The sequence below is a fragment of the Chryseobacterium formosum genome, assembly GCF_026460885.1.
Lineage (GTDB): Bacteria > Bacteroidota > Bacteroidia > Flavobacteriales > Weeksellaceae > Chryseobacterium > Chryseobacterium formosus.
In genome coordinates this window covers 115,343-173,013 of record NZ_JAOVZW010000010.1, presented here as the reverse complement: position 1 = coordinate 173,013, position 57,671 = coordinate 115,343, and the positions used below count along the sequence as shown (strand labels likewise).

The window sequence follows — 57,671 nt, the reverse complement described above, 5'->3', positions numbered from 1 at the left end:
AACCCCTCTCATACCATAAAAGCAGAATCTTTCCCACATTTCTACAGTAAAAAGCGTCCATAATTGTTTAGGATATTTTCCTTTAAAGTTTTGTATTTCCTCGAGTGTAAGGCTCATAATTGAATGTTGTATAAAATGAATTAATCTCAATAATTTCTTACTATTTGCGATTAAGAATTATTGCCGAACGAATTTATAAAAAAACCTCTGAAAAAATCAGAGGTTTAATTATTATTTTGAAAATACTTTTTATTTTACACCATGCATCATTTTGCTGATGAATTTGCTTAGTAATAGAAGTAAAACTCCACAAACGATTACAAATCCTGAAATGTAAGTGAAAACTTGTCCAGCTCCTAAAGTTTCTACAATTGAAGCCAAGAATCCTCCGATAAAGTTGGCGATTGATGAAGACAACATCCAAACAGCCATCAAGATTGACGCTAATTTTGGTGGAGATAATTTTGTAACCACAGATAGACCTACAGGTGAAAGGCAAAGCTCACCAATAGTGTGAAGCAAGTAAGTCATAATCAACCACATAATTCCTGCTTTGTTAGCAATGTCGGCGATGTCTCCGTTTGCATTACGCTCTGCAACAGCTCCAAGCATAAACCAGAAACCTAATCCTAAGATAATCATACCAACACCCATTTTCACAGGAGTAGAAAGTTTTCTTCCTAATTTAGAACTCCAGAATATTGCAAATAATGGCGCTAATGTTACAATGAAAATTGGGTTAACCGACTGAAACCAAGATGTTGGGATTTCAAATCCGAAAACAGTTCTATTAATAAATTTATCTGTATATAATGATAAAGATGATCCCGCCTGTTCGAAACCAGCCCAAAAGAATACCGCAAATAAGAATAAAATAAAGATTACTGTAATTCTTTGTCCTTCTTCAGGTTTTGTTAATGGTTGTCCTGTTACCGGATTAATAGATTGTCCTTCAGTTGCAGCTTTATCTTCAATTCCTGTTGTTTTAACAGGTTTTAAACCTAAATTTCCTAAATACTTTTTAGCAAAAACATTAAATACAACCTGTCCTAAGAACATTCCAACTCCTGCCGCAAGGAAACCGTATCGGTAACCATAAGCTACCGAACCATCTGCATTGGTTGTTGCAAAAAGGTTATCTGTAAAATATCCAATAATAAAAGGTGCCAATAAAGCTCCCAGGTTGATTCCCATATAGAAAATCGAGAACGCAGAATCTCTTCTGTCGTCGCCATCGGCATATAAACCACCCACTAAAGTTGAAATATTGGGCTTAAAGAAACCATTTCCGAGAATAAGTAATGCTAAACCGATATAAAGACCTGTCGTGTTATTCATTCCGAATAAAACAAACTGACCAATCATCATGGTAATACCACCAATTGTAATGGCTAAACGTTTTCCTAAAAATTTATCAGCAAGCCAGCCTCCGATAAGTGGTGTAAAATAAACAAGCCCTGTGAAATAACCATATAATAAAGTGGCATTCTGCTCATCCATTCCTAATCCTCCTTCGATTAATTTTTTCGTAAGATAAAGGATCAAAATTGCACGCATTCCATAATAAGAAAAACGCTCCCACATTTCGGTGAAGAACAATAGGTACAAACCTTTAGGATGTCCTGTCTTCTGTACTGTATCCATATTTTGTTGTTAAATTTTTGTTAAGACTGACAAATATAGTTTTTTTTGTGTTTTTGACAAGGTTTTAATTTTATTTTAAACAAAAAAGCTGCAGAATCATTCTGCAGCTTAGTATTTATATTTTCCGGTAAAATTAATTTACTCCTTTCTCTTTCATAATTTTATTAAGTCTCTTCAATATCGATAAGCCCAATAAAGTTGCTAAAAGTAATAAGCCGAAATTCACGATAAAGAAATTAGCTTTATTGTCGTAATCATACCAGAAACTTGCTAAAACTCCTGAAAGTTTGTTCCCGATTGATGTAGAAAGGAAGAATCCGCCCATCATTAATGCGGTTAATCTTGGTGGAGAAAGTTTCGAAACCAAAGATAGTCCCATCGGAGAAAGGCAAAGCTCACCAACTGTAATCACACCATAAGCGGCAACAAGCCATAAAGCCGAAACTTTTACTAATCCATTTTGTCCGGCATAAACTGCTCCTACCATTACCAGACATGATAATGCAGAAATGAATAATCCTAAAACTATTTTTGAAGGTGTGCTCGGTTCTTTCCCTTTTTTACGAAGCATCATGAAAAATGCAACCACAACCGGAGTCAATAAAATTACCCAACCCGGATTGATGGATTGAAATAATTCGGTATTATAAAGATTAACTTTTTCGGTAGGGTTTGCTTCCAGTTTTGCTTTGTCTATTTCAGAAACATTTCTGAAATAAATATCTTTTCCTTGTTCTTTTTGAGGCTTTCCGGAAGCATCTTTTACCGTTTGGTATTGGTCGTCGTAAACCGAAACTTCTTTATCCTGATAATCTTTTTTATCAACTAAATAAATTGCTTCCAAAGGCTTTTCTACAGATGCGGGAACAGTTCTTTCGGTATAATAATTTGCCCAACGTGTTAAAGCGGTTCCATTTTGTTTAAAAACAGCCCAGAACATTAAGCTTACTGCAAAAATTGCAAGCAAAGCCCCGATTGGTTTTTTATCCTCAGTATTCGCTTTTACATATAACATCACGTAGAAGTAAATCACAGGAATACAAGCAAAAATAAATGCATCGGTACTGTTACTTCCGAAAATGTTGCTTCCGAAAATATAGCTTGGTAAAAACCATCCAATTAATCCGAAAATTACAGCAGGTAAAAATACTTTTACCAAAACATCAGATATTTTAGTGTCACCCTCCTGTGCAGGTTTTAAAATATTTGCCTGAATAATATGTCTTTTTCCGATGGTGAAAACTAAAAGACCAACAAACATTCCTACTCCGGCAGTCATGAAAGCAGGTCCCCATCCGTATTTATTTCTCATAAAGGCAGCGATAATGTTGCAGACAAAAGCCCCAATATTGATTCCCATATAGAAAATATTGTAACCTGCATCTTTATTGGCTTTGTAAGGTTCTTCGTTGTATAAATTCCCTAAAAGTGTAGAAATACTTGGTTTGAAAAATCCGTTTCCGATAATAATTAAAGCTAAAGAAGCGTAAAAAAGAGGGAGTTCTTTGAAAAAACCGACTCCGAGATAGCCTAATCCCATCAAAAATCCACCGATGTAAATCGCTTTGATGTAACCTAAAACTCTATCGGCTAAAAATCCACCCAAGAAAGGAGTCAAATATGTTAAGGCGATAAATGTCCCGAAAATATCATCGGCGTTTTTATCATCAAAAGCAAGTCCACCTTTTTCACTGTCGATCATGTAAAGTACGAAAATTCCGAGGATCAGATAATAGCCGAAACGTTCCCACATTTCTGTGAAAAATAGATAGGGAAGTCCTTTAGGATGTTTGGTTTTCATGTATAAGATTTTTACAATTTCACAAATATAAAATTTTAAAAACAATATTTGAATTTTATTAACTTTGAGTAAATAAAAGATGAAAAATGGAAACCACTATAAAAGATATTGAAAGTAATTTAGAAACTTTACCAAAAGAATTTTTATATCAGGTAAATGATTTTATTAATTTTTTAAAATATAAATATTTGAAAGAAAAACAATATGAAATTCCTGAATGGCAGAAAGATGAAGTTAGAAAAAGAATGGAGTATTCTCGAAATAATCCCCAAAGTTTTATTTCTGAATCTGAAATGGATGATTATTTAAAGGGTTTAGAAAGTGGTGACTAAATTAATATACAGCCATTTTGTAAAAAGAGATCTGAAAGAAATCAATGATTGGTACAAGAAAATTAATCAGAAACTATGGAATAATTTAATAAAAGAGTTTCGTTTGAAAATTACTTTTATTAAAGAAAATCCTTTAGCTTTTGATTTGAAATACGACAATAACAGAATTGTTTTTCTTAAAAGATTCCCATATGGAATTCACTATTTCTACAATGAAGAGAAAAATTTAATTGAGATATATTCAGTTTTTCATACTTCCAGAAATCCTGAGCAATGGAAAGATAGAAAATAAAAAATCCGAATCTTATGGAAGACCCGAATTTTTTTTATTATTTAATTTGAATGAATTTTAAAGGTTTTCCAAAATAAAATCCGTCATTTTTTGATATAGCTGAGGTCTTGTCTGTCCGCCGTAAATTCCGTGGTTTTTATCGGGATAAGCCATAAATTCAAACTGTTTTTTGTTTTGAATTAAAGCTTCAGAAAATTCCATAGAATTCTGAAAATGTACGTTGTCATCGGCAGTTCCGTGAATTAATAAAAATTTACCTTTCAACAAATTAGCATAAGTTGTCGGTGAATTTTCATCATAACCAGCCGGATTTTCCTGTGGAGTCAACAAAAATCTTTCAGTATAAACGGAATCATAATATCTCCAATTGGTAACTGGTGCAACGGCAATTCCTGTTTTGAAAACATCTGCACCTTTTGTCATTGCTAAACTCGCCATGTAACCTCCAAAACTCCATCCGAAAATTCCGATTCTTGTTTTGTCGATGTATTTTTGATTACCCAACCATTTTGCAGCAGTAATCTGATCTTCAATCTCATATTTCCCTAAGTTTTTATAGGTTACTTTTTTAAATTTAGCACCTTTAAAACCAGTTCCACGACCATCAACACAAGCAATGATGTAACCTTTCTGAGCCAACATTTCAAACCAAAGTGCGTTTCCGTTATCCCAAGAATTCGCAACCTGTTGAGAACCAGGACCTGAATATTGATACATAAATAAAGGATATTTCTTATTCGGGTCGAAATTTTTAGGTTTAATAATCCATGCATTCATTTGATCTCCTGCTGCATTCGGAATTGTGATAAATTCTTTTACTGAAAAATTATCAGATTGTAATTTTTTAAGCTGATCATCGTTATTCTGAAGTTCTTTAAGCTGTTTCCCATTACCGTCTTTTAATACGAAAGTGTAAGGTTTTGCAGCTGTGGAAGAAGTTTCTATGAAATAATTGTAATTCTTGCTGAAGTTTGCAGAGTTATTTCCATCTGTATTTGAAATCAATTGAGATTTTCCAGTCTGAATATTGATTTTTGAAACCACCTTATTGATGCTTCCTTTTTCTGTAGTCTGCACGAAAATTTCTTTAGACTTCGGATTGTAACCGTAATATTCTGTTACTTCCCAATTTCCTTTTGTTACTTGTTTTTTCAGTTTTCCATCTTTGTCATACCAATATAAATGACGGAAACCGTCTCTTTCAGAAGCCCAAAGGAAAGAGTTATCTTCTAAAAATTCCAAAGTAACATTGTCTGTATCGATCCATTTATCATCACTTTCGGTGAATAATTTTGTTGCTTGACCCGTTTTTGTGTCAACTTTTAAAACATCAGAAGCATTTTGGGTTCTTTGTGAAGTTATTAAAACAATTTCATCCGGATTTGAGGTCTGAATGACATTCGGAATGTAATAATTTTTAAAACTATCTAAATTAACTTTAGTCTTTTTTCCATCTGCTAAATGATAAATGTGCGCTGTTGCAATAGAGTTTTTTTCTCCAGCTTTTGGGTATTTGTAACGCATTTCACTTGGATACAGCGATTTTCCATAAATAGGAATGTAAATTTCCGGAACATCAGTCTCCACTAGTTTTACAAATAAAATATCTGCTGAATTTTTCGTCCATTCATACAATCTTGCATGACCAAATTCTTCTTCATACACCCAATCAGCCAAACCATTCAACACTTTGTTTTTTACACCGTGTTGCGTAATCTGCGTAATTTTTCCTGAGTTTAAATCCTGATAAAACAGATTGTTATCAACGATGAAAGAAATTTTGGTGGCATCAGGAGAAAATCTTGGTTCCTGAACGGCTTTTCCTTCATTTAGACTTACTGTTTTTCCTGATTTTAAATCTTTAATATCGTATTTTCCTAAAAAAGAATGTCTGTAGATTGGCTGACTCTCTTTTAAAAGTAAAATTTTAGACTCATCATCAGAAAATTCATAACTCTCAAAATCTCCGTCGACTAAATTTCCTTCTTTCTGAGAAGTTTTGTAAGAATATTTTGCAATTCCGCCTTGCTCGATGACCAGATAATTTTCACCGTTTTTCATGGATGTGATTCCAGCGATGCCTTTTCCACGGTAATAACCTGAATAAATTTTATCTAAAGTAATTTCCTGTGCAGAGATATTTTGAAATGCAGCAAGAACTGTAAGTGTAAGTATGAATTTTTTCATTTCTAATTTTAAAGAAATCCAAAGATAATAATTTTATTAAACCGAAATTAAAAAGGTGTTTTGGCAGAAAAATTGAATATGTTTTATATCAAAGAAATTAATTATGGAAACGAAAGAAAACAACAAAAAGTTAAATCGCTACGAATTGGAGAATCAAGTTATTTTTACAGGATTTTCCTCTTTCAGCGATGCTGAAAATTATATTCAAAATAAAGGAGGTGAATTAGTAGAAGTAGCTTTTAAAGATGGAAATGATAATCCGCAAATTACTTCAGAAGCTGGTTTGATTGAAAAAAAACTTCACTATTTTGTAGAAGCCGGACCAGAATATAAATTTATTCATTCTTCTGATCCCGGTTTTAAACAATACGCAGATGAACTTCAGAAAATTAAAGCTAATCAAGATAAAACAGGACCTGAAGAAAGATATTTTGCAAGTTTTGAAATTGAGAATGCAGAAGATCCGATTATTGTCATTAAAAATGACCTGTTAGAATCTGTTACTTCAAGAGAACGTTCGAAATATCTAAAACACGCAGATGTTTATGAAATAGGTGTTTCTACAGCTAAATAATAGTTGCATTTTTTATAAATAAAAAACCGTGAATCATTTTTCACGGTTTTTTACTTTTTTATTTGTTGTACATGATAGAGTAATATTCATCTGCCATTCTATCGCTATTAAAATTGTCTTTTACATCTTTCATAGAATTGTGCTGAATTTTTCTCCATTTATCATGCTGATCGTAATAGGTTGGAAGAATCTCGTTTTCCAGAATTTCATATAATTTATTTAAATCATAATTATCCTGTTCGTAAATGCTCATGTTTACATAATCTGCTTTTGGTACTACGAAAGAGTTTTCTCCATGTTTTGCAAATTCAGGAATCCAGCCGTCGTCAGTTGAAAGATTTATAGACCCGTTCATTGCAGCAGTCATTCCTGAAGTTCCTGAAGCTTCTCTTGGAACTCTAGGATTATTTAGCCATAAATCTGAACCTTGTTTTAAAGATTTACTTAATGAAAGTTCATAACCCGTCAAAACTGCCATGTTTTTGTGGTTTTTGCTTTCTTCAACCAAAACATTGAACATCGAAATCGAAGAATAATCCATCGGATAAGGTTTTCCAGCCCAAATAATTTGCACCGGATATTTCGGATTGTTTAATAATTTTCTGAATCTTTCTTTATCGTGCAAAAGCAAATCTGCTCTTTTGTATCCTGCAAATCTTCTCGCCCAAACAATAGTGAAAACATTTGGATCAAATAAATTTCCTGTTTGATCTGCAACAATTCTGAATAATCTTTTCTTTAAAATTTTCTTTCTGTAATCGAAAAGAGTGTCGTTGTTTTCGTCTTTAGAAATATATAACTCTTTGTCACCCCAATATTTGAAATCCTGAGCATTTGTGATTGATTTAATTTCACAAATTCCTGGGTATTTGCTCCACATTGCTCGGGAAACTTCACCGTGAAGTTTTGAAACTCCATTTGCAATTCTTGCCATTTTCAAAGCACAAAGCGAGTGGTTGAACAATTCTCCATCCGAACCTTCAATTTTTTTAGCTTCTTCCATGCTTAAACCTGAAAAATAAGACATGTCGTAGCATAATTTCAGATTGTGTTTTTCGTTTCCGGCTTCTTCAGGAGTATGTGTGGTGAAAACCAGTTTCTCTTTTACTTTTTGAATGTTTCCGTTGTATTTTTTCAATAAATGAAATGCCGCAGGAAGACCGTGAGCTTCGTTCAAATGATAAACATCTCTTTCAAGATTCATTTCATCTAAAAGTTTTGCACCGCCTTTTCCAAGCAAAATATATTGGGCTAATTTCGTAGATTCATTGGCGTCATATAATCTGTGGCAGATTGTTTTTGAAATATGATCATTTTCCGGAACATCAGTTGACAGGAAAAACATCGGTGCTGTATTGAAAATTTCTGGGTCAAGATACCACACTTTTACCCAAACCGGCGCACTGTGTATTTCTATCTGAAATTTAATTCCGGTATCTTCCAAAAAGCTGTACATTTTTTTTGTCCAGACTGGCTGTAAAGTTTGGTCGTGGTTTCTCGCCTGATCGTAATAGCCGAATTTCCATAGAATTCCGATTCCGATGAGATCCTGATTAAGATTGTAAGCACTTCTCATATGAGAACCGGCTAAAAAACCAAGTCCGCCGGAATAGACTTTAAGAACTTGCTCTAAGGCAAATTCCATTGAAAAATAGGCGACTTTTTTAGTGTATTTTGGGTTGATGCTGAAAGGCATCTGAAAATTTTTGAAATCCATTGTGTTATTAATTAAAAAGGTTGGGATTAGATTTATAGTAATAAGTTACTATTCCGGTCAAAATAATAGATATGATTAAAAAATTTATAGTGAGGCTTAGAACTAAATTAAAAATTACTTTACCTATTTCAAATTTTGATAACAATTGTATGATCGTCCAGATGAAAACTCCAATAACCAAAATGTTGGATAAAATCATTGTTCCGGGTAATGCTTTATTTACAAAATAAAAAACTATACTGATAATCATAATCTGGATCGTACAAAATGATAATATAAGTAACCATTCTAAATAATTGTATTTTGTCATTTTTTTAAATATAAAATAGAAACCAATTGCCAAAATGGGAATTTGTATTAAGTACAAAAGAGTAAGGTGACTAAAAATCCATTCTAAAGCAGGAACTGCAATTTGCAATATTCTTTTTCCTATTTCGGATTGATTATTAGTATTTAATTTTGCTGCATTTATAATATGATCGTTATATAAATAATGTTTAATCAAAACCAGTATAGTCGACAAAATAACAATAAATATAATAGGACTAAAGTGATTCTTTCTTTTACCTTCCAGATATTCTCTGATCATAATTCCAGGCTTTGTAAATAAAGCTTTGGTAGTATGTATAATACCGCCATCAAGGTGCAATATTCCGTGAATTAACTCATGAATAACATAATGTAAATTAATTTTGTGAGTATCTGTGTTTTGCCCGCATTTTGAGCAGAATTTATCATCTTCATTTAAACTGTGATGGCAGTTTCTACATTCCGCATGAGTAGCATCCATAAATAAGAATTTATTCAAAGATAAAAATTCAAATGAAAAATCAAATATTAAATGATTTTTAAATTTTTTGTTTTTATCTAAACGTATCTTATTATTTCATATATTTAATCGTAATTTTTTGATAATCAAAAACTTTCGGCTCAACCGTGAAAACCATGTGTTATTATTAATCTTAAAAAACCACACATGAAAAAAGCTTTTTCTGATGAAGATTTAATTAAAAATCTGAGCTTATATTATCTCAATCGACATTTGAAAAAAAAGCCGATGGAGAAGTATCATCAAAAAATTGACGAGTCTAAGCTTCATGACCGTGAAAAATACAAGAAAAAAGCAGAGATTTTATTGCTCAATTCTTTTATGCATCATTTTCCGGAAGTTACATTTGAAAATTTCACTTGCGAAAGTCCTGACTTTATCGCAAAACTCAACGACAAAAAAATAGGAATCGAGTTAACGGAAGTAATCAACCATCTTGAAATGAAAAAGATGGAGAGCAATTTAAACAAGATTTTCCGTCAGGCTGAAATACTATTAGAACAAGAAGACACTACCAAATATCGTGGTGTTTATTTTTTAGAATTCTACCCAAATATCAAATTTGATTCTTTAGAAAACCAACAGGAAATTATTTTAAATATCTATAAAAGCATTAAAAAAGGAAAACCTTTTGGATGTGTAAAATCAATCAGAAAATCTTCCCATCGCAGAAATGTTTTTATTACTTATGAATACAATATGAATCTTTTTGATGAATTGTGTTCTGAAAAAATTTTAGAATTAATCGAAAAAAAGAACGAAAAATTCCCTTATTACGATACTTCAGTCGATGAATGTTGGCTGGTTATCGTTTCAGATATGAACTCTCTTGCATCGAGATATACTTTCATTCAGGACAGGGAACATTTAAATGAAGTAAAGAGCCCATTTCATAAGATTTTTCATCTTGAAAACCTTTGTGGGAATATGACGAGCATTAAATAGTTTTATTAATTTGATGTAAATAATTTAATTAAATAAGTTTTTTATTAATAAATATTTTGTTTTTGTCAATATTTGGTGATTTTAATTTAAAATTGTTATATTTGATGTACTATTAACTTATAAACCAAATTAGACATGAAAAAAACTCTACTTTTTATTCTTTTTTGTATTTCTCAGACTTTTTATTCCCAGGCAGATTGCTCTACAGCTTTAGCAGTATGCGGAAATTCCAGCATTACCTACAATCCTACAGGTGTAGGTTTGGTAAATGAGACAATAGGTGGTTGTATTAGTTCGGGAGAGCATAATTCGATTTGGTATAAACTTACCATTGCAACTAGCGGAACTTTAACTTTTGACTTGATTCCCACAAATTCAGGAGCAGATTATGATTGGGCAATTTTCGGCCCTAATGCAGTTTGCGGAAATTTAGGTTCACCAATCCGTTGTAATGCGGCAACTGTGATTGGTGTCGGTGCTTCAACAGGAATGAATATGACGAGCACCGTTATAAGTGCAGCGGGAGGTTCTACGACTCCTTATTGTCAATATTTAGATGTTGTTGCGGGACAAACATATTATTTGTTTATTGATAACTGGGTTGGAGCAGGAAGTACAACAACGGCTCCGTTTTCTTTAACTTGGGGCGGAACGGCTACTTTGGCTTCTCCTTTTACAAATCCTGCGTTGCAGCCCAATCCTTTTGTTCCTCCAGGAATTCCAGCTGCGAATCCTGCAGATCCGCGTGAAATTCTTATCTGTTCAAGTCCTGCTTTGTTTGATTTCAGTACATTAACTCCGGGAATTTTAAATGGAAATCCGAACTTTACAATTTCTTATCATACTACACAAAATAACGCACTTTCCGGAACAAGCCCGATTACGGCGCCTATCATTGTGAATACTACAACGACTTACTACTACAGTATTCATTATCAAGATCCTACAAATCCTAATAATGCTCTTAATTCGTGTCGACAAATTGGTGCTTTTAAATTTAAATTAGGAAATATTACAGCAAATGATGTTACTATTTTTGCTTGTAACAATAATAAACAAGGACAGGGAGTTTTTAATTTGACAACAGCAAATGTCTATAGTGGTTCGTTAAGCGTTACAACTACTTATTTCCCAACTTTAGCTAATTTGAACGCAGGAACGGGACAGATTAGTAATCCTAGTCAACATCAATCTGCAGAAGGAACGGTTTATGCTTTGGTAAAAACTGGTGACGGTTGCTCAGATATCGCAGTAATTACGCTTAGTTTTTATCCTGAAGTTGTGGTTAATGATACTACTTTAAGATTTTGTACGATTGATCCAGATCTTAAAACTGCTTCTTTTAATCTTTCAACAGCGAATGTAACTGCACAAACAGGAACCACAAAAAAATATTATCCGTCACTTACAGATACAACAAATGATACCAACCAAATATCACTTTTCACAAATTATATTTCTCCAAATGGAGTTGTTTATGTAAGAGTAATCAGTGCAAACGGATGTTACGGTATTGCTAAAATTACGTTAGAAGTAATTCCATTGGTTTACTCTACAGTTTTAAAAGATAAAACGATCTGTATTGAAGACAGAACGACTTTGGACGCAGGAGCAGGATTTAGCGGATATGAGTGGAGTACAGGAGCAACAACTCAGATTATTTCTGGTGTTGGCGTCGGAACTTATTGGGTGAAATTGAAAACAGGTGACTGTATCGCTCTTCAAACGGTAAAAGTGTATCCTTCGGAACAACCTGTTATTGCAAGTGTTGATATTTCTAATACAACAGTTACGATTAACGTAAACGCAGGAACAGCTCCTTATAAATATTCAATGGATGGGATTTTATGGCAAGATTCTAACGTATTTACAAACATTAAAAGAGGCGATCATAAAATTTATGTAAAAGATGCTTATGATTGTGAGCCGATTGAAATTGGAATTGTAGTTCCAAATCTTGTCAATGTAATTACTCCAAACGGAGATGGTATTAATGATATTATTGATTATTCGGCTTTGGCAAACAAACAGAATTTAATATTTAATATCTTCGACAGATACGGAAACAAAATTTTCCAGGCTGATAAATTCAATAATTATAAATGGGACGGAACTTCAGGAAACAAAAAAGTCCCTACAGGAAGTTATTGGTATTCTGTGTCATGGAATGAAAATGACAAAAAAGGTACTCCAATTAAATATACAGGTTGGGTACTGGTGAAAAACAGAGAATAATAGAATAATTTTGAATAATTAATATAACAAAAGCCATTTCCAAAAGAGATGGCTTTTTAGCTGAATGCTTCAGTATCTTTGAAATAATCTGATAAATAAAGAATTTTACCCGATTCTGAAAACTGTATGATTGTACAAATTTGGTTTCTGTACGAATCTCTTCCAGAAAGATTTCCTAAAGAATCAGTTAAGTAAAAATATTTATCATTTCCCAAATTGAAAATTTCAGAAACATTCCATTCGATGTTTTCATATCGTCTGAAAATAGCTCTGAATAACGCCAAAACCCGAGTTTTTCCTGAAATTTCTTTTGCAGGCGGAATCCAGATTACAGTTTCATCATTAAACCATTTTTCAAGTTCCTGAAGATTTAAGGAGTTCAAATCCTGCATAAAATGGCTTATCTTACAATTCATAGGCTGCAATTTACTATTATATACGTGAAAAATGCTAAATTGGTTTTAAATTAACTAAAATGCAAGATTTATTTATAAAACGTTTCGAGTATTACAAAATGCTTGGTGATAAATCATTTGAGCAACTTTCGGACGAACAGATTTTCTGGCAATTTAATGAAGAAAGCAATTCAATTGCAGTTATTGTCAAACATATTGCAGGAAATATGTTGTCGAGATGGACTAATTTTTTAACGGAAGACGGCGAAAAATCCTGGCGAAATCGTGATGAAGAATTTACCAATACTTTCAAAACAAAAGCTGAGGTTTTAGATTTTTGGGAAAAAGGCTGGAAATGTTTTTTCGATGCTTTAAATCAGATTAATGAAGAAAATCTAAATTCTACAATTTATATCAGAAACGAACCTCATTCAGTAATTGATGCGATATTCCGTCAATTGGCACATTATCCTTATCACATCGGGCAAATTGTTTTTATCGCTAAAATGATTAAAAATAACGATTGGAAAACACTTTCCATTGCAAGGAATAAATCTGACGACTTTAATTCTGAAATGAAAGATAAATTTAGATAGTTGGCATGAAAAACTTTTTAATACATAGTAAAGAAATTGTCTCTGATTTGTTTTTAGAAAGGAATATCACAGATTTTCATTCTGCTTGTCAATTTATTTCCCAATTGCCTTACAAGAGGAATTATGATAAAAGTAATATCCATTGTGTTTTTGATGATTTGGGCGGAACTTGCAGTACAAAACATGCCGTTTTACGCAAATTAGCACTTGAAAATAACCAGCCAAACGTCAAATTAATTCTTGGAATCTTTCAAATGGATTCCGAATACACCAGGAAAATTAAAAATACGCTGGAAGAATTTAAGCTTGATTACATCCCCGAAGCGCATAATTATTTAAAAATTGAGAACGAGTATTTTGATTTTACAAAACCTGAATCTGATTATACTCAGTTTAAAAATAAATTGCTGATTGAAAGAGAAATAGAATTCAATGAAATTGTTTATGAAAAGATTTCGTTTCATAAAAATTTTCTTCAAAAATGGATTGATACAGAGCTTATTCCTTACACTTTAAATGAAATTTGGGATATTAGAGAACAATGTATCAAAGATTTGCAAAAGAATGATGAGGTTGAAATTCATTATTCATCTCCGGTTTGCTATCAAAACAGTGCGGAAATTAGTAATGAATACAAACAATAGATTCAATCGATTTACTATTCATATTAAATTGATTATCTTTGCACCCACAAAATTCAGGAACAATAAATGTCTCACTTTCATAGAACTGCCGCATTTCACACCCTTGGCTGCAAATTAAATTTTGCGGAAACATCCACTATTGCCCGTCAATTAACAGATGCAGGTTATGATAAGGTGAGTTTTGATGATAAAGCAGATATTTATGTTATTAATACTTGTTCGGTTACAGAAAACGCAGATCGTGAGTGTAAACTTCACGTAAAAAGAGCCATGAAAGCCAATCCTGAAGGTTTGGTGGTAATTGTTGGATGTTATGCTCAGTTGAAACCTGAAGAAATTTCACAAATTACAGGTGTTGATTTGGTTTTAGGAGCCAAAGAAAAATTCAATATTCTAAGCTATCTTGATGATTTGGAAAAATCTGAAAGTGAAGGTGTTGTACATTCATGCGAAATTGAAGAAACCGATTTTTTCATTGGAAGTTATTCCATTGGTGACAGAACCAGAGCTTTCTTAAAAGTTCAGGATGGATGTGATTATAAATGTACTTACTGTACGATTCCTTTGGCTAGAGGAATTTCTCGTTCAGATACCATCGAAAACGTTATTAAGAATGCCAGAGAAATTGCGGCGAAAGACATCAAAGAAATTGTTTTAACTGGTGTAAATATCGGCGATTATGGTAAAGGCGAATTTGGTAACAAAAGACACGAACATACTTTCTTAGATTTAATTTCAGAATTAAATGAAGTTGAAGGAATAGAAAGAATTCGTATTTCATCGATTGAACCGAACCTTTTGAAAGATGAAAGTATCGAATTAGTTTCAAAAAGTAAGAGTTTTGTTCCGCATTTTCATATTCCTTTGCAATCAGGAAGCGATGATTTATTGAAAAAAATGAAGCGTCGTTATTTAACGAAATTATACAACGACAGAGTTAATAAAATTCGTGAAGTAATGCCCGATGCGGCAATTGGTGTTGATGTAATTGTTGGTTTTCCTGGCGAAACTGAAGAGTTGTTCATGGAAACCTATAATTTCCTTAATGAACTTCCGATTAGTTATCTGCATGTTTTCACCTATTCTGAAAGAGAAAACACAGAAGCTGTTGGAATGGATGGAATTGTTCCGATTCCTGAAAGAAAAAAACGCAACAAAATGCTTAGAATTTTATCTGAAAAGAAAAAGATGGCATTTTATCAAACTCAGCTCGGAAAAACACTTCCTGTACTTTGGGAACACGAAAACAAAGACGGAAAAATGTTTGGCTTCACAGAAAATTATGTGAGAGTACAAAAAGATTTTGACCAATCTTTCGTTAATCAAATCGAATTCTTAAAATTAGAAAAAATCCTGTCAGATGGCACGGTTTCTGTGCACTCTTCCTACGAAAGTTTTTTAGCGAAAGCATAGTCTTTCTGCTAAATTTCCATTAAATTTATTCTTTAACATTTTTAAATCTACATTCTTATGAGAGATAAGTTTTTATCTTGGGGAATTGTATTGGTTTTGGCTACCTTGGTGGTGTCATTACTAATCAAAGCGCATTATTGGATTCCAACACTTTTGGCGGCTATTTATGCTTTAGGTGTTTACAATGCTTATCAAAGTAAACACGCAATTTTAAGAAACTTCCCTGTTTTAGGGTATTTCAGGTATTTTTTTGAGGGAATTTCTCCTGAAATGCAACAATATTTTATCGAAAGAGAAACGGATGGAAAACCTTTTCCTAGAAATCAGCGTTCAGCAGTTTACAGAAGAGCAAAAAATTTAAGCGATACTGTTCCTTTTGGAACTCAATTAGAAGTCAATCATAGAAAATATGAAGGAATTAAGCATTCTATTTATGCTAAATCTCCAAAAGAAGAACTTCCACGAGTTTGGGTCGGAGGTGAACAGTGTACGCAGCCTTATCATGCATCTCTTTTTAATATTTCGGCAATGAGTTTTGGTGCGTTAAGTGACAGAGCCCAAATTTCATTAAATAAAGGCGCAAAAAAAGGAAATTTTTATCATAATACAGGAGAAGGTGGAATTTCTCCGCATCATTTGGAAGGTGGCGACCTTTGCTGGCAAATTGGAACTGGATATTTTGGATGTAGAGATGATGAGGGGAAATTTAATCCTGAATTATTTACAAAATATTCTACGCTTCCAAGTGTGAAAATGATTGAGATTAAATTATCTCAAGGCGCAAAACCAGGTCACGGTGGTGTTTTGCCAGGAGTGAAAAATACTCCGGAAATTGCGAAAATTCGTCACGTACAACCAGGTCTTACGATTATTTCTCCGCCTTCACATTCTTCTTTTTCGAATGCTGCAGGATTATTAAATTTTGTCAAACAATTAAGAGAACTTTCTGGCGGAAAACCTGTCGGATTTAAATTGTGCATCGGTGATACTAAAGAGTTTGAAGATATTTGTGTTCAGATGAATGTTTTAAAAATCTATCCTGATTTTATTACAATTGATGGAGCAGAAGGTGGAACTGGAGCTGCTCCACCGGAATTTTCAGATGGAGTAGGAATGCCTTTAGAACCCGCTTTGATTTTCGTAAACAGAACGCTGAAAAATTATAATTTAAGAGATAAATTAAGAGTCATTGCAAGCGGAAAAGTTCTGACGAGTTTGGATATTTTGAGAGCTGTCGCAATGGGAGCAGATATGTGTAATAATGCGAGAGGATTTATGTTTGCTTTAGGCTGTATTCAGGCATTGAGATGTAATAACAACAATTGTCCGACCGGAGTTGCAACGCAGGATAAAATGTTGATTAAAGGATTAGATGTTACCGATAAAGCAGAAAGAGTTTATCATTTTCATAAAAATACTTTACACACTTGTAATGAATTAATTGCTGCGGCAGGAAGAAGTTCTTATGAAGAAGTTGATGCATCTATGTTTATGAGAGGTGATGAATTTGAACATCTTTCAGATAAATATTTTCCTGATATTTTAGGAAATGTGAGATAAACGGAAAAATAAAAACGGCTTCAAAATGTTTTGAAGCCGTTTTTATTATTTTAACTGAGATTATTGTTGATCTACAGGTCTTGTTTCTGTATGATAAATCTGGAAATTAAAAACAAAGGTTATGTTTTTAAGACCGTAGTAATTTTCATTTCTTGCAAAAGCAGCTTTTGAAGGAACGATGATTACCCCTTGTAAATTAGGTAAATTACTGTTTGGAAGATTTTGAAATCCATTGAAATATTTTAATCCTTCTTTAAGACCTGGAATTTCATAATAGCTACGTGGTTTTGCATCTGTAACGATATTTTTTTTAGCGTAATAAAATGTAGGATCTGTAACTGGAGAACCGCTGCCGTCGAGAGTATTTAATAAACTACCATAAGAAGTTAATGATACATTTCCATCTGTTTCTGTTGCTAAATAATAATTAGCTCTCATCATTGTTTTAATAAGACTACCTGTAGTAATTGAATTTGAGTCTGTATTAATTGGTACCCCCGGATTGGGTTGAGCTCCGTCTCTTTTAATATAAATAACTCCGGAAGGAAGTGTAACTGGGCTTAGCTGAGAAAGTTTTTTCTCATTATCATCAGAAGTATCTGAACTGCTGAAAGCTTTTATGTTTCCTTGAGAATCTAAGTAGTTGTTATCCATAAATTTTTGGATAGCCTGGTCATCGTATGTATTTCTTACATTAATATCTTCCGGTTCTACGAAAGTTTCCACTTCATCATCCTTTTTACAAGCTGCGAAACACAATGATCCTGCAAGGATATACAAAAATATTTTTTTCATTTAAAAAACTTTAATTACTTTACAAATAATATAACGACAAAAGTATAAAAAAATATGAGAATAGATAAATTTTTGTGGAGTATTCGTTTTTATAAAACAAGATCGGTATCTGCGGATGAAATAAAAAAGAACAGAGTTTCTATCGGAGCATCGGTCGTAAAGTCCTCAAAAGAAGTGAAAGAAGGAGATGTTATTAAAATTCGTAAAAACCAAATTGAGTATAAAATTAAAGTCATTCAGATTCCTAAAAGTAGAATAGGAGCTAAATTGGTTTCGCTTCATATAAAAGATGTTACAGATAAAGATCAATATGAACAGTTAATGATGCGTAAAATGTCTCAGGAATATTACAGAAATAGAGGAGAGGGAAGGCCTACCAAAAAAGACAGACGTGATATGGATGATTATGTTGAAAATGATGTCACTGCAGATTTTACAGATTGGGATGATTTCTTTGGTGAAGATGGAAGTGATTCTGAAAAAGAAGATTAATATATAAAACAAAAAGCTCTAGAGATAGAGCTTTTCTGTTATTTCGTTGATGATGTCTTCAGGATTTTTATTGTCTGTATTGATACTAAATTGAGCTTTTCCGTAAAAAACATTTCTTTCAAATAAATGTTTTGCAATAAATTCGGGTAAATCTTCATCGGAAATTTTGGCAATTAGAGGTCTTTTTTCTTTTTGTTTTGAAATTCTTTCTGCTAAAGTTGCAATCGAAGCTCTCAAAAAAACGCTCTTTGAATTATTATTAATAATTTCCATGTTGTTATAATAAGCCGGAGTTCCTCCTCCCAGACTCAAAACGATGTTTTCCTGAGTAGCTAAAATTTCCTCCAAAGTTTCTCTTTCTAGCTTTCTAAAGTAAATTTCTCCCTTTTTCTCGAAGATTTCAGGGATTGTCAGTTTATTTCGCCTAGAAATTTCTTTATCTAGGTCAATTAATTTGAAATTTATTTTATCGCTTAATATTTTGGAAATGTGAGATTTGCCACTTCCCATGTATCCGACTAGTGAAATTATCATGAATTTATTTTAAACAAATTTGCGAAAAAGTTTTGAGATAATGAAAAAAGTCCTATCTTTGCACCACTAAAAACAAGGGACATACTTAACACTGAAACTTGATAATAAAGTGACCGACTCGGTAGCTCAGCTGGTAGAGCAATACACTTTTAATGTATGGGTCCTGGGTTCGAATCCCAGCCGGGTCACTAGCAAAAAATCTTACAAATTCGTAATTTTTTTTGCCTGCGTGGTGAAATTGGTAGACACGCCATCTTGAGGGGGTGGTTTCCTAAGGATGTGCTGGTTCGAGTCCAGTCGCAGGCACTGCAGAAAAAAATATTTAATTAATTATTGATATTATATAAAAATAATTTTATATTTGTCGTCGTTAATTTGATGTGACCGACTCGGTAGCTCAGCTGGTAGAGCAATACACTTTTAATGTATGGGTCCTGGGTTCGAATCCCAGCCGGGTCACTAGCAAAAAATCTTACAAATTCGTAATTTTTTTTGCCTGCGTGGTGAAATTGGTAGACACGCCATCTTGAGGGGGTGGTTTCCTAAGGATGTGCTGGTTCGAGTCCAGTCGCAGGCACTGCAGAAAAAAATATTTAATTAATTATTGATATTATATAAAAATAATTTTATATTTGTCGTCGTTAATTTGATGTGACCGACTCGGTAGCTCAGCTGGTAGAGCAATACACTTTTAATGTATGGGTCCTGGGTTCGAATCCCAGCCGGGTCACTAGCAAAAAATCTTACAAATTCGTAATTTTTTTTGCCTGCGTGGTGAAATTGGTAGACACGCCATCTTGAGGGGGTGGTTTCCTAAGGATGTGCTGGTTCGAGTCCAGTCGCAGGCACTGCAGAAAAAAATATTTAATTAATTATTGATATTATATAAAAATAATTTTATATTTGTCGTCGTTAATTTGATGTGACCGACTCGGTAGCTCAGCTGGTAGAGCAATACACTTTTAATGTATGGGTCCTGGGTTCGAATCCCAGCCGGGTCACAAGTTTACTGAAAAGTAAATTTTTTTCATATTAATATTTTGTGATTTGGTGTTCAAAGGCTTCCATTAGGAAGCCTTTGATTTTTTATGTCAGTTCACAAATGCATATTGTCAATTAATCGTACTCCATCTACATTTACCACGATAAATGCTCTGTAAGAATTTCCTTCTTCTTTTTTGTTGATTTCTTTTAACGTGTTTTCATCAGCAATTAAAAAATATTCTAATTCCATATTTTCCTGATTAGTGAATATTTCATTTACTTTATCTTTTATTTCTGAAATAGAAATACTTTTAAACCAATCTTTAACTTGAGTTAATGTTTCGTAAATGATTTTAGAATCTTCTCTTCTTTGTTCAGACAAACGTTGATTTCTTGAGCTTAAAGCTAAACCGTTTTCGGCTCTGTAGATATCTACTCCTTTTATATTGATAAAAAGCTGTTTTTTCTCAACCATTTTTTTGATGATGGCTAATTGTTGGAAATCTTTTTCTCCAAAATAAGCGTTATCTGGTTTTACCTGTCTGAAAAGTTCTTCAACCACAGTTCCTACACCGTCAAAATGTCCAGGTCTTGATTTTCCTTCCATTTCATTTTCCAATCCATCATAATCGTAGCGTTGGCTTTCCGTCTTTTCTGGATAAATATCTTCAACTTGTGGAAGATAAACTGCATCAACCAAACCTGAGTTTTCAAGAATTGAGATGTCTCGATCGGTGTCTCTTGGATATTTTTCTAGATCTTCAGCATTGTTAAACTGTGTGGGATTAACAAAAATTGAAGAAATTACCAAGTCGTTTTCTTTTCTCGCTGATTCATATAGAGAAAGGTGCCCATTGTGCAGAGCTCCCATTGTTGGTGCAAAACCAATCTTTTTGCCCATTTCTTTCTGTCTTTCAATGAAATCCTGAAGCGTTTTTTTATTTTTTAGAACTTCCATAGTTTATTTTAATAACAATTCAAAAATACTAAATATTAGAGAATTCATTTTTAGTTTTAATACATTAATGTCAACAACTATCGTAAAAAAATGTTAATTAGAATAATGTTGAATGTTTTTTCGTAATTTTGCAAATTAAAGCATTATTTAAAATTATATAAAAATTATATGCCCAATCAGAAAATACTGTACATTACCACAGAGATGTACCCTTATCAGGAAGACACGAATTTAGCAGCGGTGGTAAACAAAATGGCACTTAAAATGCACCAAGAAGGCAATGATGTAAGAGTTTTTATGCCACGATTTGGACAGATAAGTGAAAGGAAATTTCAGCTTCATGAGGTGATTCGCCTTTCGGGAATGAATATTATTATTAACGATTTAGATCAGCCTTTAATTATTAAAGTAGCTTCTTTACCGGGTGAAAGACTTCAGGTTTATTTCATCGATAACGAAGAATATTTTAAGAGAAAACAATATTATTTTGATGATGAAGGAGTAGCGTATGAAGATAACGACGAAAGAGCAATCTTCTTTGCACGTGGTGTGATTGAAACGATTAAAAAACTAAACTGGGTTCCGGATGTTATTCATTTGAATGGATGGATGTCTTCTTTTGTGCCTATTTATCTTAAAACTTACTACAAATCTGATACTTACTTCAAAGATGCTAAAATTGTTCTTTCATTATATAATGAAAAGGATGCTCCTTTAGCTGGAAACGTAGGTGAGAAATTGAAATTCGATAATATTTCAGATTTAAATGCGTTAAATAACCCTAGCTTCGAAAGTTTCGTGATTGAAAGTATGAATTACGTTGACGAGGTTGTGAAAGGTGACGAGTTCCTGAATGGTGAACTTGACAAAGCATTTAATGAAACTTCTACTTCAAAGTCTGAATATTTGGATGTAGAATCTATCAGTAAACTATATTAATATACATTTTGATGATTTATAATATTAGAAAAATTTTCACTATCCTTTCTGTTATGGTTTTGGGTGGTGCATTAGTTTATAATTGTGAACCGGAACCAGATTCTTTGGGAGAACAATTGTTTTTAGATGGTGCCGCAAATGGAAATGAATCTTCTTATGATCTTATTGCCTATAATATCAAAAATAACGATTCAATAAGAACAGATGCCTTTAAGCTTTTGGATTTAATTAGTACAAGTTCTACTTCTTCAAGAGCTGTTTTAGGAGCGTTTAATGAGAGTCAGTTTGGGATGCAGAGAGCTTCTTATTTTACTCAAGTAAGATTGGCGACTTATAATCCTGATTTTGGGACTAACGCAGTTGTAGATTCTGTAGTTTTGGTTGTTAAGCCTGTTTATCGTGCAGATTCACTTAAAGCAACTACAACAGATGAGAATTATATTTATCCTGATGGAAATGTAGATGCGAAAAAAGTTGTTAGCACATATCCTATTACAAAATTTGGAAAAGCTAAAAAAAGTTTAACGCTTGAAGTACGTGAAGTATCAGATTTTATGAATGGCTTTAATGATATCGTGTATTCTGATAAGAAATTTGAAACATATACTCCTGTTTTAGGTTCAAAAGAAATTGCAGATGGTAATGTAAGTTCAGTTACTATTACAAAAGATTCTGATAATTCAGCATTATTTACTTCTGCGTCGCCTGCTATAAGAATTAAATTATCTGATGCGAATACATTATTTCAAACAAAAATTATTAATAAAAAAGGGCAACCTGAACTGAATAGTGTTTCAAACTTCATCAGACATTTCAGAGGACTAAAAGTTTCTGTAACTAATATTGATGGTTATTTATTCCAGATCTATCCAAATGATATGGAATTAATCATGTATTATAAGAGTGATTTGGTTGATTCTAATGGTACAACTACAAGACCTCAGACGAAATACGCTTTCGATTTAAAATCAGCAAACACGCATTCTGGTTACTATGAATATAATAGAGCAGGAGCCACAATTCAAACCTATGCTAATGGAAATACTGCAACAGGAGATTTGAAACTTTATGCTCAAGGAATGGGAGGGAACTCAATTGGTGTAAAATTCCCGGTTGCTACAATTAATAAGCTTAAAGAGTTGTATCAAACTAATAAAGCTGCTATTATCAGTGCTAAAATCAGAATTTACACAGATAAATCTCAATGGTCAAATGCTTATCCAAAACCATCTAGTTCCGATCTTACAATCGTACAAAGGGATAAAGATGCGGAAGGAAAACCTACAACAGCTTACACAACAGATTATACCTCATTGGGAGCTGCGTTTATTCCTGTGAGAGCTTATGATGTAGATAAAAATCCTGCTTACTATGATTTTACTGTAACGCAGTCGCTTAAAGACATCGTAGAGTCTACTACCAATGTTGATTATAGTAACAGATATTTTAAAATAGATCTTTCTCAATTTTTACCAAATTCTTCTGGTGCTTTAGCAGGATATGCTTACACATCAAGATCATTTTCTCCATTAAGAGCAGTGTTTGTTGGTTCAGATCCTACAAATGCAGACAATGATACAACAGTTACTCCAAATGAAATAAAACTGAGAGTGACTTACGGAACAAAAAAATAAAAAACTAAAAATACTTAAAAACACTTGATTAAATTATGTGCGGAATAGTTGGTTATACAGGTTTTCAAGATGCCTATGATATTGTCATCAATGGTCTTAGAAGATTAGAATACAGAGGTTACGACAGTGCCGGAATTGTGTTGGAGAATGAAACCAGCAGCTTTAGTGTTGAAAAAACTAAGGGAAAAGTAGATGACTTGGTTAATATTGCCAGTAATTTAAGAGGGACTGCAAAAATAGGTATGGGACACACTCGCTGGGCGACTCACGGTGTTCCAAGTGATAGAAATTCACATCCGCATGTTTCAAATAATGGTAAAGTGGCTATTGTTCACAATGGTATTATCGAAAACTATGATACTATTAAAACAATGCTTACCGAAAAAGGATTCTCATTTAAATCTGAGACCGATACTGAAGTTTTAGTTAATCTAATTCAGTATTTTACAGATTTAAATATTGAAACGGATTTTCCTACAGCTGTAAGATATGCATTAAATGAAGTTTATGGAGCTTACGCAATTACTGTAATGCACGAAGATTATCCAGGTATTTTAGTTGTTGCAAGATTAGGTTCTCCTTTAGCAATCGGTATCGGTGAAAAAGAATATTTCATCGCATCTGATGCTTCTCCTTTCGTAGAATTTACAAAAGAAGCTATTTATCTTGAAGAAGGTCATATGGCGACAATTTCTTTAGAAGGTGGTGTTGATATCAGAACAATTACAGATAACTCTAAAATTATTCCTGAAATTCAGGAGCTTAAATTAAGCTTAGAGCAAATCGAAAAAGGTGGTTATGAGCATTTTATGCTTAAAGAAATTTTCGAACAGCCAAAATCTATTCACGATACAATGAGAGGAAGACTTATTGTAAATGAAGGAGTAATTAAAATGGCTGGAATTTGGGATCATATCGAAAAATTCAAAAATGCCAATAGAATTATCATTATTGCTTGTGGAACTTCTTGGCACGCAGGTCTTATTGGTGAATATTTAATTGAAGAATTTGCAAGAATTCCTGTTGAAGTAGAATATGCTTCAGAATTTAGATATAGAAATCCAATTATTACAGATAAAGATGTTGTAATTGCTATTTCTCAGTCAGGAGAAACTGCAGATACAATGGCTGCTTTAAAATTAGCTAAAGAAAGAGGTGCATTTATATATGGTATCTGTAATGTAGTAGATTCATCAATTGCAAGAATTACAGATGCAGGATCTTATACTCATGCAGGACCAGAAATTGGTGTTGCTTCTACAAAAGCTTTTACTGCTCAGTTAACTATTCTTTCTCTAATTGCTTTAAAATTAGGTAAGCATAATGGTAATTTAGGAAATGCTGAATTCATGAGTCTTATTTCTGAATTAGATGCTATTCCTAAAAAAATTGAAGAAGTTTTAGAAGCTACTCACGAACTTACTCAGCATATTGCTAAAGATTTCATCCAAGCAACCAATTTCCTTTATTTAGGAAGGGGTTACAACTATCCTGCTGCTTTGGAAGGAGCTCTTAAATTAAAAGAGATTTCTTACATCCATGCAGAAGGTTATCCTGCGGCAGAAATGAAGCACGGACCAATTGCTCTAATTGACGAAAACATGCCAATCGTTATCATTGCCCCTAAAAAAGGACATTATGATAAGATTGTAAGTAATGTTCAGGAAATTAAAGCTAGAAAAGGAAAAGTAGTCGCTGTAGTAAATAAAGGTGATAAACAAGTGAGTGAAATGGCAGATTATGTGATTGAAATTCCTGAGACTTCAGAATGTTTCTCTCCAATAGTTGCATCAGTACCTTTACAGTTATTGGCTTATTATATAGCAGTGTACAGAGGAGCGAATGTAGATCAGCCAAGAAATCTTGCAAAATCTGTAACTGTAGAGTAAAAAGTACTTGGAAATAAAATAAGTTTAGATTTTTTTCGTTATTCTAAAAAAAATCTTAAAAGTTTCTTAAAAAAATTATATATTTACGGCTTAATTATAAAAATTAACATGAAAAGGATATTTCTTTTATTATTGTCTGCGTCGGTAGCATCGGTATCTTGTTCAGGTGGTGGATCTTCTTCTGTAGGGAAGCCAGGAACAAAAGGAGAATTGATACCTAGAGAAAAAACAAAATCATTTGTTGCACAAAGACCTTATGGTATGGTGGCAATTCCTGGCGGTTCGTTTATTGCGGGTATGGCCGGTGAATCATTTACCAATAATGGCGAAACTGCACCTTTGAAAACGGTAACAGTAGCTCCTTTCTTTATGGATGAGGCAGAAACTACTAATGCAGAATACAGGGTTTTCATTAATTATGTAAGAGATTCTATTGCTAGAACTATGCTTGCTGAAGCTGCCGGAGAAGGTGGTGATGGTAAAGGTAGAGGTCAAAGTATTGGTGATTATGCTTACCTAGCTAAAAAAGAAGAAAACCTTACACCATATCAGGAATATCTTGAAGGCGCAGGAGGAAGAGATGATGGTTTTGATGCAAGCAAAAGATTAGATTGGAAAATTCCATTGCATTGGAGTACATCTAAATATCCGGATGTAGAATATGCTGAAGTGTTAGAGTCTATGTATTTACCGGCTTCTTCTAGAGTAGGTAGCGAAAGACTTATTGACGTAAGTAAATTAAAATACAACTATAAGTGGGGAGATATGCAAGCTGCTATCGCTGATAACGAAAGAGGTGTAAACTTCTTGAGAAGCGAAAGTATTGCAATTTATCCTGATACAACAGTTTGGGTAAACGATTTTCACTTTACTTATAACGAGCCATTGTTTGAGCAGTATTTCTGGCATAAAGCTTACAAAGATTATCCTGTTGTAGGGGTAACTTGGGACCAAGCAAGAGCATACTGTAATTTCAGATCTAAATTAAAGTCTGATTATAACGAAAGCTTAAAAAGAAGACAACAAAGACCTTTAGAATTCCGTCTTCCTAATGAAATGGAATGGGAATATGCTGCAAGAGGAGGTAAAGAAAATGCTGATTATCCTTGGGGAGGTCCTTATTTAATGGACGACAGAGGTTGTTATTTAGCTAACTTCAAACCGAAAAGAGGTAGCTATATGGAAGATGAAGTAAAAGGAACTTATACTTACACTGCTCCTGTAAAAAAATTCAAAAAGAATGGTTTTGGATTGTTTGATATGGCAGGTAACGTTTCTGAGTGGACTGTTTCAGGATACAACAATTCTGCATACGGATTCTCTTCTACTTTAAATCCTTCTGTTACAGCTAAAGCAGATAACAAAAAATCTGTAAGAGGTGGTTCTTGGAAAGATGTTGGATATATGTTGATGAACGGTAGAAGAGATTGGGAAAACAAAGATTCTGCAAGAAGTTATATCGGTTTCAGAACTGTACAAGATATTCCTGAAGCTGCTGTTAAAGTAAAAAGAGTTAACAGATAGGAATTCTTGAAACTATTTCAATATTAATTTATTTAAAACTTAAAAAAAACTAACTTATATGTTTAAGACTAAAGATGCTTGGATGAATTTCTTCTATTCATTCGGTGCTGCAATTGTAATTCTTGGAGCTTGGCTTAAAATTACTCACATTACCTTGGGACCAATTAACGGTAACATCGCTCTTACAGTAGGGCTTGTAACTGAGGCAATTATCTTTATTATTTTCGCGTTTGACCCTCCAGCTGCTGAAGAGTCTTACCACTGGGAAAATGTTTATCCTGAATTGTTGGATAAGCATGCAAACCCAAATCCTCTACATTCAAATATCTCTGCAAAGAATACTGGTGCTCAGTTTGCTGAATTAGAGAACTCTCTTTCAACTAAGTTAGACAAAATGCTTCAGGATGCTAAGCTTGATGTACAATTGTTCGACAGATTAAGAACAGGTATCGATAAGTTTTCAAACTCTGTAGATCAAATTAATCAAACTGTTGACGTTTCTGCTTCTACGCACAAATACAACGATCAATTAAACAAAGCTGCGACACACATGGAAAGCATGAATGCTCTTTATGCAATGCAGTTAGAGAACGGTCAAAAACAGTCAGATTTCGCTAAAAAATATGTTGACGATATGCAAAAATCAGCAGAGCAGTCTGAGAAATTTAATCAAGAATTACAAGGTTTAACAACTAACTTAAATAGCTTAAACAGAGTTTACGGTGGTATGTTAACTGCTATGAAGTCATAATCCTAGTCATTAATTTAATCAAAAACTAAAGAAAAGAGAATGGCAAAAGGAAAACAGACTCCACGTCAGAAGATGATCAACCTAATGTATTTGGTGTTCATCGCAATGATGGCCCTAAACATTGATGTTGAAATCATCAGATCATACTATGACTCTACAAAAGCTCTTAATGAAACAAGATTTTTGACAGAGCAGAAAAATGAAGATATTTTCGAAAAAACATTAGAAGCTAAAGCACAACAGGTGCCGGACACTTATGCAACACCTTGGGAACAGTACAAAGCACTGAAAGCTAAGATTGATGTATTGGTAAAATCAGCTGAAGAAATTAAAGTAACGCTTAAAAAGCAATCTGACTTCCATGATAAAGATCCTAAAACAGGAAAAGACATGGATGTAAGTGAAAACTTCTCAGCATTAAATAATAATGAAGCTACAACTGAATATTTCTTTAAAGAAGGTGATGAGAATTCTCCTTCTACAAAAGCTCTAGAGCTTAAGAAGCAATTGGATGATGTAAGAGCTTATATCGTTAGCACTTTTGGAGGTAACCCACAGTTATTAAAATTAGTAGATAGAGCAAACAGATCTATCATCGCTGAATATCCTGCTGGAAAATCTCCAAACGGTAAGACGTGGTTTCAGAATAAATTCTATCACCAACCGCTTATCGCTGCGATTTCTAATTTAGAAATTATTCAGAATGATGCAAGAAACGTACAGTCAGATGCATTGGCATTGATGCTTCAGGAAAAAGTTGATGCAAGTATCAAATTTACAAGCTACGAAGCTATTGTTTCTGCTCCTACGGATGTTCAAGCTGGTAAGAAAGCTGAGGCAGTAGTTATGTTAGGTAACTATTCAAACAGCAGCAAAATCAGTATTAGTGGTGTAAGCAGACAAGAAAACGGTAAAGGTTACCTTCCTTTAAATACTGGAAGTATTGGTGAGAAAAAGATCGGTGGTGTAATTACTTTAACAGATGCTACAGGAAAAGCTCAGCAATTCCCTTTCACGCATACTTATAATGTAATCGCTGGTCCTCAACAGGTAAAACTAGAACAAGGTCTATTGCTTTCTGCTGATAAGATGAATGTAATGTATAGAGGATTGCAAAACCCTGTTTCAGGATCTATTTTGGGTGCAGATAATGCTCAATTATCATTAACAGCCTCAAGCGGAAATGTTTCAAGTGCAGGTAAAGGTAAGTGGAATGTAAAACCAACCACTGGTAATACTATTAATTTAACGCTTTCAGGTACTGACCCTACAGGTAAAAGAGTATCTCAGGTATTTGAGTACAGAATTAAAAATGTACCACCACCACAAGGCCAGATGAGAGGACAAAATTCTCTTAGTATGCCGGCTACTTCAATTAAGAATCAAACCGTACAGGCAGCGATTCCAGACTTTGATTTCCCAGTTAGCTTCACTGTTACAGAATTTATGGTGAGAGTTCCTGGTAAAGCTGCAATGCTTGTTAAAGGAAATTCACTTGCTGATGCGGAAGGTTTATTGAAAAATGTTAGATCTGGAGATATAGTTTCTATTATTGAGATTAAGGCTACTGCTCAGGGGCTTGAAGGACCTGTCAAAAGAATCTCTCCAATCGTTATTAGTGTTCCATAAAATTAAATAGCAATTATTATGAAAAAATATATTAGCAGTCTTTTAGTTTTAGCATCTGGGTTTGCATTCTCTCAGACTATTCTAAACGCTTCTTCTCCGGAAGAATTCAGACAGATGAGAGCTGAGAATATGAAAAAAGTGGGAGATACTGTTATTAGTAATAAAGTAACTCCTTTAGAATACGGTTTTGTAGATGAGAAAGACATCTTAAAAAGTATGACTGTTTGGGAAATTATCGATTTAAATGATAAAATTAATCAGCCATTTTACTATGACAATCCCAATGGACTTCTATCCAAAACTACAAGATCTTTATATTCGGTTTTATTGGATGGGGCGATGAATGGTAAAGTTGATGAAGTTTATGACGATGAAAATTTTTCAATTAAACTAAATCCGGAGCAAATAAAAGCTAGACTACAGAAAATCGTAACCAATGACGTTTTAGTTGATATTATTGCATCTGGAAGAAAACCTACTGAGCAAGAAATAAAGGAAAATACAGATGTTTTTGAAACTACAACAGAGAATGTTAAGGTTTTAAAAATTATGGGAATGTGGTTCATCGACAAAAGAGATGGTATGATGAAATACAGACCTCTTGGTATAGCCGCAATGGGTCCTGATCCAGCTGTACAAGGTGTTTTTGATGCTGATGGTAAACCAATTGCTGGTAAAGATGAATTGATTGATTTGTTTTGGATTTATTATCCAAAAGCTAGAGATATTTTAGCAAACAATTTTGTATTTAACAGGGCAAATTCGTCTGCGGATTTATCTTTTGATGATGTGATCAATGCAAGAAGATTTTCTTCAATTATTTACAAATCTAGCACGGGTACCGGAGATGGTACAATCAAAGATTATATTCCAAGAAATGCTGAAGAGCAATTGGCTGAAAGTCAAAGAATCAAAGATCAGATTCTTCAAATGGAAAATGATATGTGGAATTACTAAATTTCACTTGATATTTATAAAAAACCTGAGTACATTTACTCAGGTTTTTTTATTATGCAAAACGTCGATTACATCATCGTTGGTGATGGTTATGCAGCATTATTTTTTGCTCATCAGTTACTTTTAAATAACAAATCATTTGTAGTTTTCTCAGAAGGTAAGAAAAGTGCATCCCAAATTTCGGCGGGTATTATCAATCCTGTTGTGCTTAAAAAATTTACTACTTTTTGGCTGGCTCAAGACCAAATAGACTTTCTAAAAAAGTCTTTAAAAGAAGTAGAATCTTACACAAATGAAAATTATTTAATTGAATCTCCCATTCATAGGATTTTTCATGATGAAAATGAACAAAAACTTTGGCTGAAAAAATCGGCTAATGATGATTTAAAAAACTTTTTAGACGAAAATTTTGATCATTTAAATATAGTAAAAAACGATTTTGATACAGGAAAAGTAAATCAGTCAGCAAGGCTTAATGTTCAAGGTTTTTTTGATGGTCTATTGAGTTATTTAGGTAATAATGGAAAATTAGTCAAGGAAAAATTCAATTATTCTGAAGTTAACGTTATTGATTCAACATATAAAGATTTTAAGTTTAAAAATATTCTATTTTGTGAAGGAATGGGAGTGAAAGAAAATCCATACTTTTCAAATATTGAAGTTATTCCAAACAAAGGTCATCATATTCGGGTAAAACTTTCGGAATCTCTTCCAAAGGACATTACGATTAAGAAAAAACACTTTTTATTTCCTTTAGAGAACGGACTTCATTTTTACGGCGGAACTTATGACCGTGAACAATTGCATCACGAAATTGACGATTCTGCCGTTGAACAATTACAAAAAGGATTGTCAGAGTTTTATCCAAATGATTTTGAAGTTAAGGAAATTCATTTTGGTTTCAGACCAACGGTAAAAGACAGAAGACCAATTTTAGGAAGACATTCAGAACATTATAATTTTTATGTTTTTAATGGTTTGGGTGCAAGAGGGATTTTAAATGGATGTTATTTTTCAAAAACTTTATTCGATTTTATTGAAAACAATATTCCGTTGCCAAAGGAAATTTCAATTGACAGATTTAAATAAAAAAAGACGCTTCTAAAAGCGTCTTTCTGTTATTGTGAAGCCATCTTTGTTGAGGCTTGATCTCTTTTTCCGTGGAATAAAACCATATCGACGTCTTTTTTCAAGAAAGTAACCTCATTTTTGGTTTCATTGAACTGGTATTTATTATCTGAGGTTGAAAACCCAGAATTTTCAAAGTTTTTGTGAAGTTCATAGGACTGTCCGTTAAGATGAAGAATCACTTTATTCTTCGTGTTATTGGTGATAACTTCCATTTCATCTCCGTGACGATCAGTGATTGTTTCTTTTACAATATCATCGTTAGAAACTTCAGTTGGTGTCTCTATTATCTTTAAATCCGGATCTTTAGCAGAATGTTTACATCCTGTTACTAATAAGGTACATAGACCTAAAAGTATTATAGATAATGCTTTTTTCATAATAATTAGTGTTTTGATTAGCAATGAAATTTTGTGTATATTATTGCTGATAAAAGTACGATTATTTTTAATAAAAAATGTTAATTTTTGATAAAATAACTGAATTTATTTATTTTAACATCTCTTTGATTATTGTTTATGAATCGGCTGTCAAATTTTGTGCTGTATGATTGAGTTTTATTAATCTGATAATAAAATCAGTTCTAAAGTTTCAGTTAATTTAAATTACAGTTAAATTTTGTTAATTGATTTTAGATTTCATAAATCTAGGCTTACATTTGTTGCTTCAAATGAAAAACGCAATTATATATTTTTTTACCTGCCTTTTTCTGCTCTTTGTAGTAGAAAGCAGACTCAATGTAAATACGTTGCGTAATGATTATACCAATCATAGTTCTCAAAATCTTCCAAAAAGAGCAAACCGTCTAAATCAGACTTTAGAAAAAATATCTGTTCAACAGCAAAGTGATAATGCTGCTGCTAGTTCTTTTGAATTAGATGAAGGTAATTTTCAAATTTCCGATGCTGCTAAAGCAGTTTTAGTTTTTGCAAGTGTTTTTGGACTCATCTATTTATTTGGCTTAAATTATCGCAAAAGATTCAAGCCACAGGTTTTCGATTTTATTACAGATAGTCTTTCTGTAAAAAGATTCATTTTTATACGTTCTATCAGAATATAGAACCTTTTCGATTCAACTTATATTTTGTCTTATTCTAAAGACAGAGTAATTCTGTGCGTTTATTCTGCACAATATCATTTATTTTTCATTTACGATTTATCCCTCAAAATTTATGAAATCGAAAGTCTTTGGTCATTAAGAACTAATTACTTTTTTGTGATTTCATCGGGCAATTTTTAAAACAAACAAATTTATACCTATGAAAAGAGTAGCTTCATTTGTCGCTCTCGGCACTGTGCTGTTGTTGTTAAGTTGTAACAGCAAAAAAGAAGAAAAACAAGAAGATTCTGTGTATCCGGTGACGTCACCTGTGAAAATAGATACTATTATTAATAAAGATTATGTCGCCCAGATTCAATCGGTTAAAAACATTGAAGTTCGAGCTCAGGAAAAAGGTTTCCTTGAAAAAATCTACGTTGATGAAGGTCAATATGTAAAAGCCGGACAGACATTATTCAGAATTATGCCTCAATTGTATCAGGCTGAATTATTAAAAGCAAGAGCCGAAGTTGAACAGGCTTCAATTGAACTTAGAAATGCAAGCACATTATCCGACAATAATATTGTTTCTAAAAACGAAAGATTAATGGCTAAAGCTAAATTGGATGCTGCGAATGCTGAAATGAAATTAGCTCAAATCCATCTTTCGTTTACAGATATTAAGGCTCCGTTCTCAGGAGTTATCGACAGAATTCCTTTGAAATTGGGAAGTTTGGTGGATGAAGGTGATCTTTTGACGACACTTTCAGACAACACTGATATTTACAGTTATTTTAATGTTTCTGAACCTGAATATTTAAATTATCAGAAAAATGTTGCAGACCGTGGAAATCAAAATGTGAATCTGGTAATGGCAAACGGAGATTTATTTAATCAGACCGGACAAATTCAAACGATTGAAGGTCAGTTTGATAACGAAACGGGGAATATTGCTTTCAGAGCGAAGTTCCCGAATCCAGAAAAACTGTTGAGAAATGGTGAAACCGGAAAAGTACGTATGACTTTACCGTTAAAAAATGCTTTAATTATTCCTCAGAAAGCAACCTACGAAATTCAGGATCAGAAATATGTTTTTGTTGTCGATAAAAATGGGGTAGCAAAATCTAAAAATATTAAGGTTGCTTATGAACTTCCGGATATTTATGTTGTTGCATCTGGTCTTTCTGGAGGTGATAAGATATTGTTGGAAGGTGTTCAGAAAGTGAAAGACGACCAAAAAGTAAAAGTAAAATTACAAGATCCGAAGAAAGTTCTTCAGTCTTTAAAATTAAAAGCAGAGTAAAAATAAATGATAATTGATAAGCGATCATTGATCCATCATTCATCATTAATAATTTATCATTTATAATTTTTTTATGTTTAAAAAATTCATACGCAGACCTGTTCTGTCGATTGTAATCTCTTTGATTATCGTTTTTATGGGAGTTTTATCGTTAATGAAACTTCCTATTACTCAGTTTCCTGCGATTTCGCCACCAAAAGTAAATATTACGGCAACGTATCCGGGAGCGAATAACGAATTATTGATTAAATCTGTAGTTATTCCTTTGGAAAGAGGGCTAAATGGTCTTCCGGGAATGAAATATATGACTTCTGATGCCGGAAATGATGGGGAAACCTCCATTCAGGTGGTATTTGATTTAGGAACTGATCCGAATGTTGCAGCAGTTAATGTTCAAAACCGTGTTTCTTCGGTAGTAAATAAACTTCCACCTTTGGTGGTGCGTGAAGGGGTGAAAATTACCCGTGAAGAACCGAATATGTTGATGTACATTAACTTATACAGTGACGATCCTAAAGCTGACCAAAAATTCCTTTTCAACTATGCAGATATCAATGTAATGTCTGAATTGAGAAGGGTCAGCGGAGTTGGTTTTGCCGACATTTTGGGAACCAGAGAATATGCAATGCGTATTTGGTTGAAACCTGACAGATTAACAGCTTACAATATTTCAGCTGATGAAGTAATGGAAGCTTTAAACCAACAAAGTTTGGAAGCTTCCCCAGGAAAAACAGGGGAAAGTTCGGGTAAACGTTCTCAGTCTTTTGAATATATTTTAAAATATTCCGGACGTTTTAATAATGAAAAAGATTACGGAAATATTATTCTTAAAGCTAAATCTGCCGGCGAATTTGTAAGATTAAAAGATGTTGCCGATATCGAATTTGGTTCTTCGATGTACGATATTTATTCTACATTGAACGGAAAACCCTCTGCTGCGATTACGGTAAAACAATCTTACGGGTCAAATGCGAGTGACGTTATCAAAAATGTAAAAACCTTAATGGCTCAGTTGGAGAAAACCAACTTTCCGAAAGGAATGCATTACGACATCAGTTATGACGTTTCAAGATTCCTGGATGCATCAATAGAAAAAGTAGTCCATACTTTATTTGAAGCATTTATTTTGGTAGCGATCGTTGTATTCTTATTCTTGGGAGATTGGCGTTCAACATTGATTCCGGCAATCGCAGTTCCAGTTTCTTTGGTAGGAACCTTTGCGGTGATGTCCGCATTTGGAATTACCTTAAATATGATTTCGCTTTTTGCTTTAGTAATGGCAATTGGGGTCGTCGTCGATGATGCGATCGTAGTAATTGAAGCAGTCCACGCCAAGATGGAAGAAAAAGGTCTTTCTGCATTAAAAGCAACTGAAGAAGCAATGCACGAAATCAGTGGAGCAATTATCGCAATCACTTTGGTAATGGCTGCTGTATTTATTCCGGTAGCATTTATGTCGGGTCCGGTGGGAGTTTTCTACCGCCAGTTCTCGATTACAATGGCTTCATCGATTATTCTTTCAGGAGTTGTTGCTTTGACTTTAACTCCGGCTTTATGTGCTTTAATTCTAAAAAATAACCACGGAAAAGCTAAAAAGAAAGGTCCTATCACAATTCTTTTAGATAGATTCAATGGTTTATTTAATAAAGGAGCTGGGAAATATGAAAAGTTATTGAATAAAACAGTAACTAAAAAATTCATTACACTTCCTTTGTTATTGATTTTCTGTGCATGTACTTACTTTTTAAGCAATTCATTGCCTTCAGGATTTATTCCTAGTGAAGATCAAGGGATGATTTATGGAATTATTCAGACTCCACCTGGTTCAACATTAGAAAGAACGAATCAGATCGCAAGAGAATTGTTGAAAGAATCTGAAGATATTGATGGAGTACAGTCTGTTTCTTCATTGGCAGGTTATGAAATTCTGACAGAAGGAACCGGTTCAAACTCAGGAACGTGTTTGATTAACCTTAAAAGTTGGGAAGAACGATCAGAATCTGCCGCTGAAATCATTGAAAAGCTAGAAGAAAAAGCCAAAAATATTCCGGGAGCCAATATTGAATTTTTCCAGCCGCCTTCTATTCCTGGTTATGGAGCTGCAGGTGGTTTTGAATTGAGACTTTTGGATAAAGCAGGAAGTGGTGATTACCAGAAAATGGAGCAGGTAAGTACAGATTTTGTAAAAGAATTGAAGAAACGTCCCGAATTAGGATCTGCTTTCACATTCTATTCTGCGAGTTTCCCTCAATATATGCTTAAAATCGATAACGATTTGGCCGAACAAAAAGGTGTGAGTATCGAAAAAGCAATGGATAATTTATCAACATTAATTGGTTCAAACTACGAAACAAGTTTCATTCGTTTCGACAGACCTTATAAAGTGATTGTTCAGGCGGGTCCACAATATCGTGCTTTGCCAAGTGACTTGATGAAATTGTATGTGAAAAACGATAAAGATCAAATGGTTCCATACTCAGATTTTATGCATTTGGAAAAAGTATATGGTCTTTCGGAAATCACAAGACATAATATGTATAATTCTTCTGAAGTGAGTGGAACACCAGCTCCGGGTTACAGTTCCGGACAGGCCATTAAAGCCATTCAGGAAGTTGCTGATAAAACGTTACCGAGAGGTTTTGGAATCGACTGGGCGGGAATTTCAAAAGACGAAGTAGGTCGTGGAAACGAAGCAGTTTATATCTTCTTAATCTGTTTAGGATTTGTTTATTTAATTCTTTCGGCGCAGTATGAAAGCTTTATTCTTCCTTTACCGGTAATTCTTTCTTTACCTACAGGTATTTTCGGAGCATTTTTATGTTTAAAACTTTTAGGTTTAGAAAACAACATTTACGCACAGGTTGCAATGGTCATGCTGATTGGACTTTTAGGTAAAAATGCCGTATTGATTATTGAATTTGCAGTTCAGAAAAAAGCCGAAGAAGGAATTTCTGTAGCGAAAGCAGCAATCGAAGGAGCAGCAGTTCGTTTCAGACCAATTTTGATGACCTCGTTTGCATTTGTAGCAGGGTTAATTCCTTTGGTAATGGCAACCGGACCGGGAGCTGTAGGAAACAGAACCATCGGAACCGCTGCTGCAGGAGGAATGCTTTTGGGAACCGTTTTCGGACTAATGATTATTCCTGGATTATATTACATTTTCGGAACTATTGCAGATAAAACCAGATTGGCAAAATATGAAGAAGAAAATCCTTTAACAGAACAAACAGAACCTTATCAACACGATGATAAACATGAAGATTTATAATAAATATATTGCAGCCATTGCGGTGTTGCTTGTTTTGGCAAGTTGTAAAGCGCCGATGGCGACTGTAATTCAAGACGAAGTAAAAAATAATATTCCTGAGAATTTCAATCAAAATGAACAGCAGGATGTAAATAATAACAGCGGAACAACACCTTGGAGACAGTTTTTTACAGATCCGAATCTGGTAAGTTTAATTGAAACTTCTCTTAAAAATAATCAGGAGTTGATGATTACACTTCAGGAAATCGAGATTGCCAAAAGTGGAGTCGTTGCCAAAAAAGGAAAACTTTCTCCAACTGTAAGAGCAGGTTTAGGAGCCGGAGTTAAAAAAGCAGGTCGTTACACCAGCGAAGGAGCGGGTGATGCATCCACTGAAATTGAACCCGGAAAAGAAATGCCTGATCCGCTTGGAAATTTCGAAGGCGGTTTGATGGCAAACTGGGAAATCGATATCTGGAAAAAACTTAGAAATGAGAAAGATGCCGCAGTTGCACATTATCTTTCGACGGTTGAAGGAAAGAATTTTGTTCTTTCAAATCTGATTGAGGAAGTGGCCGATAATTATTACGAATTATTGGCGCTGGATAATCAGCTGGATATTATTCAGCAGTATATCACATTGCAAAAAAGAGCTTTGGAGATTTCAAAAATTCAGAAACAGGCAGCTGCAGCAACGGAATTGGCGGTGAAAAAATTTGAGGCTGAATTGGCAAAATCAAAAGCGACAGAATATACAATTCGTCAACAGATTACTGAAAAGGAAAATCAGATCAATGCACTTTGTGGTCGTTATCCGCAACCGATTGTGAGAACGAAAGAGAGTTTTATGTCTACCATTCCGCAAACGGTTTATACGGGAATTCCTTCTCAGTTATTGGCAAACCGTCCCGATATTAAGCAAGCTGAATTAGAATTAAAAGCTGCAAAATTAGACGTAGAAGCAGCAAGAAAAGAATTCTATCCAAGCTTGGAAATTTCTGCAACTTTAGGATTGGAAGCATTTAAACCTTCTTATTTAGTTAAAATGCCGGAATCAATTGCTTATAATTTAGTTGGAGAATTGGCAGGACCGCTGATTAATAAAAGCGCGATTAAAGCTAATTTTCAAACAGCAGATGCAAAACAGATTCAGGCTTTATACGAATATGACAAAACGATTCTGAATGCGTATTTGGATATTTCAAATCTAATGTCAAAAGTAAAAAACATCGATCAGTATTATCAGTTGAAGTCTCAGGAGACTCAGGCTTTAGATCAATCCATCGATATTGCCAATCAGCTTTTCAAAAATTCGAGAGCAGATTATTTGGAAGTTTTATTAAACCAAAGAGACGCTTTAGATGCAAAAATGGAATTAATCGAAGCCAAAGAAAAACAGTTAAGTACTGTAGTCGACATCTACAAAAGTTTGGGTGGCGGCTGGAAATAATTTTTTTTATATTCATATATCATTATTTCAATCGTTGGGTTCGGCTCTGTTTTCAGAGCCGAACTTTTTTATAAATAATATCGTAATTGAAAAACAACTCTGTTTGTAAATTCCTTCGAGCGACGGAGGTTTAAAACAACCTTGTTTGTAACTTCCTGCATTCGCATTTTATTTAAAACAACCCTGTTTACGACCAACTGCAAACGCAGGAAGTCTACTGCAACTTGCGGGAAACCTCATGCGTTCGTAGAAAGTCTCCATCACTTTGTTTGTAACAAATCAACTTTTTGAGTTTTTTCAGTCGAAGATTTTTCTAAAAATAGTTTAATTCAAAATAAAACACGTCAAGTTTTGGCGCATTACAGCTATAGCTTTGCTGTATAAAATATTAAGAGCTATGGAAATCCCGTTTTATTTAAGTTTCAGAGAATTCGAAAATCAATATTATAACAATCTTGAAAAGTGGTTTGAAAACGATCAAAACACCAATGAGACAGATTTTTTGCTTCATATAAAAGAGATGTACAAACCGTATTTGTGCTACAACTTTTCAGAAGACAGATTGCAGGCAGATGCGACAATTGAAATAAAAAACTGCTTCTTTCCTTATCATGAAAACTTTGGGATTTCATTCAACATGAATCACACCAACGCCAAAAACTTTAGAACAGGAATCAACAACGTTTCCGAGCAGAAAACCATCACAATGATGGAATATGCACAACATATTTTAGACAGAATTCAGCATTACTTTCAGAAAAATAAAATTTCGATGAAAGAAAATGAGACAATTCTTGATTATATCAATCATTACGAAATCATCACGGCAAAAGAAAAAACGGGTTTTTGCCCGGATTACAATTTGCACCAAAAGAAACTTCCGTTTTTAAAGGCTTTTCTGCCTCATTTCGGAAGCACTGTCGATATGTCTCTGTACAGAAATTTCTATTTTTCGGTGGTGAGAATTGCAGATTTTATAGATTGCAAACTAAAAGCGGTTGAAGCTTTTGAAAAAAGTATGTACAGCGAACTCCGCTCTGAAGCAATGATGAAAATTCATATGAGAAATCAGAGTTTCCTTACGGTTTGCAATTGATTTTTTTCAGGAGCTTATTGACTACGTTGAATAGTAGTTAATGTTTTTATTTTAAGCTATTTCCGGCTTTCCACTATATCTTTTTTCGCCAACGCTTTTTTTGCAAAGCCAATTCAGAAAAAGGATGTCGTTGCAATCCGGGCTATGAAAGAAGTCATTCATCAAAATACCAACATTCATACACTTCATTATATTGTAGAAATGCATTTTAGAAATTGTATTTCAAACAAAAAACCAGATTGATTGATCTGGTTTTTTGTTTTACATAGAGGGAATAGATTTATATCAAATCGAAATTTCATCATTAGGCAAGTTTTCCGAAGTTTCATTACCGAAGTTTCATTAATACTCATTACAATGCTGATGGAAACCCTTGTTAGCTTCTGGTATTATTTCTGTTTTAGTAACCAGTTAATTAATTCGGCATTAACGTTTTGCATATTTATGAAGTGGCGGCTTTTGAAAACGGATTTTTCATTTTAGCACTTAACTTTCTTTGATGTACAAAGTTTGTTTTAGCACTAAACCCGCCATTTCATAAATCTTATGCTGTTAGCATAAGATTTTTTAAGAGTCTAAATATATTGATAATTTGTAACACTTTTCGTCCGTCATTAAGATAAATTCTGGGTAATAGTGCTTGTATTTCCTCATTATTATTTTCACTTCTTTTGTTCGAAAAATAGACCAAATGGAATAAGCCAATCGTCTTAATATTAATTCACTATTGTCACTATTCTTGATATTTTCAGGATATGAAATGATGTCACTTAGAATATCCATAATGTTTTCTATAAATCCTATTTCAATTTTATATGTAAGGTCGTTAAATTGATAACCCTCATCATCATTTCCATGTATTCCACTTTCACCAGTTTCGTATATATCTTTAAAATCGTAAAAAGAACAATTTAGATAAGGCGGCGAACCATTGTCTCTATATTGATTTGAAAATTCCTCAAAACTTTTAAGAATTGAATTTACAATTTGTGTTTTGGCAATGTCGTCATCGGCAGAAATTAAATTTTTAGGCAAATGCTCAATTTTGTAATTTTTCAATAAACCTTTCAAGAGTTGTGTATTAATCCAAATTTCGTTGTTTGAAAAATCTTCTAAACCCTCATTTAAAAACAAAAAGTTTTCAAAGTGCCATTCTGAAGGAAGTAATCTATCATTATTTTCAGGGTCTCTTATCCAAAAACTTGGAATGCTGTTGTCTTGTAGTTCAAAATTATGAATTCCAACATTTATAAAGTTATTTAAATCATCTATAATATAGTAACTCATTAATTCTAAACCATATATATAATATTCTTTACCTAAAGTTAATCTCTTTTTAAAATGCGGAAAGAGTTTAAAAAAGTCGTTATTAATAAATTTCCCTACCATAGTTCGTGTAAAATTTTCTGCTAACGTTTGGGGGATTTGCGATGGTGGGGCAATCGAAGCACAAATTTTCAATTTTGTACAAAGGTTGAATCGAAGAACAACCGTTGAACTTTGCAGTTTCGCCCCACTATTAAAACCCTTGTTGTCTGCAGTTTTTCTATTTAATAAATGGAAATTTTTTTTGAAGATTTTTGTACTCGGTCATAACCGGATATTTATTTTCATATATTTTCATATCCTTTGTAAATATTAAATCTGTCACACCCTTTTCAGTAATCATATTTTTATTTGTTATTTGATAAAAATATTCAACTTCATACATACATAAATTTAAACTGTCTTTTTTGACTAATATTTGTTCATAGTGTTTTAACTGTTTGTCAATAATGTCAATAGAATCCCTCAGAACTTTTTCTTTTACAGAATCATATTCTAACTTATTTACGTCGTCTTCATACATTTTCGAACCAAAATTTTCAGTTAGATATTTTAAATCGGTCAATTCTTTCGGCGATTTTGATTGTAATAATAAATGGTTTTTATATCTATATAATTGACATATATATATATACAATTCATCTTTATCAGACAATGTGTCAATTTTTAATATTCTCAAAGAGTCTAAGGATTTATAATCTGCATTATTTTTTAACTCTTCGCTAAAATAAATTTTTGCAGTTTTTAGAAATTCTTTTCTTTGTAATTTTTGTTCGTCTTTACATCCAAATAAAATTGGTAAAATCAACACTAAAATTAGCTTGCAAATATTTTTCATGGATGCAGTCTTTAAAAAATTGCAGATAACACCCAAATATACGCATTGCGCCAATATAAAATATATATTATTGCGCTTATCCTTTTTATTATTTTATTTAATTGTCTATAAACTAGTTAATTAATTTTCTGTATATCTGGATAAACGCAATAAAAGATGAATCAAAATCTCATAGATCAATTTGTAACAATACTACGTATACAGCGTTATGCTGATAAAAGTGTAAAAACTTATGCATCGCATCTTGCTTATTTTCTCAGACTTTCTGCTAAACATAAACCGGAAGATATTACCGAGCAACAAATAGAAAATTTTATCATTTGGCTGGTAGAAAAAAGAAAAGTTGGTCAATCATATCAGAAAGCGATGATTTCTACAATTACCAAATTTTATAAAGAGATATTCCAACCCCATATTTGCCTAAAGCATCTCTATCCTAAAAGAAAGGAATATAAACTACCAAAATTTCTCACACGAGACGAAGTCAAAAAAATATTGGATGCAACAGAAAATATTAAGCATAAAGCAATTCTTATGACCATTTACTCCTGTGGTTTGAGATTGAGTGAACTTTTGGAACTACAAATCTCTGATATTAAAGTAAAAGAAAAGTTACTTCTAATTCGCCAGTCAAAAGGAAATAAAGACCGATTAATGGTTGTATCTGCCAAATTATTAAATGTTTTAGGAGATTATTATAAAATCTATCAACCAAAAAACTACCTGTTTGAAGGTAAAAACACAGATAAATATTCCGAGAGAAGTATGCAGCAAATTTTGAAAAGTTCTTTGAGGAAAGCAAGGGTTATCACTCCAGCTTCAATACATACTTTAAGACATTCTTACGCTACACACTTGTTGGAAAGTGGAATTGATATTAGAATCATCAAAGATTTGTTGGGGCATAGCAATATTAAAACAACCGAAATCTACACCCATATTACAGATGTGAGTAAAAGTAATGTGAAAAGCCCCTTAGATTATTTATAATAAATACTAAAAATTGTTATAATTTTTTCATGATTAATTGAAAGATAAATTTTGCAATGATTTTCTGAGAAAAAGAATGAGAATTTTAAAAAAAATTTTCGATAGTAAGGAGTGAAATAATTAAAGCGTTGAAAACCAACGCTTTAATTTGCAGAGAAGATGGGATTCGAACCCACGATACAGTTACCCGCATACCAACTTTCCAGGCTGGCTCCTTCAACCACTCGGACACCTCTCTATGTTTGAAGACTGCAAAAATAGGCTATTTTATTGAATTAACAAATTCTTAATTTAAAATTACCCGCTTATTTCTCCGCAAAGATTCCATGAGAAATTATCGGCAAAACTTCCGCTGTAATTTGGGTTGTCAATCAAATGCATTGCTTTGGTAATCGCAGCTTCCGCAGTCATATCTCTTCCACTGATAGCGCCGATTCTTGAGAAAATATTACTGTTTTCATATTTCCCAAACGAAATTCCACCTGAAATACATTGACTTACCACTACGATTTCAGTTCCGTTATTTCTGATTTGCTGTAAAGTTTCCAAAGTTTTTTCACTGCTGAAAATCGTTCCCGAACCAAAAACCTGTAAAATCAAAACTTTCATTTTCGGAATTTCCTTAAAATGATTCAACTTCATTCCCGGGAAAATTCTCCAGAACAAAACATCTTCAGAAATATGTTCGTCTACGTGAAATTCAATTCTGCCGTCACAACGGAAAAGATTATCCTTATCAATTTTTAAATGAACTCCAGATTGTCCCAAAATCGGGTAATTCGGACTAGCATAGGCATCAAAATACTCTGCAGAATATTTTAAAGTACGGTTTCCTCTCAATAATTTATATTCAAAATAAATCGCAACCTCCTGAATAACGGCATCATTGCATTCGTACAAACTTGCATAGTACAAACTTGTTAAAAGATTTTCTTTCGCATCCGTTCTTAAATCTCCAATCGGAAGCTGTGAACCTGTTAAAATAACTGGTTTTGTTAAACCTTTTAGCATAAAACTCAATGCTGAAGCGGTATAAGACATGGTGTCTGTTCCGTGAAGAATTAAAAACCCGTCGTATTTTTTATAATTGTCGAATACCAAATTGGCAATCATTCTCCATTCTTCAGGTCCCATATCGGAAGAGTCGAGCGGCTGTGCAAAAGGATGAACGAAAACTTCGCATTCCATGAGTTTCATTTCGGGCATTTTCTCAAAAATATTACCAAAATCAAATGCACGAAGACTTCCGGTTTCGTAATCTTTTTCCATACCAATCGTTCCACCGGTATAAATAAGCAGGACTTTTCTTTTCATAGTTTTTATTGAAGAATTTTAAGCTGTATCAGGTTCAGAATTTCAAAATTACGTTAATTTGCAAAGATTTGAAAGAAGATGAAAGATTTAGAGCAAACTTACGAGTATTTACAGCAGTTTTTAACGGATGAAAGACTAAGAAAAATTGAGCATTTCGCCCCTGAAAGTTCAGATTTTGTACTTCCCGTGGTAGAAGATGTATATCAATTTAGAAATGCAGCGGCAATTGTGCGTTCCGTTGAAGCTTGTGGTTTTCATAAAGTGGTGGCTTTGCAGGAGGAAAATAATTTCGAACCAAATTTGAGAGTAACGAAAGGCGCCGATACTTGGGTTGAAGTAGAAAAACTTCCCCGAAATATAGAATCCTTTCAAAAAATAAAAGATCAAGGCTATAAAATAGTTGCAGTTTCGCTAGAAAAAAATGCTAAATTTTTGCCGGATTATGAAATTACGGAACCGATAGCTTTGGTTTTCGGAACTGAAATGGAGGGTGTTTCTCAGGAAATTTTAGATTTTGCAGATGAAACTTTGGCGATTCCGATGTATGGTTTTACGAGAAGTTTTAACGTTTCTGTGGCTGCCTCAATCTGTATGTATGAATTAAAACAAAAACTGATAAAATCTAATATTGATTATAAATTAAATGAAGAAAAGCTAATGAGAATGAAAATCCGCTGGACTGTAAATTCTATAAAAAGCGGTGAGCAGATTTTAGCTAAATATTTAAGAGAAAATAATATTAGTTTAAGCTGATGAAAAATATCTTTTTCTTGATTGTTTTACTTTTGATTTTTTCTTGTAAAAAAGAGAATAAATCAAAATTTGTTGCTCCTAAAATGCCACAAGATTCTTCAGTAATTTCAAAGGAGAAAGAAGTTAAACTGACTGACGAAGAAATTTTAAAGATTCAGCAAGAAGAAGAGAAAGAAAGATCACAAATTGTAAGAAAATATACACTTTCAAAAAAAGGAAACGGTTTTGAATATAAGGTTTTCTGCGAAGAAGAGAAAAGCGGGATGATTAATTTCACAAAGGTAAACATTTTGAAATCCGGTAAATTATTTCAACAATTGAAAATTGATAAAGATTCTACTTTCGTTTATCACGACAATGAAGTGAGTTTTTCTTGTGATGAAGATTGGAATTTTGATGGCTATAATGATTTTAAACTGATCAATTGGGTTGGAATGGTTGATCAATCATATTATTTATGGCTTTATGATAAAAAGTCAGGTAAGTATAAATTTTCACCTTCTTTTGGTAAAATTATAAATCCTGTTGCTCATAAAAAGAGTAAAGAAATCACATCACGTTATCATGCTGGTCCTGTAACATATTATTATTCAACTTATCAATTCAAAAAAGGAAAATACATCCAAACACACTCTGAAGTAGAGGGTGAAGGTGATTAAAAAGATTTATTAGATAATAATTTCAGCTTTTTAAAGTTATAATTAAAATTTTAAATCATCATGGCGAGATTATTACCTGTTTTATTTTTGTTTTTATCAGGATGTTTGTTTTCGCAACTGAAGTTTGATACACTATCTCATAGAAAATTTAAAACAACAGTTACTCCGGCAATATTAGTTGGCTATCATTATGCAGGTGATGCAAAAGATAATACGGAAACTTTTAGGGCATCACAAATGCATATCATTGAGGTTGTTTTTGCTAAAATCATTAGTTATGGTGGAAATCACGGCGCCGCAAAAGTATATTATGCAGGAAGTGATTTCATTATCAATAACCGTTATGGTTTTTTTATGGCACCAAAAGTAGGAGTTAGTTCAAATGCTGGAATGTCTTTGGGTGCAGAAGTGCAATTTCAGACCAATTTTGAAAAGGTAATTCCACGAATAATGCCTTATTTTGGATTTGGTGGCGGCGGCGGAAAACTCACTGTCGGATATAATTTTAGATTATTGAAAGTCGAAAATTTTCCAATCAATACTCTTCAAATTGGAATAACCTGGCCTATAAAAAGATTTAAAGAAAAATCTATTTAATCATCTTATTATAATTCCAAGCCGCAACAAAAACTCCAGCAGTTTCCGTTCTCAATCTTTGATTTCCGAGAGAAACCGCTTTAATTCCTTTCTCTGCTAAAAACAAAATTTCTTTATCCGAAAAATCTCCTTCAGGACCAATCAGAAAAGTATAATTTTCTAATTTTGGAATTTCATTTAAAGTGATTCTTTCTAAATTTTCGTTGCAATGAGCTACAAAAGTGGTTTCAGGATCAACCGTTTTAAGAAAGTCCTGAATTTTAGTTAAATCATTAATAACTGGAAAATGAAATCTCAGACTTTGCTTTGAAGCTGCAATTGCCTGCTTTCTTAATTTATCAATATTCAGGTTTTTACGTTCTGTTTTTTCGGTTTGAAGAATCGTAATTTCAGAAATTCCCATTTCAACAGCTTTTTCAACGAAAAACTCTATTCTGTCAATATTTTTTGTTGGAGCAATCGCAATATGAAGTTTCGGACTGAAATCTGGAGTTTCAGTTTTAATTTCTGAAACTTCAATTCCAGCTTTTTTACCTTCAATAATTAATGTTCCGGAAGCAAGATTTCCTTTTCCATCAGTCACATGAATTTCTTCACCGTCTTTCATACGAAGGACTTTTACGATGTGCTGCTGTTCTTCATCGTTGATGATTGCTTTTCCGTCATTGATTTCGCCAAAAAAAAGTTTCATAAAATGGAATATTTAGAATCTGTCTGATTTTGATTAAGTTAATGTTCTATTAAAAAAATATTTCATTTTCGCTTATAAACGCCACTCCGGTCTTTATCGTGGAGTAAACATCACCTTCGCAATCTCTGTAAGAACACATATAGATTTCTTCAATCCAAAGATTATTCATGAAAATTAAATTCAGATATTCGTTTTTCCTTAAATTGTTTTTAATGGATAAATAATCACCTTCTTTTGGTTCAAAATCAAAACTGAAAACATTTTCAGCATTAATTTTCTCAATAATTTCTTCCTTGATATTCTGAATAAATCCTGTTTCTGAACTTACCATTAGATAATCATCTTCTTCAGATGCTTCCGTAACTTCATTTTTTCCTGTCACGGTTTCCAAAACCCAATAATATTTTGAGTTTTTTTTAGATTGCGTTCCCAGTACTTTTTCTTCTAATAATATTTTCATCTGTAGATGTTATTTTAATTGTATTTGATATTTTACCGCAAAAGAAACAAAAGATTTTATGCGAATTTTAGTATTTTAAAGTTGATAAAATGATAACTAAAAATTACATACATACTTTTTGTAAACTTTTGCATTCTTTATTTCAAAAACTTCTTTTGTATCTTTTGCGGTAGGAGAAAACTATAAATCGTATTTTGAGGTTGCTGTAGTCCTTAAATCTGTAAATTCGCCTCTCTCAAATTTCAGTTGAGCAACCATCGCAATCATTGCTGCATTATCCGTCGTATATTCGAATTTAGGAATGTAAATATTCCAGCCTAATTTTTCGTGATTGTCCTGCATAATTTGTCTTAAAGCAGAATTCGCAGAAACTCCGCCTGCAATAGCAACTTCTTTTATATCTAAATCTTTTGCTGCTTTCTCCAATTTGTTCATTAAAATTTCAATGATGCATTTCTGTACCGAAGCGCACAAGTCATTCATGTTTTCTTTAATGAAATCAGGGTTTTTCTTTACTTCTTTCTGAATAAAATAAAGAACCGAAGTTTTAATTCCGCTGAAAGAATAATCGTAATTCTCTAATTTAGGTTTATTGAATTTAAAAGCATCGGGATTTCCTTCTTTTGCCAATCGGTCAATAATCGGTCCTGCCGGATAATCCAAATCGAAAATTTTTCCAATTTTATCAAAAGCTTCACCTGCTGCATCATCAATGGTTTTTCCGATAATTTCCATGTCGAAATAATCTTTCACCAAAACAATCATGGTATGTCCACCACTTACGGTAAGACACAAAAAGGGAAATTTGGGCGGCACAGGATTTGCATCGTCAATGAAATGCGCTAAAATATGCGCCTGAAGGTGATTTACTTCTATTAAAGGAACATCTAAACTCATTGCGAGCGACTTGGCAAAAGACGTTCCTACAAGCAGAGAACCCAAAAGTCCGGGACCTCTCGTAAAGCCTATGGCAGAGATTGCATTTTGTTGTATATTTGCTTTGAGTATAGATTTTTCAACAACGGGAATAATATTCTGCTGATGTGCACGAGAAGCCAATTCTGGAACTACACCACCATATTCTTTGTGGATTTCCTGATTGGCTGCAATATTTGAGAGAATAGTATTTCCTTTGATAATAGCTGCTGAAGTGTCATCGCAAGATGATTCGATACCTAAAATTATAGAGTCGCTCATAATAATGGCAAAGTTAGAGAATAATAACGAAAATGAGAACAAAAAATCGGTAGCTGAAAACCTGGGAGATCAGGTACAGAAGACCGTAGAAAATGTTCAGGAGACTGTGAAAGAGGCTTCTGAATTGGCTTCCGACGCTATAAATCATCCCATAGATACAGCTCAAGAATTCGGAAAACAGGCTGCAAAAGATGTAGTCAGCTATTCTTGGTGGGCAAAATTATTACTAATTCTGTTTTGGACCGTTCTTTCAATCATTGTTATAGTTTTCATTGCAATTAATTTACCGGTTACCAAAAGATGGGCTGCAGATCAGGCTTTACAGATTGTTAACAAAGATTTTAAAGCTAAAATGTCAACTGAAAGTGTTGAGGTCGATTTTTTTGGAGATGTTACCATCAAAGGTTTAAGAATTAAAGATTATAAAGATTTAGATTTTATAAAAGCACGAGAGTTTAAAGCGAATTCAGATTGGTTTTCTCTAGCGACGAACATCGGGAAAAATAATTCTTTAAGTTTTAACGGATTGACTCTGAATGATGCAGATATTAAAGTCATTACCTATAAAGGCGACAGTATTTCAAACTTCATTCGGTTTACACAGTTGTTTGATAGCGGAAAAAAGAAAGATCCTACAAAACCACCTTTTCAGCTTAATGCACGTTTAGAAATTTTAAATTCAAAAGTTTCTATAGTTAATCAAAATTCTCCAGGTGAACCGGGAAAATGGTTGACTGCAACCAATGTTAATCTGATTGCTCCAAAAGTAAAAGTAAACGGAGTAAATATTGCTGCGAGAATCGATAATTTTACTTTTACAACTAAAAGATGGGGGAAATCTCATTTTGTTGAGACATTTTCTACTGATTTTTCGATGACTCAGGATTATCTGTCTTTGGGAGATCTTACTTTAAATACAGATCATTCGCTACTTCAGGGAGATATAAAATTTAATTTAAATAAAGGTTCGTGGGCAGATTTTACCAACAAGGTGAAATGGGACATGAATATGAAATTGGGCAGCCAGATTAGCGGTTATGATATCTCTTATTTTGTGACCAATTGGGATAATTTTATTCCGTTTAATGCGAGTGGAAAAATGACCGGTCCTTTAAATAATTTCACTTTGGAAAATTTCTTAATTAGAAATCCGAGTGTAAATATTGCGACCAAAAAACTCAAAGCTAAAGATTTACTGAAAGGTAATTTTCAAATTGAAACTAATGATCTTTCTGCAGATTTTACGTATAAAGATTTGAAGGCGATGATGCCAACTTTTGTTTCGTCAAAGATGAAAACTTTTGCGGATGATTTTGGTAAATTAAAATATAATGGAACCGCAAAAGTAAATCCAAAACAGGTTTACGTTTCCTCAGGGAATTTAATGACCGGAATCGGACAAGCAAAAATTTCAAATTTTTCTTTAACGGATTACAGTACAACTTTGCCTAAATACAAAGGATATGCTGAAGTTAATGATTTAAATACTTCTGTAATTACGAAAAGTAAAGCGGTTGGTTTAATTTCCGGTAAGTTTAATCTGGACGGACAAAGTTTTGATGTCAATACTATGCGTTTGAGTACAAAATCTCAAATTTCAAGTATTGAAATCATGAATAAGGAAATCAATAATGTGGTTTTGGATGGTCTTTTAGATCATAAAAAATACAACGGATTAATCACGGTAAATGATGAACAGGCAAAAGCTACAGTTAAAGGCTTAATAGATTTCAGTACTTCAAGAATTTCTGCAAATGTTGATGCAGATGTTGCTTACTTAAACATGAATTACTTCACCGGAAAAATAGGAAGTCAGGTTGTAAGCGGTAAAGTAAACGGAAAGATGGCAATGTCTAATCTAAATGATTTGAACTTAGATGTTGAAGCTTCAAATGTAAATTTTGCTACTGCTGACCAAAAATATCATATTCCGAATGCTAAATTAAAAACCTTTGTTGAAGGTGGAAATCGTTCAATTTTAGTTGATGCTCCCGGAGCTGCAAATGGAAAAATTTCAGGAAAATATAATTTAGCTGATTTAGCCGGAATGGTACAGAATGGATTAGGGAAAATCTTAGTAGGTCCAGAACCCAGAAAACTATATCGTGGGCAAGCCTTTGCAATGAATTTTGACGTTGAGCAAGGATTGGTTGCTTATTTTTTACCTGATTTAAAACTTCCTAAAGGCGCAAAAGTAGAAGGAGAATATGATGGAAATTCAAATAATTTAATATTAAATCTTGATGCAGCTTCTCTAAAATATGTAATGACTAAAAAAGAGGAAATTACAGAGGCAGACCAGGCTTTGGCAGAAGCAAATCCTGATTATAAATTGGATGACAGAATAGCTGTGACACGCGACAGTGCAATGGTCGACAGTGTGATGGTAAGAATAAATACAGCCAATACAGAACAGCAGCTTTATGCGAAAATCAGCAGATTAGAGTATAATAAAAATATACTGAAAGACGTAACATTAACGGGTAAAAATGAGAACAATTCGATTCTAAGAATTGCAACCAGTTTTAAACACGGAAATCCTGAAGATGAAATCAATGATAACTTGAAAAGTTATGCAATTAACTTTAATCAATCTACAAATCCTGCAGGGGATTACGTTTTCAGATTTGAACCTACTGAAGTTAATTTAAATAATGTAAAATGGTCTATAGATACCAATCCGGAGCTTGATCATTATATAAGTTATCGACGAGGGACAAATGATTTTGAGATTCATAATTTAAAAATTTATTCAGATACAAGTTCACTGCTCATTAATGAATCTATATTTAAATCTGCTAAAGATTTTTATGTAGATGCCGAAGTGCAGAATTTTCAGATTGAAAAGATTTTTGAAATGCAGTCGGGTGGAAATCCAATGGATATTAAAGGTTTAGCCAATGGTAATGTGAAAATCAAGATGGATAAAAGCACACTGCAACCTTTGGTAGATCTTACCGTCGATAATATCATGATGAATGGTAATGATATGGGTGATGTAACAATTTCTGCTGTAAATGGTTTTTCTCTGAATGTTTATGATGTAGATGTAAAAGTAGCTTCAGCAGGAGTAATCGGTAATAATAATCTCCATTTAACAGGAACAGTTAATAACAATACACCTTCACCAACAATAGATTTGACAACCGAGTTAAGAGATTTCGATCTTACCTTTACTCAACAGTTTGTACAGACTATTTTTGGAAATTTAAGAGGAAAAGCAACGGGTGATTTAAAAATAAACGGAACACTTAAAAATCTTGATTACAGCGGTGATATTGCTTTAAAGGAATTTGGTTTAAAACTGTTATTTACCGGAGTAGATTATTCATTTGATGATACGGTGATTCCACTTTCTAAAGGTCTTGCGATTTTAAACAATATTGCAGTTCATGACGGAAGAACAAATTCTCAGGGAACGATTTCAGGTGCGATACAGTTTGAAACGTTATCTTCAATGGGAGTCAACCTCGTAATGAGAGCTGATAATCTTTTAATGTTAAATACCACTCAGAAAGATTACGATTTGTTTTGGGGAAGAGTTTACGGGCAAGGCGATTTATACGTTGATGGACCAGTTTCTGCTTTAAACCTTTCCACTCCAAATATGAAAGCTTTGAATGGAAGTACATTTACTTTCAATTCAGCATCAACTTCGAATGTAGAAGAATTTAAAATGTTGAGGTTTTTGAAAGAAGGAAAAGATGGTTTAGTTACTTTAGAAGATAAAAAAAGAACCGGAGCCAATATGAACATCGATTTCAATCTTGATGTTGATAAAGGAACTTCGGTAAATGTTTTGGTCGGCGATGATGTAGGAAATATTTCAGTAAAGGGAATGGCTAATAATTTGAGATTTCAGATGAGTAGACAAGGAAATATTGCGATGAATGGATCTTATATGGTTGATAGCGGAACTTTTGTTTCTAAAGCAATTTTGAACAGAACTTTCCAAATTCAGAAGAACAGCAGTATTCGTTGGGATGGTGATGCCATGAAGCCTGCATTGGATATTTCTGCCAATTATGTCAGAATGGTTTCCAATGCCGGAGATTATTTAAATATGGGACAGTTACAGCCGATTAGTGTTCTTTTACAGGCAAATATTACCAATACCTTAAATGATCCGAAAGTTGCCTTAAATGTAACAGCACTTGATGTTTCAAGTCAGGTTAAGGAGACTCTGGCTGCAAAAATAAATCAGACGGAAGGGGAGAATGTATTGCAGTTTGGTTCAATTCTTTTGCTTAATATGTTTAATGTAACGAATAGTGGTGGAGGTTTGAGTTTTGACGCAGTTGGTGTTGCAGAATCTTCTGGTTATAATATGTTGCTGAAACAATTAGGATCTGTGTTAAATACTGTAAGTAATGAATTTCAAATTGATTTGAATTACGTTAAAGGAAATGATCAATATTCTAATAACGGTGACAGAGCAAATGCGGGAGTAAGTTTCGATTTGTCTCCAAGAATTACAGTAAAAACAGGATTAGGAATACCGCTTACCAAAACAGAAAGTACAAGCAATAACTATCTTTCGGGAGAAGGAACTGTGGAATATGATATTTCAAAGAAAAACGATGGTACACTTCTTTTAAGAGGGTATTCTAAACCAACCAACATCGGAATGGGAGTTGGGACTGTAGGAACAAATGGTTCTGCAAATCAAGCTTATGGCGGAGGTATCGTTTGGAGTAAAAGCTTCAATTCTTTCTTTAAAAAGAAGAAAAACAGAAAAAAACAAGCTGAAGCTGATAGCGAAATAAAAACAGATTCTGTAAAATCAGAGGCTAAATAGTTCGGAATTTTTAATGATTTTTATCATCCGTGTTAATTATTGTTAATATTTGATATTATTTTTTTAGTTTAATTATTTTTTTTAATTTTGTAAAAAATTTATGGATTTTTTAGGAAAAATATAATTTCACTAATATGAACTATCAACTGGACGAAATAGACAAGAAAATTCTTGATTTCTTAGTAGAAAACACAAGAATGCCTTTTACAGAAATTGCTAAGCAGATGGATGTATCTGCAGGAACAATCCACGTAAGGGTGAAGAAAATGGAAGATGCAGGTATTATTTTAGGATCATCTCTTAATTTAGATTATGGTAAATTAGATTACCATTTCACAGCTTTTATCGGGATTCTTTTAACAAAATCAAACCGTACACAAGAGGTATTGAAAGAGTTAGGAACTATTCCAAACGTTATTGAAGCAAGCGTTATCTCAGGGAAATACAATATCTTCTGCAAGGTAAGAGCTAAAAATACAAACGACGCTAAAAGAATTATCTATCAAATAGACGACATTCAGGACGTAATGAGAACTGAAAGTATGATCTCTATGGAAGAATTCTTAAGCGATAAAAACAGATTGATCAACGCAATCTCGATTTAATCAAATTTTAGACGATATAAATACCGAAGAACTTATGAAATCATTCATAAGTTCTTTATTTTTGCAGTATGGAAAAAGAATACCAAGAATACAGTTATTTTGATGAAGATCCAAAGAAAGGATGGGGTTTTATTTTGGCATTGGCTTCTTTGCTTTTATTTACTTTTATGGGCATCGGGCTGGATTTTGATGAATATCTGCAGCACGAAGGCTTAAATATTCCCAAAGGATATTTTTATCTTATTTTCTCTGTTGATATTTTGATGATCTTAGGAATTGTATTGATGTTTTTCTACAGAAAAATAGGCATTGTATTATTTCCGGTAATGTTGCTTTTACACTTTTTTATGCACAATTATTACCTTTCAACTTTCTTGTATTCTGACGTTACCAATTTGTTCTTATTTACAGGATTTGGAATGTTGGCAATTATTCCGAAATGGAAGTTTTTCAAATAAATAATTTTTAAATTATATTTAAAAGAAAAAGCTATTAAGATAATCTTAATAGCTTTTTTTATATGTTTTTTGAAGATTAAATTAATTCTTCTTCATCCTATTCTGAACTCTTTTAATCAAAAAATAAAAGATTAAAAACCCTAAAGCGAAAATAGAAACTCGCGACAGGAAATCTCCCGCTCTTACATAAAATGTTTCGCCTTCATAGAGATTTACTTTTGCGAATAATGCAGTTTGATCTCCATAGAACGTATCTTCTAAAATTTCACCTTTTGCATTGATGTGTGCAGAAATTCCACTGTTTGCAGAACGTACAATTTCTCTTCTGGTTTCAATGGCCCTCATTTTTGCGTAAGATAAAAGCTGTTTATGGCCTTCTGTAACGCCCCACCAAGAGTCATTAGTCATAATTCCGAGGAAATTGGCACCTTTTTTCACATAATCAGTTACAAATTCACCATAAATACTTTCGTAACAAATAATCGGAGCAATTTTTCCTTTATTAAAGGGATTTGAAAATGCGACACGTTCTTTATCTGTTCCTAAAGAAGCAACAGTTCCACCTAAATTAAGCATTGCATCGCCTAAAAGTGGCTTTAAAACATTCATATAAGGGAAAATTTCAACTCCAGGAACAAGCTTTCCTTTGTGATAAACTTCAACTTTTTGATTTGGAATAATCTGAACTGCCGAATTATAATTTTCAACCCAAACTCTGTCATTAATTTGATAGGCATTTGTTGGAGCGGTATTTTTATCTAAAAAATATTTGTGAGAAGAAATTCCCGTTGTAAAAACAGAACCGGGATGCTTCGCAAGAAACCCTTTTACATTATTGAGTAGTTCACTTTTTTCAAAAGCTGTTTCAGAAATTGAACCTCTTCCTGGAATTGCTGTTTCAGGAGCAATGTAATAATCAACTTTTCCTTTTGTATTATTTTCTGCTAAAGCTAAAAGTTCGTTCTGAATCGTGATGCTGTCTTTAGAATATTTTTCACCATAAGGATCAAGATCGGGTTGTAACATTAAGACGCTGACTTCACCAATTGGTTTTTCATTAAAACTATTAAATTTAATTAGCGAAATAATCATCGGAAGACCAATCAAAAGTACCGTTGCTGAAATATTAATGATTAAATCTTTTCTTTTTCTTCCCGCCTGCCAAATTCTGATGGTGTAGAATATCAATAAATTAACAAGCAATATCCAAAAACTTCCTCCTGTTGAGCCTAAAGTATCGTACCATTGAATAAGTTTTGGATAATCTGAAAAAGAATTTCCAAGATTTAGCCAAGGCCAAGTCAGCTGCCAATTCAAATGAAACTTTTCAAAGCTCATCCAAATTGCTACTAAAAATGCCATTCCCCAATACGTTCCCTGTGCATTTTTATACCAATGATAACATTGAAAAACCAGTGAATACAAAAAAGAATTAACTAAAACCGGGAATAAAACCGCCATCATCGAATGACTTCCATCAGGATTTTTTGAACCATACAACCAGCCTGTCGTTACTACATTCCAAATTACAAAACACAGATAGGAAAGTCCGAAAACCACCCAGCTTTTTCTGTTGTATTTTGAAAATTTAGACACATCATGTTCCATTATTAAAAGAGGAACCAATGCAAAAAATATAAAAAACGGAATTCCGTAAGTCGGCCAGGAAACCGAAAGCAGCATCGCTGAAATGAGCGTAAGTAAAACGTATTTCATTAAATTAGTTTAACACACAAATTTAATGTTTTTGAAATGAATAACTTTGCAATTGATGTTAAAGAAATTTTATAAAATTATCATTCTCCCTTTCACGATTTTGCTGCTCTATCTGATGTTTTTCGGAATGGGAAGAACGCAGTATGAAGTAAATGTAGTGCGTGTAGAGCCGCTTTTTTCGACATTATATTTTATAGAAAATACGATTCGATGGTGGGATATTATCCGCATTGTTTTGGGAAATGTTGTAATGTTTATGCCTTTCGGCTTTTTGGGCTGGATTTTTCCTCGTCTACAAAATTTAAAAGAAAATATCTTTGCTTTTATTTCTGCAATCGTAATCATAGAAGCACTTCAGTATTTTACAAGACTTGGGATTTGTGAAGTTGATGATGTTATTCTGAATACTTTTGGCGTTTTTCTGGGATGGAAAATTAAAAGAATGCTTGAAATTAAATTCACGAGATTCGTAGGCTAAAACTGGCAAAGAAATACAGCGTTTGTCATTCTGAGTAATTTTAAAAGATAGTTTTATTTTCTCGCAGATTAAACGGATTATGCAGATGTAATATTGAAAAATCTGCGAATCAGCAAAATCTGCGAAAGACCTTATTTTAAACTAAAGAAAATTATCCATTCAATTCTTTTGCACGTTTTTCAGCATTCAAAATTCCTTTTTGAAGAATTTCTTTGAAATTATTTTCTTCAAAAGTTTTCAATGCAGCTTCAGTAGTTCCCCCTTTTGATGCAACATCTTTTATCAAATCTTCTAAACTTTTATCAGAATTATTGATGAGGTGATAGGCGCCCAACATCGTTTGTTTTACAAAAAGTTTTGAAAGATTTTCGTCAATTCCCATTTCTGTTCCGGCTTTAATCATGGCGTCTACAATGTAATAAAAATAGGCTGGTCCGCTTCCCGAAAGTGCGGTAACACCATCTAATAATTCTTCGTTTTCCAGATAAACAGATCTTCCGGTGCTGTTGAGAAGTCTTTCGATATTCATCAACTGATTAAAAGAAATTCCTTCTGCGGAAGTGTAGCCTGTAATTCCCATTCCCAAAAGAGTAGGAGAGTTGGGCATTGCGCGCACAACCAATTTGTGATTTAGTAAATTTTGAATTTTCTCAATTTTAATTCCTGCCATAATTGATAGAATCATCTGATTTTCGTTTAGAGAAAACTGAAAACTCTCAGCGGCTTTTTGAAAATCCTGCGGCTTTACAGCAATGATAATAAGATCAGCGTCCAACTCTTTCACCTCATCAAATATTGAGATTTTAGATTTTGGAAATTCTTCAGAAATTTTCTGAATTTTAGATTGGTTTCTTGTAATGAGATGAAGGTTTTCAGGCTTTATCAATTCATATTTTAAAAATGATTTTGAAAAAGATAAACCCATATTTCCGGCTCCGATGATGGCGATTTTCATATTTGTGTGTTTTTAGGAATTTATTCGAATATATATTTTCTGAAGATTACAGAATAATTATCATTAAAATTAATCAATTCAATATGTTTAAAATTTATTTTTCTAGCTTTTTTGTCAATCTTTCCAATCGGACTGTAATTTTTAATCACTACCGATTTGTTGTTGACTTCTACGATTTCACCAATTGAAAATAATTCCTGATCTTTCTTTTTACTTTCAATAATGCAGTGAAAACCCTGTGTTTTAATAGATTTAAAAATACCTTCAAAATTTTTTAAAGAAGTATTGTTTATTACTTTATGATTTAACTTTATTAGACCTTC

At 33.1% G+C, this 57,671-nt stretch carries 51 protein-coding genes and 8 tRNA genes (2 of these 59 running past the window's edge); 38 read left to right on the top strand and 21 right to left on the bottom strand.

Translation table 11 applies throughout. The features are described 5' to 3' along the window. The 3 genes from OF897_RS09565 to OF897_RS09555 form a co-directional block, all read right to left on the bottom strand. A protein-coding gene (locus tag OF897_RS09565; protein WP_267265466.1) for a peptide MFS transporter crosses the window boundary here: on the bottom strand, positions 1-117 show its beginning. It extends 1,362 nt beyond the left edge of the window; only the first 117 of its 1,479 coding nucleotides appear in the window; its start codon is at positions 115-117; its stop codon lies beyond the left edge, outside the window. 132 nt (positions 118-249) lie between these two features. Continuing rightward, positions 250-1,644, bottom strand: coding sequence for a peptide MFS transporter (locus tag OF897_RS09560; RefSeq protein ID WP_267265465.1), 1,395 nt, complete (start codon positions 1,642-1,644; stop codon positions 250-252). 133 nt (positions 1,645-1,777) lie between these two features. Beyond that, complete coding sequence (locus OF897_RS09555) at positions 1,778-3,445, bottom strand: peptide MFS transporter (RefSeq protein WP_267265464.1); 1,668 nt, start codon at positions 3,443-3,445, stop codon at positions 1,778-1,780. An 86-nt stretch (positions 3,446-3,531) separates the two neighbouring features. Between OF897_RS09555 and OF897_RS09550 the strand changes: the two genes are divergently transcribed. Together OF897_RS09550 and OF897_RS09545 are read left to right on the top strand one after the other, a co-directional pair. Further along, on the top strand, positions 3,532-3,777 hold the full coding sequence (locus OF897_RS09550; RefSeq protein WP_267265463.1) for a hypothetical protein: 246 nt from the start codon (positions 3,532-3,534) through the stop codon (positions 3,775-3,777). Then, positions 3,770-4,069, top strand: a complete 300-nt coding sequence (locus tag OF897_RS09545; protein ID WP_267265462.1) for a type II toxin-antitoxin system RelE/ParE family toxin — start codon at positions 3,770-3,772, stop codon at positions 4,067-4,069. Before OF897_RS09550 ends, OF897_RS09545 begins: the two co-directional genes overlap by 8 nt. A 57-nt stretch (positions 4,070-4,126) precedes the next feature. Here OF897_RS09545 and OF897_RS09540 read toward each other — a convergent pair whose 3' ends face one another. Beyond that, positions 4,127-6,256 carry a S9 family peptidase gene (locus OF897_RS09540; RefSeq protein WP_267265461.1) on the bottom strand — a complete coding sequence of 710 codons (2,130 nt, stop codon included), beginning with the start codon at positions 6,254-6,256 and terminating at the stop codon, positions 4,127-4,129. Positions 6,257-6,359: 103 nt separating this feature from the next. Between OF897_RS09540 and OF897_RS09535 the strand changes: the two genes are divergently transcribed. Further along, positions 6,360-6,830 carry a hypothetical protein gene (locus OF897_RS09535; protein ID WP_267265460.1) on the top strand — a complete coding sequence of 157 codons (471 nt, stop codon included), beginning with the start codon at positions 6,360-6,362 and terminating at the stop codon, positions 6,828-6,830. 58 nt (positions 6,831-6,888) lie between these two features. On the opposite strand, the gene glgP is transcribed toward OF897_RS09535, so the two are convergent. Further along, the gene (glgP, locus tag OF897_RS09530; protein ID WP_267265459.1) at positions 6,889-8,547 is read right to left on the bottom strand and encodes an alpha-glucan family phosphorylase; all 1,659 of its coding nucleotides are present in this window, start codon (positions 8,545-8,547) and stop codon (positions 6,889-6,891) included. A gap of 7 nt (positions 8,548-8,554) precedes the next feature. Continuing rightward, positions 8,555-9,337: a DUF3667 domain-containing protein gene (locus OF897_RS09525; protein WP_267265458.1), complete on the bottom strand. Its 783-nt coding sequence runs from the start codon at positions 9,335-9,337 to the stop codon at positions 8,555-8,557. A gap of 186 nt (positions 9,338-9,523) precedes the next feature. Between OF897_RS09525 and OF897_RS09520 the strand changes: the two genes are divergently transcribed. Together OF897_RS09520 and OF897_RS09515 are read left to right on the top strand one after the other, a co-directional pair. Further along, positions 9,524-10,321 (top strand): hypothetical protein, encoded by a 798-nt coding sequence (locus OF897_RS09520; protein WP_267265457.1) that lies wholly within the window; start codon positions 9,524-9,526, stop codon positions 10,319-10,321. A 135-nt stretch (positions 10,322-10,456) separates the two neighbouring features. Continuing rightward, entirely contained in the window at positions 10,457-12,556 is a 2,100-nt protein-coding gene (locus OF897_RS09515; RefSeq protein WP_267265456.1) for a T9SS type B sorting domain-containing protein, read from the top strand. A 56-nt stretch (positions 12,557-12,612) separates the two neighbouring features. On the opposite strand, the gene OF897_RS09510 is transcribed toward OF897_RS09515, so the two are convergent. Next, positions 12,613-12,972, bottom strand: a complete 360-nt coding sequence (locus tag OF897_RS09510; protein ID WP_267265455.1) for a nuclear transport factor 2 family protein — start codon at positions 12,970-12,972, stop codon at positions 12,613-12,615. A 59-nt stretch (positions 12,973-13,031) separates the two neighbouring features. Here OF897_RS09510 and OF897_RS09505 point away from each other — a divergent pair, with 59 nt between their 5' ends. From OF897_RS09505 to OF897_RS09490, 4 genes are all read left to right on the top strand, one after another. Beyond that, entirely contained in the window at positions 13,032-13,547 is a 516-nt protein-coding gene (locus OF897_RS09505; protein WP_267265454.1) for a DUF1572 domain-containing protein, read from the top strand. A gap of 5 nt (positions 13,548-13,552) precedes the next feature. Beyond that, on the top strand, positions 13,553-14,191 hold the full coding sequence (locus OF897_RS09500) for a hypothetical protein (RefSeq protein WP_267265453.1): 639 nt from the start codon (positions 13,553-13,555) through the stop codon (positions 14,189-14,191). 66 nt (positions 14,192-14,257) lie between these two features. Continuing rightward, positions 14,258-15,604, top strand: coding sequence for a tRNA (N(6)-L-threonylcarbamoyladenosine(37)-C(2))-methylthiotransferase MtaB (gene mtaB / locus OF897_RS09495; RefSeq protein WP_267265452.1), 1,347 nt, complete (start codon positions 14,258-14,260; stop codon positions 15,602-15,604). Between the two features lie 57 nt (positions 15,605-15,661). After that, positions 15,662-17,164: an FMN-binding glutamate synthase family protein gene (locus OF897_RS09490; RefSeq protein ID WP_267265451.1), complete on the top strand. Its 1,503-nt coding sequence runs from the start codon at positions 15,662-15,664 to the stop codon at positions 17,162-17,164. A gap of 60 nt (positions 17,165-17,224) precedes the next feature. Here the strand turns inward: OF897_RS09490 and OF897_RS09485 are convergent, their stop codons facing one another. Beyond that, positions 17,225-17,959, bottom strand: coding sequence for a hypothetical protein (locus OF897_RS09485; protein WP_267265450.1), 735 nt, complete (start codon positions 17,957-17,959; stop codon positions 17,225-17,227). 54 nt (positions 17,960-18,013) lie between these two features. Here OF897_RS09485 and OF897_RS09480 point away from each other — a divergent pair, with 54 nt between their 5' ends. Further along, on the top strand, positions 18,014-18,451 hold the full coding sequence (locus OF897_RS09480) for an RNA-binding S4 domain-containing protein (RefSeq protein WP_267265449.1): 438 nt from the start codon (positions 18,014-18,016) through the stop codon (positions 18,449-18,451). Between the two features lie 18 nt (positions 18,452-18,469). Here OF897_RS09480 and OF897_RS09475 read toward each other — a convergent pair whose 3' ends face one another. After that, positions 18,470-18,985, bottom strand: a complete 516-nt coding sequence (locus OF897_RS09475; RefSeq protein WP_267265448.1) for a shikimate kinase — start codon at positions 18,983-18,985, stop codon at positions 18,470-18,472. Positions 18,986-19,100: 115 nt separating this feature from the next. On the opposite strand from OF897_RS09475, the gene OF897_RS09470 reads away from it, so the two are divergent. The 7 genes from OF897_RS09470 to OF897_RS09440 all read left to right on the top strand — a co-directional run bounded on the left by OF897_RS09470 (position 19,101) and on the right by OF897_RS09440 (position 19,986). After that, positions 19,101-19,173 (top strand) — tRNA-Lys (locus OF897_RS09470). A 35-nt stretch (positions 19,174-19,208) separates the two neighbouring features. Continuing rightward, positions 19,209-19,291, top strand: a tRNA-Leu gene (locus tag OF897_RS09465). 80 nt (positions 19,292-19,371) lie between these two features. Next, positions 19,372-19,444, top strand: a tRNA-Lys gene (locus OF897_RS09460). A 35-nt stretch (positions 19,445-19,479) separates the two neighbouring features. After that, a tRNA-Leu gene (locus OF897_RS09455) sits at positions 19,480-19,562 on the top strand. Between the two features lie 80 nt (positions 19,563-19,642). Next, positions 19,643-19,715 (top strand) — tRNA-Lys (locus OF897_RS09450). A gap of 35 nt (positions 19,716-19,750) precedes the next feature. Then, positions 19,751-19,833 (top strand) — tRNA-Leu (locus OF897_RS09445). A gap of 80 nt (positions 19,834-19,913) precedes the next feature. Beyond that, positions 19,914-19,986, top strand: a tRNA-Lys gene (locus tag OF897_RS09440). Positions 19,987-20,081: 95 nt separating this feature from the next. On the opposite strand, the gene panC is transcribed toward OF897_RS09440, so the two are convergent. Further along, positions 20,082-20,927, bottom strand: a complete 846-nt coding sequence (panC, locus tag OF897_RS09435; RefSeq protein WP_267265447.1) for a pantoate--beta-alanine ligase — start codon at positions 20,925-20,927, stop codon at positions 20,082-20,084. A gap of 168 nt (positions 20,928-21,095) precedes the next feature. On the opposite strand from panC, the gene OF897_RS09430 reads away from it, so the two are divergent. The 8 genes from OF897_RS09430 (at position 21,096) to OF897_RS09395 (ending at position 31,339) form a co-directional block, all read left to right on the top strand. After that, the gene (locus OF897_RS09430; protein WP_267265446.1) at positions 21,096-21,866 is read left to right on the top strand and encodes a glycogen/starch synthase; all 771 of its coding nucleotides are present in this window, start codon (positions 21,096-21,098) and stop codon (positions 21,864-21,866) included. An 11-nt stretch (positions 21,867-21,877) separates the two neighbouring features. Then, positions 21,878-23,500, top strand: coding sequence for a DUF4270 family protein (locus OF897_RS09425; protein WP_267265445.1), 1,623 nt, complete (start codon positions 21,878-21,880; stop codon positions 23,498-23,500). Between the two features lie 35 nt (positions 23,501-23,535). Next, positions 23,536-25,389, top strand: a complete 1,854-nt coding sequence (gene glmS, locus OF897_RS09420; protein ID WP_267265444.1) for a glutamine--fructose-6-phosphate transaminase (isomerizing) — start codon at positions 23,536-23,538, stop codon at positions 25,387-25,389. Positions 25,390-25,497: 108 nt separating this feature from the next. After that, the gene (gene porK, locus OF897_RS09415; RefSeq protein WP_267265443.1) at positions 25,498-26,913 is read left to right on the top strand and encodes a T9SS ring complex lipoprotein PorK/GldK; all 1,416 of its coding nucleotides are present in this window, start codon (positions 25,498-25,500) and stop codon (positions 26,911-26,913) included. Positions 26,914-26,971: 58 nt separating this feature from the next. After that, complete coding sequence (porL, locus tag OF897_RS09410; RefSeq protein WP_267265442.1) at positions 26,972-27,664, top strand: type IX secretion system motor protein PorL/GldL; 693 nt, start codon at positions 26,972-26,974, stop codon at positions 27,662-27,664. A 39-nt stretch (positions 27,665-27,703) separates the two neighbouring features. Next, positions 27,704-29,293, top strand: coding sequence for a type IX secretion system motor protein PorM/GldM (gene porM, locus OF897_RS09405; RefSeq protein ID WP_267265441.1), 1,590 nt, complete (start codon positions 27,704-27,706; stop codon positions 29,291-29,293). A gap of 18 nt (positions 29,294-29,311) precedes the next feature. Further along, positions 29,312-30,250 (top strand): type IX secretion system ring subunit PorN/GldN, encoded by a 939-nt coding sequence (gene porN, locus OF897_RS09400; RefSeq protein ID WP_267265440.1) that lies wholly within the window; start codon positions 29,312-29,314, stop codon positions 30,248-30,250. 54 nt (positions 30,251-30,304) lie between these two features. Beyond that, positions 30,305-31,339 carry an NAD(P)/FAD-dependent oxidoreductase gene (locus OF897_RS09395; protein WP_267265439.1) on the top strand — a complete coding sequence of 345 codons (1,035 nt, stop codon included), beginning with the start codon at positions 30,305-30,307 and terminating at the stop codon, positions 31,337-31,339. Between the two features lie 29 nt (positions 31,340-31,368). Here OF897_RS09395 and OF897_RS09390 read toward each other — a convergent pair whose 3' ends face one another. After that, positions 31,369-31,758, bottom strand: coding sequence for a hypothetical protein (locus OF897_RS09390; protein ID WP_267265438.1), 390 nt, complete (start codon positions 31,756-31,758; stop codon positions 31,369-31,371). Between the two features lie 290 nt (positions 31,759-32,048). Here OF897_RS09390 and OF897_RS09385 point away from each other — a divergent pair, with 290 nt between their 5' ends. The 5 genes from OF897_RS09385 (at position 32,049) to OF897_RS09365 (ending at position 39,513) form a co-directional block, all read left to right on the top strand. Beyond that, a complete protein-coding gene (locus OF897_RS09385) occupies positions 32,049-32,438 on the top strand; it encodes a hypothetical protein (protein WP_267265437.1) in 390 nt (129 codons plus the stop codon). A 199-nt stretch (positions 32,439-32,637) separates the two neighbouring features. Next, positions 32,638-33,720 (top strand): efflux RND transporter periplasmic adaptor subunit, encoded by a 1,083-nt coding sequence (locus tag OF897_RS09380; RefSeq protein WP_267265436.1) that lies wholly within the window; start codon positions 32,638-32,640, stop codon positions 33,718-33,720. A gap of 73 nt (positions 33,721-33,793) precedes the next feature. Then, complete coding sequence (locus OF897_RS09375) at positions 33,794-36,988, top strand: efflux RND transporter permease subunit (RefSeq protein ID WP_267265435.1); 3,195 nt, start codon at positions 33,794-33,796, stop codon at positions 36,986-36,988. Further along, positions 36,975-38,417: a TolC family protein gene (locus tag OF897_RS09370; RefSeq protein ID WP_267265434.1), complete on the top strand. Its 1,443-nt coding sequence runs from the start codon at positions 36,975-36,977 to the stop codon at positions 38,415-38,417. Before OF897_RS09375 ends, OF897_RS09370 begins: the two co-directional genes overlap by 14 nt. A gap of 397 nt (positions 38,418-38,814) precedes the next feature. Beyond that, complete coding sequence (locus OF897_RS09365) at positions 38,815-39,513, top strand: hypothetical protein (protein WP_267265433.1); 699 nt, start codon at positions 38,815-38,817, stop codon at positions 39,511-39,513. Positions 39,514-40,080: 567 nt separating this feature from the next. On the opposite strand, the gene OF897_RS09360 is transcribed toward OF897_RS09365, so the two are convergent. Further along, complete coding sequence (locus OF897_RS09360) at positions 40,081-40,974, bottom strand: hypothetical protein (protein WP_267265432.1); 894 nt, start codon at positions 40,972-40,974, stop codon at positions 40,081-40,083. 85 nt (positions 40,975-41,059) lie between these two features. Further along, the gene (locus OF897_RS09355; RefSeq protein WP_267265431.1) at positions 41,060-41,677 is read right to left on the bottom strand and encodes a hypothetical protein; all 618 of its coding nucleotides are present in this window, start codon (positions 41,675-41,677) and stop codon (positions 41,060-41,062) included. 156 nt (positions 41,678-41,833) lie between these two features. Between OF897_RS09355 and OF897_RS09350 the strand changes: the two genes are divergently transcribed. Further along, complete coding sequence (locus OF897_RS09350; RefSeq protein ID WP_267265430.1) at positions 41,834-42,667, top strand: tyrosine-type recombinase/integrase; 834 nt, start codon at positions 41,834-41,836, stop codon at positions 42,665-42,667. Between the two features lie 151 nt (positions 42,668-42,818). Here OF897_RS09350 and OF897_RS09345 read toward each other — a convergent pair. Beyond that, positions 42,819-42,905, bottom strand: a tRNA-Ser gene (locus tag OF897_RS09345). A gap of 59 nt (positions 42,906-42,964) precedes the next feature. Beyond that, positions 42,965-43,981 carry an asparaginase gene (locus OF897_RS09340; RefSeq protein WP_267265429.1) on the bottom strand — a complete coding sequence of 339 codons (1,017 nt, stop codon included), beginning with the start codon at positions 43,979-43,981 and terminating at the stop codon, positions 42,965-42,967. A 78-nt stretch (positions 43,982-44,059) separates the two neighbouring features. On the opposite strand from OF897_RS09340, the gene OF897_RS09335 reads away from it, so the two are divergent. Genes OF897_RS09335 through OF897_RS09325 form a run of 3 tightly spaced genes read left to right on the top strand, consistent with a single transcriptional unit; the run spans position 44,060 to position 45,990 of the window. Continuing rightward, entirely contained in the window at positions 44,060-44,734 is a 675-nt protein-coding gene (locus OF897_RS09335; RefSeq protein WP_267265428.1) for a TrmH family RNA methyltransferase, read from the top strand. Continuing rightward, on the top strand, positions 44,734-45,393 hold the full coding sequence (locus tag OF897_RS09330) for an XAC2610-related protein (protein WP_267265427.1): 660 nt from the start codon (positions 44,734-44,736) through the stop codon (positions 45,391-45,393). The genes OF897_RS09335 and OF897_RS09330 overlap by 1 nt, the downstream gene beginning before the upstream one ends. Positions 45,394-45,453: 60 nt before the next feature. After that, a complete protein-coding gene (locus OF897_RS09325; protein ID WP_267265426.1) occupies positions 45,454-45,990 on the top strand; it encodes a hypothetical protein in 537 nt (178 codons plus the stop codon). Here OF897_RS09325 and OF897_RS09320 read toward each other — a convergent pair. The 3 genes from OF897_RS09320 to tsaD all read right to left on the bottom strand — a co-directional run bounded on the left by OF897_RS09320 (position 45,983) and on the right by tsaD (position 48,338). Next, on the bottom strand, positions 45,983-46,681 hold the full coding sequence (locus tag OF897_RS09320; RefSeq protein ID WP_267265425.1) for an RsmE family RNA methyltransferase: 699 nt from the start codon (positions 46,679-46,681) through the stop codon (positions 45,983-45,985). The genes OF897_RS09325 and OF897_RS09320 overlap by 8 nt on opposite strands. A gap of 49 nt (positions 46,682-46,730) precedes the next feature. Continuing rightward, complete coding sequence (locus OF897_RS09315) at positions 46,731-47,141, bottom strand: hypothetical protein (protein WP_267265424.1); 411 nt, start codon at positions 47,139-47,141, stop codon at positions 46,731-46,733. 180 nt (positions 47,142-47,321) lie between these two features. Then, positions 47,322-48,338 (bottom strand): tRNA (adenosine(37)-N6)-threonylcarbamoyltransferase complex transferase subunit TsaD, encoded by a 1,017-nt coding sequence (tsaD, locus tag OF897_RS09310; protein WP_267265423.1) that lies wholly within the window; start codon positions 48,336-48,338, stop codon positions 47,322-47,324. A gap of 4 nt (positions 48,339-48,342) precedes the next feature. Between tsaD and OF897_RS09305 the strand changes: the two genes are divergently transcribed. From OF897_RS09305 to OF897_RS09295, 3 genes are all read left to right on the top strand, one after another. Next, positions 48,343-53,136: a translocation/assembly module TamB domain-containing protein gene (locus OF897_RS09305; protein WP_267265422.1), complete on the top strand. Its 4,794-nt coding sequence runs from the start codon at positions 48,343-48,345 to the stop codon at positions 53,134-53,136. 134 nt (positions 53,137-53,270) lie between these two features. Next, entirely contained in the window at positions 53,271-53,741 is a 471-nt protein-coding gene (locus OF897_RS09300; protein ID WP_066678756.1) for an Lrp/AsnC family transcriptional regulator, read from the top strand. A gap of 68 nt (positions 53,742-53,809) precedes the next feature. After that, positions 53,810-54,199, top strand: a complete 390-nt coding sequence (locus tag OF897_RS09295; protein ID WP_267265421.1) for a hypothetical protein — start codon at positions 53,810-53,812, stop codon at positions 54,197-54,199. Positions 54,200-54,280: 81 nt separating this feature from the next. Here the strand turns inward: OF897_RS09295 and lnt are convergent, their stop codons facing one another. Next, positions 54,281-55,915 carry an apolipoprotein N-acyltransferase gene (gene lnt, locus OF897_RS09290; RefSeq protein WP_267265420.1) on the bottom strand — a complete coding sequence of 545 codons (1,635 nt, stop codon included), beginning with the start codon at positions 55,913-55,915 and terminating at the stop codon, positions 54,281-54,283. Between the two features lie 55 nt (positions 55,916-55,970). Between lnt and OF897_RS09285 the strand changes: the two genes are divergently transcribed. Beyond that, positions 55,971-56,393: a VanZ family protein gene (locus OF897_RS09285; protein ID WP_267265419.1), complete on the top strand. Its 423-nt coding sequence runs from the start codon at positions 55,971-55,973 to the stop codon at positions 56,391-56,393. A gap of 151 nt (positions 56,394-56,544) precedes the next feature. On the opposite strand, the gene proC is transcribed toward OF897_RS09285, so the two are convergent. Both proC and OF897_RS09275 read right to left on the bottom strand, forming a co-directional pair. After that, complete coding sequence (proC, locus tag OF897_RS09280; RefSeq protein ID WP_267265418.1) at positions 56,545-57,348, bottom strand: pyrroline-5-carboxylate reductase; 804 nt, start codon at positions 57,346-57,348, stop codon at positions 56,545-56,547. 20 nt (positions 57,349-57,368) lie between these two features. Next, on the bottom strand, positions 57,369-57,671 hold the 3' portion of the coding sequence (locus OF897_RS09275) for a hypothetical protein (protein WP_267265417.1). Its footprint extends 258 nt past the window's final position; 303 of the gene's 561 nt are visible here — the last part of the coding sequence; its start codon lies beyond the right edge, outside the window — the gene reads right to left on this strand; the stop codon is at positions 57,369-57,371.

Excerpts from the sequence above, each read along its gene's own strand:
- OF897_RS09480 (WP_267265449.1), top strand. The coding sequence starts at position 18,014 with ATGAGAATAGATAAATTTTTGTGGAGTATTCGTTTTTATAAAACAAGA.
- OF897_RS09350 (WP_267265430.1), top strand. The coding sequence starts at position 41,834 with ATGAATCAAAATCTCATAGATCAATTTGTAACAATACTACGTATACAG.
- porL (WP_267265442.1), top strand. The coding sequence starts at position 26,972 with ATGTTTAAGACTAAAGATGCTTGGATGAATTTCTTCTATTCATTCGGT.
- OF897_RS09385 (WP_267265437.1), top strand. The coding sequence starts at position 32,049 with ATGAAAAACGCAATTATATATTTTTTTACCTGCCTTTTTCTGCTCTTT.
- OF897_RS09325 (WP_267265426.1), top strand. The coding sequence starts at position 45,454 with ATGGCGAGATTATTACCTGTTTTATTTTTGTTTTTATCAGGATGTTTG.
- OF897_RS09425 (WP_267265445.1), top strand. The coding sequence starts at position 21,878 with ATGATTTATAATATTAGAAAAATTTTCACTATCCTTTCTGTTATGGTT.
- OF897_RS09535 (WP_267265460.1), top strand. The coding sequence starts at position 6,360 with ATGGAAACGAAAGAAAACAACAAAAAGTTAAATCGCTACGAATTGGAG.
- OF897_RS09375 (WP_267265435.1), top strand. The coding sequence starts at position 33,794 with ATGTTTAAAAAATTCATACGCAGACCTGTTCTGTCGATTGTAATCTCT.
- panC (WP_267265447.1), bottom strand. The coding sequence starts at position 20,927 with ATGGAAGTTCTAAAAAATAAAAAAACGCTTCAGGATTTCATTGAAAGA.
- OF897_RS09380 (WP_267265436.1), top strand. The coding sequence starts at position 32,638 with ATGAAAAGAGTAGCTTCATTTGTCGCTCTCGGCACTGTGCTGTTGTTG.
- OF897_RS09395 (WP_267265439.1), top strand. The coding sequence starts at position 30,305 with ATGCAAAACGTCGATTACATCATCGTTGGTGATGGTTATGCAGCATTA.
- OF897_RS09500 (WP_267265453.1), top strand. The coding sequence starts at position 13,553 with ATGAAAAACTTTTTAATACATAGTAAAGAAATTGTCTCTGATTTGTTT.
- glmS (WP_267265444.1), top strand. The coding sequence starts at position 23,536 with ATGTGCGGAATAGTTGGTTATACAGGTTTTCAAGATGCCTATGATATT.
- OF897_RS09300 (WP_066678756.1), top strand. The coding sequence starts at position 53,271 with ATGAACTATCAACTGGACGAAATAGACAAGAAAATTCTTGATTTCTTA.
- OF897_RS09475 (WP_267265448.1), bottom strand. The coding sequence starts at position 18,985 with ATGATAATTTCACTAGTCGGATACATGGGAAGTGGCAAATCTCACATT.
- glgP (WP_267265459.1), bottom strand. The coding sequence starts at position 8,547 with ATGGATTTCAAAAATTTTCAGATGCCTTTCAGCATCAACCCAAAATAC.
- OF897_RS09295 (WP_267265421.1), top strand. The coding sequence starts at position 53,810 with ATGGAAAAAGAATACCAAGAATACAGTTATTTTGATGAAGATCCAAAG.
- OF897_RS09550 (WP_267265463.1), top strand. The coding sequence starts at position 3,532 with ATGGAAACCACTATAAAAGATATTGAAAGTAATTTAGAAACTTTACCA.
- OF897_RS09560 (WP_267265465.1), bottom strand. The coding sequence starts at position 1,644 with ATGGATACAGTACAGAAGACAGGACATCCTAAAGGTTTGTACCTATTG.
- OF897_RS09520 (WP_267265457.1), top strand. The coding sequence starts at position 9,524 with ATGAAAAAAGCTTTTTCTGATGAAGATTTAATTAAAAATCTGAGCTTA.
- OF897_RS09510 (WP_267265455.1), bottom strand. The coding sequence starts at position 12,972 with ATGAATTGTAAGATAAGCCATTTTATGCAGGATTTGAACTCCTTAAAT.
- porM (WP_267265441.1), top strand. The coding sequence starts at position 27,704 with ATGGCAAAAGGAAAACAGACTCCACGTCAGAAGATGATCAACCTAATG.
- OF897_RS09370 (WP_267265434.1), top strand. The coding sequence starts at position 36,975 with ATGAAGATTTATAATAAATATATTGCAGCCATTGCGGTGTTGCTTGTT.
- OF897_RS09355 (WP_267265431.1), bottom strand. The coding sequence starts at position 41,677 with ATGAAAAATATTTGCAAGCTAATTTTAGTGTTGATTTTACCAATTTTA.
- lnt (WP_267265420.1), bottom strand. The coding sequence starts at position 55,915 with ATGAAATACGTTTTACTTACGCTCATTTCAGCGATGCTGCTTTCGGTT.
- OF897_RS09490 (WP_267265451.1), top strand. The coding sequence starts at position 15,662 with ATGAGAGATAAGTTTTTATCTTGGGGAATTGTATTGGTTTTGGCTACC.
- proC (WP_267265418.1), bottom strand. The coding sequence starts at position 57,348 with ATGAAAATCGCCATCATCGGAGCCGGAAATATGGGTTTATCTTTTTCA.
- mtaB (WP_267265452.1), top strand. The coding sequence starts at position 14,258 with ATGTCTCACTTTCATAGAACTGCCGCATTTCACACCCTTGGCTGCAAA.
- OF897_RS09320 (WP_267265425.1), bottom strand. The coding sequence starts at position 46,681 with ATGAAACTTTTTTTTGGCGAAATCAATGACGGAAAAGCAATCATCAAC.
- OF897_RS09305 (WP_267265422.1), top strand. The coding sequence starts at position 48,343 with ATGGCAAAGTTAGAGAATAATAACGAAAATGAGAACAAAAAATCGGTA.
- OF897_RS09365 (WP_267265433.1), top strand. The coding sequence starts at position 38,815 with ATGGAAATCCCGTTTTATTTAAGTTTCAGAGAATTCGAAAATCAATAT.
- porK (WP_267265443.1), top strand. The coding sequence starts at position 25,498 with ATGAAAAGGATATTTCTTTTATTATTGTCTGCGTCGGTAGCATCGGTA.
- OF897_RS09330 (WP_267265427.1), top strand. The coding sequence starts at position 44,734 with ATGAAAAATATCTTTTTCTTGATTGTTTTACTTTTGATTTTTTCTTGT.
- OF897_RS09525 (WP_267265458.1), bottom strand. The coding sequence starts at position 9,337 with ATGGATGCTACTCATGCGGAATGTAGAAACTGCCATCACAGTTTAAAT.
- OF897_RS09515 (WP_267265456.1), top strand. The coding sequence starts at position 10,457 with ATGAAAAAAACTCTACTTTTTATTCTTTTTTGTATTTCTCAGACTTTT.
- OF897_RS09505 (WP_267265454.1), top strand. The coding sequence starts at position 13,032 with ATGCAAGATTTATTTATAAAACGTTTCGAGTATTACAAAATGCTTGGT.
- OF897_RS09430 (WP_267265446.1), top strand. The coding sequence starts at position 21,096 with ATGCCCAATCAGAAAATACTGTACATTACCACAGAGATGTACCCTTAT.
- porN (WP_267265440.1), top strand. The coding sequence starts at position 29,312 with ATGAAAAAATATATTAGCAGTCTTTTAGTTTTAGCATCTGGGTTTGCA.
- OF897_RS09335 (WP_267265428.1), top strand. The coding sequence starts at position 44,060 with ATGAAAGATTTAGAGCAAACTTACGAGTATTTACAGCAGTTTTTAACG.
- OF897_RS09315 (WP_267265424.1), bottom strand. The coding sequence starts at position 47,141 with ATGAAAATATTATTAGAAGAAAAAGTACTGGGAACGCAATCTAAAAAA.
- OF897_RS09390 (WP_267265438.1), bottom strand. The coding sequence starts at position 31,758 with ATGAAAAAAGCATTATCTATAATACTTTTAGGTCTATGTACCTTATTA.
- OF897_RS09555 (WP_267265464.1), bottom strand. The coding sequence starts at position 3,445 with ATGAAAACCAAACATCCTAAAGGACTTCCCTATCTATTTTTCACAGAA.
- tsaD (WP_267265423.1), bottom strand. The coding sequence starts at position 48,338 with ATGAGCGACTCTATAATTTTAGGTATCGAATCATCTTGCGATGACACT.
- OF897_RS09340 (WP_267265429.1), bottom strand. The coding sequence starts at position 43,981 with ATGAAAAGAAAAGTCCTGCTTATTTATACCGGTGGAACGATTGGTATG.
- OF897_RS09285 (WP_267265419.1), top strand. The coding sequence starts at position 55,971 with ATGTTAAAGAAATTTTATAAAATTATCATTCTCCCTTTCACGATTTTG.
- OF897_RS09540 (WP_267265461.1), bottom strand. The coding sequence starts at position 6,256 with ATGAAAAAATTCATACTTACACTTACAGTTCTTGCTGCATTTCAAAAT.
- OF897_RS09485 (WP_267265450.1), bottom strand. The coding sequence starts at position 17,959 with ATGAAAAAAATATTTTTGTATATCCTTGCAGGATCATTGTGTTTCGCA.